Annotated in this window: 58 protein-coding genes and 3 tRNA genes (2 of these 61 cut by a window edge); 17 read left to right on the forward strand and 44 right to left on the reverse strand. The window is 53.4% G+C overall.

All coding sequences use genetic code 11. The features are described from left to right. The 4 genes from bcsQ to Q3Y66_RS12900 all read right to left on the reverse strand — a co-directional run. Positions 1 to 142, reverse strand: partial view of a cellulose biosynthesis protein BcsQ gene (gene bcsQ / locus Q3Y66_RS12885; RefSeq protein ID WP_008959616.1) — the beginning only. 641 nt of this gene lie to the left of the window's left edge; only the first 142 of its 783 coding nucleotides appear in the window; it begins with the start codon at positions 140 to 142; its stop codon lies off the left edge, out of view. After that, positions 139 to 567: a hypothetical protein gene (locus tag Q3Y66_RS12890; RefSeq protein ID WP_008959617.1), complete on the reverse strand. Its 429-nt coding sequence runs from the start codon at positions 565 to 567 to the stop codon at positions 139 to 141. The genes bcsQ and Q3Y66_RS12890 overlap by 4 nt, the downstream gene beginning before the upstream one ends. Positions 568 to 784: 217 nt before the next feature. Then, positions 785 to 1,657: a DMT family transporter gene (locus Q3Y66_RS12895; RefSeq protein WP_008959618.1), complete on the reverse strand. Its 873-nt coding sequence runs from the start codon at positions 1,655 to 1,657 to the stop codon at positions 785 to 787. Next, entirely contained in the window at positions 1,654 to 1,923 is a 270-nt protein-coding gene (locus tag Q3Y66_RS12900; RefSeq protein WP_008959619.1) for a SelT/SelW/SelH family protein, read from the reverse strand. Before Q3Y66_RS12900 ends, Q3Y66_RS12895 begins: the two co-directional genes overlap by 4 nt. Positions 1,924 to 2,018: 95 nt before the next feature. Between Q3Y66_RS12900 and Q3Y66_RS12905 the strand changes: the two genes are divergently transcribed. The 4 genes from Q3Y66_RS12905 to ettA all read left to right on the forward strand — a co-directional run bounded on the left by Q3Y66_RS12905 (position 2,019) and on the right by ettA (position 6,169). Further along, on the forward strand, positions 2,019 to 3,332 hold the full coding sequence (locus tag Q3Y66_RS12905) for an MFS transporter (protein WP_008959620.1): 1,314 nt from the start codon (positions 2,019 to 2,021) through the stop codon (positions 3,330 to 3,332). Between the two features lie 183 nt (positions 3,333 to 3,515). Continuing rightward, positions 3,516 to 3,950 carry a PAS domain S-box protein gene (locus tag Q3Y66_RS12910; protein WP_008959621.1) on the forward strand — a complete coding sequence of 145 codons (435 nt, stop codon included), beginning with the start codon at positions 3,516 to 3,518 and terminating at the stop codon, positions 3,948 to 3,950. Between the two features lie 189 nt (positions 3,951 to 4,139). Then, positions 4,140 to 4,352 carry a PA3496 family putative envelope integrity protein gene (locus Q3Y66_RS12915; RefSeq protein ID WP_008959622.1) on the forward strand — a complete coding sequence of 71 codons (213 nt, stop codon included), beginning with the start codon at positions 4,140 to 4,142 and terminating at the stop codon, positions 4,350 to 4,352. Between the two features lie 155 nt (positions 4,353 to 4,507). After that, positions 4,508 to 6,169, forward strand: coding sequence for an energy-dependent translational throttle protein EttA (gene ettA / locus Q3Y66_RS12920; protein ID WP_008959623.1), 1,662 nt, complete (start codon positions 4,508 to 4,510; stop codon positions 6,167 to 6,169). 86 nt (positions 6,170 to 6,255) lie between these two features. Here the strand turns inward: ettA and Q3Y66_RS12925 are convergent, their stop codons facing one another. The 7 genes from Q3Y66_RS12925 to phaR form a co-directional block, all read right to left on the reverse strand. Then, positions 6,256 to 6,414: a DUF1328 domain-containing protein gene (locus Q3Y66_RS12925; RefSeq protein ID WP_008959624.1), complete on the reverse strand. Its 159-nt coding sequence runs from the start codon at positions 6,412 to 6,414 to the stop codon at positions 6,256 to 6,258. A 75-nt stretch (positions 6,415 to 6,489) separates the two neighbouring features. Further along, the gene (gene coq7, locus Q3Y66_RS12930; RefSeq protein WP_008959625.1) at positions 6,490 to 7,131 is read right to left on the reverse strand and encodes a 2-polyprenyl-3-methyl-6-methoxy-1,4-benzoquinone monooxygenase; all 642 of its coding nucleotides are present in this window, start codon (positions 7,129 to 7,131) and stop codon (positions 6,490 to 6,492) included. Between the two features lie 49 nt (positions 7,132 to 7,180). After that, on the reverse strand, positions 7,181 to 7,522 hold the full coding sequence (locus Q3Y66_RS12935) for a histidine triad nucleotide-binding protein (RefSeq protein WP_008959626.1): 342 nt from the start codon (positions 7,520 to 7,522) through the stop codon (positions 7,181 to 7,183). Positions 7,523 to 7,564: 42 nt separating this feature from the next. Further along, complete coding sequence (locus Q3Y66_RS12940) at positions 7,565 to 8,437, reverse strand: phosphoribulokinase (RefSeq protein WP_008959627.1); 873 nt, start codon at positions 8,435 to 8,437, stop codon at positions 7,565 to 7,567. Next, positions 8,437 to 8,877, reverse strand: a complete 441-nt coding sequence (locus Q3Y66_RS12945; RefSeq protein WP_008959628.1) for a thioesterase family protein — start codon at positions 8,875 to 8,877, stop codon at positions 8,437 to 8,439. Before Q3Y66_RS12945 ends, Q3Y66_RS12940 begins: the two co-directional genes overlap by 1 nt. 79 nt (positions 8,878 to 8,956) lie before the next feature. After that, positions 8,957 to 10,243, reverse strand: coding sequence for a phosphoribosylamine--glycine ligase (gene purD / locus Q3Y66_RS12950; RefSeq protein WP_008959629.1), 1,287 nt, complete (start codon positions 10,241 to 10,243; stop codon positions 8,957 to 8,959). 65 nt (positions 10,244 to 10,308) lie between these two features. Next, positions 10,309 to 10,815, reverse strand: coding sequence for a polyhydroxyalkanoate synthesis repressor PhaR (gene phaR / locus Q3Y66_RS12955; RefSeq protein ID WP_008959630.1), 507 nt, complete (start codon positions 10,813 to 10,815; stop codon positions 10,309 to 10,311). A gap of 135 nt (positions 10,816 to 10,950) precedes the next feature. Here phaR and Q3Y66_RS12960 point away from each other — a divergent pair, with 135 nt between their 5' ends. Then, the gene (locus tag Q3Y66_RS12960) at positions 10,951 to 11,664 is read left to right on the forward strand and encodes a 16S rRNA (uracil(1498)-N(3))-methyltransferase (RefSeq protein WP_303319491.1); all 714 of its coding nucleotides are present in this window, start codon (positions 10,951 to 10,953) and stop codon (positions 11,662 to 11,664) included. Positions 11,665 to 11,694: 30 nt separating this feature from the next. Here the strand turns inward: Q3Y66_RS12960 and Q3Y66_RS12965 are convergent, their stop codons facing one another. From Q3Y66_RS12965 to hemH, 12 genes are all read right to left on the reverse strand, one after another. Then, on the reverse strand, positions 11,695 to 12,261 hold the full coding sequence (locus tag Q3Y66_RS12965; RefSeq protein ID WP_008959000.1) for an ATP-dependent zinc protease: 567 nt from the start codon (positions 12,259 to 12,261) through the stop codon (positions 11,695 to 11,697). A gap of 33 nt (positions 12,262 to 12,294) precedes the next feature. Then, on the reverse strand, positions 12,295 to 13,563 hold the full coding sequence (locus Q3Y66_RS12970) for a lytic murein transglycosylase (protein WP_008958999.1): 1,269 nt from the start codon (positions 13,561 to 13,563) through the stop codon (positions 12,295 to 12,297). 92 nt (positions 13,564 to 13,655) lie between these two features. Then, positions 13,656 to 15,101, reverse strand: coding sequence for a DASH family cryptochrome (locus Q3Y66_RS12975; RefSeq protein WP_008958998.1), 1,446 nt, complete (start codon positions 15,099 to 15,101; stop codon positions 13,656 to 13,658). Further along, complete coding sequence (locus Q3Y66_RS20970) at positions 15,098 to 15,277, reverse strand: DUF2256 domain-containing protein (protein WP_008958997.1); 180 nt, start codon at positions 15,275 to 15,277, stop codon at positions 15,098 to 15,100. Before Q3Y66_RS20970 ends, Q3Y66_RS12975 begins: the two co-directional genes overlap by 4 nt. Positions 15,278 to 15,479: 202 nt before the next feature. Further along, positions 15,480 to 15,884: a monovalent cation/H(+) antiporter subunit G gene (mnhG, locus tag Q3Y66_RS12980; protein ID WP_008958996.1), complete on the reverse strand. Its 405-nt coding sequence runs from the start codon at positions 15,882 to 15,884 to the stop codon at positions 15,480 to 15,482. Then, positions 15,877 to 16,146, reverse strand: a complete 270-nt coding sequence (locus Q3Y66_RS12985; RefSeq protein ID WP_008958995.1) for a monovalent cation/H+ antiporter complex subunit F — start codon at positions 16,144 to 16,146, stop codon at positions 15,877 to 15,879. Before Q3Y66_RS12985 ends, mnhG begins: the two co-directional genes overlap by 8 nt. Further along, positions 16,146 to 16,619, reverse strand: coding sequence for a Na+/H+ antiporter subunit E (locus tag Q3Y66_RS12990; RefSeq protein ID WP_008958994.1), 474 nt, complete (start codon positions 16,617 to 16,619; stop codon positions 16,146 to 16,148). Before Q3Y66_RS12990 ends, Q3Y66_RS12985 begins: the two co-directional genes overlap by 1 nt. Then, entirely contained in the window at positions 16,616 to 18,220 is a 1,605-nt protein-coding gene (locus tag Q3Y66_RS12995; protein ID WP_035587182.1) for a Na+/H+ antiporter subunit D, read from the reverse strand. Before Q3Y66_RS12995 ends, Q3Y66_RS12990 begins: the two co-directional genes overlap by 4 nt. Next, entirely contained in the window at positions 18,217 to 18,564 is a 348-nt protein-coding gene (locus tag Q3Y66_RS13000; protein WP_008958992.1) for a Na+/H+ antiporter subunit C, read from the reverse strand. The genes Q3Y66_RS12995 and Q3Y66_RS13000 overlap by 4 nt, the downstream gene beginning before the upstream one ends. A gap of 18 nt (positions 18,565 to 18,582) precedes the next feature. Then, positions 18,583 to 19,014, reverse strand: a complete 432-nt coding sequence (locus Q3Y66_RS13005; RefSeq protein WP_008958991.1) for a Na+/H+ antiporter subunit B — start codon at positions 19,012 to 19,014, stop codon at positions 18,583 to 18,585. After that, on the reverse strand, positions 19,007 to 21,358 hold the full coding sequence (locus Q3Y66_RS13010; RefSeq protein WP_008958990.1) for a putative monovalent cation/H+ antiporter subunit A: 2,352 nt from the start codon (positions 21,356 to 21,358) through the stop codon (positions 19,007 to 19,009). The genes Q3Y66_RS13005 and Q3Y66_RS13010 overlap by 8 nt, the downstream gene beginning before the upstream one ends. Positions 21,359 to 21,595: 237 nt before the next feature. Further along, complete coding sequence (hemH, locus tag Q3Y66_RS13015) at positions 21,596 to 22,675, reverse strand: ferrochelatase (protein ID WP_303319492.1); 1,080 nt, start codon at positions 22,673 to 22,675, stop codon at positions 21,596 to 21,598. A 143-nt stretch (positions 22,676 to 22,818) separates the two neighbouring features. Between hemH and Q3Y66_RS13020 the strand changes: the two genes are divergently transcribed. Together Q3Y66_RS13020 and Q3Y66_RS13025 are read left to right on the forward strand one after the other, a co-directional pair. Beyond that, positions 22,819 to 24,405 carry a cryptochrome/photolyase family protein gene (locus Q3Y66_RS13020; RefSeq protein ID WP_008958987.1) on the forward strand — a complete coding sequence of 529 codons (1,587 nt, stop codon included), beginning with the start codon at positions 22,819 to 22,821 and terminating at the stop codon, positions 24,403 to 24,405. Between the two features lie 9 nt (positions 24,406 to 24,414). Next, positions 24,415 to 24,813 (forward strand): thiol-disulfide oxidoreductase DCC family protein, encoded by a 399-nt coding sequence (locus Q3Y66_RS13025; RefSeq protein ID WP_008958986.1) that lies wholly within the window; start codon positions 24,415 to 24,417, stop codon positions 24,811 to 24,813. Between the two features lie 37 nt (positions 24,814 to 24,850). Here Q3Y66_RS13025 and Q3Y66_RS13030 read toward each other — a convergent pair whose 3' ends face one another. From Q3Y66_RS13030 to rnr, 9 genes are all read right to left on the reverse strand, one after another. Continuing rightward, positions 24,851 to 25,153 carry a DUF6482 family protein gene (locus Q3Y66_RS13030; protein WP_008958985.1) on the reverse strand — a complete coding sequence of 101 codons (303 nt, stop codon included), beginning with the start codon at positions 25,151 to 25,153 and terminating at the stop codon, positions 24,851 to 24,853. A 243-nt stretch (positions 25,154 to 25,396) separates the two neighbouring features. Beyond that, a complete protein-coding gene (locus tag Q3Y66_RS13035; protein ID WP_008958984.1) occupies positions 25,397 to 25,690 on the reverse strand; it encodes a hypothetical protein in 294 nt (97 codons plus the stop codon). Between the two features lie 122 nt (positions 25,691 to 25,812). Beyond that, the gene (gene dnaB / locus Q3Y66_RS13040; protein ID WP_008958983.1) at positions 25,813 to 27,201 is read right to left on the reverse strand and encodes a replicative DNA helicase; all 1,389 of its coding nucleotides are present in this window, start codon (positions 27,199 to 27,201) and stop codon (positions 25,813 to 25,815) included. Positions 27,202 to 27,503: 302 nt separating this feature from the next. Continuing rightward, on the reverse strand, positions 27,504 to 27,950 hold the full coding sequence (gene rplI / locus Q3Y66_RS13045) for a 50S ribosomal protein L9 (RefSeq protein WP_008958982.1): 447 nt from the start codon (positions 27,948 to 27,950) through the stop codon (positions 27,504 to 27,506). A 15-nt stretch (positions 27,951 to 27,965) separates the two neighbouring features. After that, a complete protein-coding gene (locus Q3Y66_RS13050; RefSeq protein WP_008958981.1) occupies positions 27,966 to 28,817 on the reverse strand; it encodes a hypothetical protein in 852 nt (283 codons plus the stop codon). Positions 28,818 to 28,829: 12 nt separating this feature from the next. Beyond that, a complete protein-coding gene (gene rpsR, locus Q3Y66_RS13055) occupies positions 28,830 to 29,057 on the reverse strand; it encodes a 30S ribosomal protein S18 (protein ID WP_008958980.1) in 228 nt (75 codons plus the stop codon). Positions 29,058 to 29,090: 33 nt separating this feature from the next. After that, the gene (gene rpsF / locus Q3Y66_RS13060) at positions 29,091 to 29,468 is read right to left on the reverse strand and encodes a 30S ribosomal protein S6 (protein WP_008958979.1); all 378 of its coding nucleotides are present in this window, start codon (positions 29,466 to 29,468) and stop codon (positions 29,091 to 29,093) included. Positions 29,469 to 29,704: 236 nt separating this feature from the next. Beyond that, positions 29,705 to 30,490 carry a 23S rRNA (guanosine(2251)-2'-O)-methyltransferase RlmB gene (gene rlmB, locus Q3Y66_RS13065; RefSeq protein WP_008958978.1) on the reverse strand — a complete coding sequence of 262 codons (786 nt, stop codon included), beginning with the start codon at positions 30,488 to 30,490 and terminating at the stop codon, positions 29,705 to 29,707. A 2-nt stretch (positions 30,491 to 30,492) separates the two neighbouring features. After that, positions 30,493 to 32,925, reverse strand: a complete 2,433-nt coding sequence (gene rnr / locus Q3Y66_RS13070; protein WP_008958977.1) for a ribonuclease R — start codon at positions 32,923 to 32,925, stop codon at positions 30,493 to 30,495. Between the two features lie 249 nt (positions 32,926 to 33,174). On the opposite strand from rnr, the gene Q3Y66_RS13075 reads away from it, so the two are divergent. The 3 genes from Q3Y66_RS13075 to Q3Y66_RS13085 all read left to right on the forward strand — a co-directional run bounded on the left by Q3Y66_RS13075 (position 33,175) and on the right by Q3Y66_RS13085 (position 33,557). After that, a tRNA-Leu gene (locus tag Q3Y66_RS13075) sits at positions 33,175 to 33,261 on the forward strand. Between the two features lie 62 nt (positions 33,262 to 33,323). Next, positions 33,324 to 33,410, forward strand: a tRNA-Leu gene (locus Q3Y66_RS13080). 60 nt (positions 33,411 to 33,470) lie between these two features. Beyond that, positions 33,471 to 33,557, forward strand: a tRNA-Leu gene (locus Q3Y66_RS13085). 125 nt (positions 33,558 to 33,682) lie between these two features. Here Q3Y66_RS13085 and Q3Y66_RS13090 read toward each other — a convergent pair. Both Q3Y66_RS13090 and Q3Y66_RS13095 read right to left on the reverse strand, forming a co-directional pair. After that, positions 33,683 to 34,543, reverse strand: coding sequence for a DNA/RNA non-specific endonuclease (locus Q3Y66_RS13090; RefSeq protein WP_035587185.1), 861 nt, complete (start codon positions 34,541 to 34,543; stop codon positions 33,683 to 33,685). Between the two features lie 89 nt (positions 34,544 to 34,632). Continuing rightward, a complete protein-coding gene (locus Q3Y66_RS13095; RefSeq protein ID WP_008958975.1) occupies positions 34,633 to 34,908 on the reverse strand; it encodes an Lrp/AsnC family transcriptional regulator in 276 nt (91 codons plus the stop codon). A 266-nt stretch (positions 34,909 to 35,174) separates the two neighbouring features. On the opposite strand from Q3Y66_RS13095, the gene Q3Y66_RS13100 reads away from it, so the two are divergent. Continuing rightward, positions 35,175 to 35,489 carry a high-potential iron-sulfur protein gene (locus tag Q3Y66_RS13100; protein WP_008958974.1) on the forward strand — a complete coding sequence of 105 codons (315 nt, stop codon included), beginning with the start codon at positions 35,175 to 35,177 and terminating at the stop codon, positions 35,487 to 35,489. A gap of 112 nt (positions 35,490 to 35,601) precedes the next feature. On the opposite strand, the gene Q3Y66_RS13105 is transcribed toward Q3Y66_RS13100, so the two are convergent. The 5 genes from Q3Y66_RS13105 to Q3Y66_RS13125 form a co-directional block, all read right to left on the reverse strand. After that, positions 35,602 to 37,173, reverse strand: coding sequence for a SpoVR family protein (locus tag Q3Y66_RS13105; protein WP_008958973.1), 1,572 nt, complete (start codon positions 37,171 to 37,173; stop codon positions 35,602 to 35,604). A 53-nt stretch (positions 37,174 to 37,226) separates the two neighbouring features. Further along, positions 37,227 to 38,513 (reverse strand): YeaH/YhbH family protein, encoded by a 1,287-nt coding sequence (locus Q3Y66_RS13110; RefSeq protein ID WP_008958972.1) that lies wholly within the window; start codon positions 38,511 to 38,513, stop codon positions 37,227 to 37,229. A 62-nt stretch (positions 38,514 to 38,575) separates the two neighbouring features. After that, positions 38,576 to 40,498, reverse strand: a complete 1,923-nt coding sequence (locus Q3Y66_RS13115) for a PrkA family serine protein kinase (RefSeq protein WP_008958971.1) — start codon at positions 40,496 to 40,498, stop codon at positions 38,576 to 38,578. A 294-nt stretch (positions 40,499 to 40,792) separates the two neighbouring features. After that, positions 40,793 to 41,839 carry a low specificity L-threonine aldolase gene (locus Q3Y66_RS13120; RefSeq protein ID WP_008958970.1) on the reverse strand — a complete coding sequence of 349 codons (1,047 nt, stop codon included), beginning with the start codon at positions 41,837 to 41,839 and terminating at the stop codon, positions 40,793 to 40,795. Positions 41,840 to 42,031: 192 nt separating this feature from the next. After that, the gene (locus tag Q3Y66_RS13125; protein WP_008958969.1) at positions 42,032 to 44,053 is read right to left on the reverse strand and encodes an NADPH-dependent 2,4-dienoyl-CoA reductase; all 2,022 of its coding nucleotides are present in this window, start codon (positions 44,051 to 44,053) and stop codon (positions 42,032 to 42,034) included. Positions 44,054 to 44,238: 185 nt separating this feature from the next. Between Q3Y66_RS13125 and Q3Y66_RS13130 the strand changes: the two genes are divergently transcribed. Together Q3Y66_RS13130 and Q3Y66_RS13135 are read left to right on the forward strand one after the other, a co-directional pair. Beyond that, positions 44,239 to 45,153, forward strand: a complete 915-nt coding sequence (locus Q3Y66_RS13130; RefSeq protein WP_008958968.1) for a DMT family transporter — start codon at positions 44,239 to 44,241, stop codon at positions 45,151 to 45,153. Between the two features lie 42 nt (positions 45,154 to 45,195). Next, positions 45,196 to 46,764 carry a bifunctional GNAT family N-acetyltransferase/carbon-nitrogen hydrolase family protein gene (locus Q3Y66_RS13135; protein ID WP_008958967.1) on the forward strand — a complete coding sequence of 523 codons (1,569 nt, stop codon included), beginning with the start codon at positions 45,196 to 45,198 and terminating at the stop codon, positions 46,762 to 46,764. Positions 46,765 to 46,959: 195 nt separating this feature from the next. Here the strand turns inward: Q3Y66_RS13135 and Q3Y66_RS13140 are convergent, their stop codons facing one another. The 3 genes from Q3Y66_RS13140 to Q3Y66_RS13150 form a co-directional block, all read right to left on the reverse strand. Next, positions 46,960 to 47,259, reverse strand: a complete 300-nt coding sequence (locus Q3Y66_RS13140) for an MGMT family protein (protein ID WP_008958966.1) — start codon at positions 47,257 to 47,259, stop codon at positions 46,960 to 46,962. Between the two features lie 29 nt (positions 47,260 to 47,288). Then, positions 47,289 to 47,897 (reverse strand): FMN-dependent NADH-azoreductase, encoded by a 609-nt coding sequence (locus Q3Y66_RS13145; RefSeq protein ID WP_008958965.1) that lies wholly within the window; start codon positions 47,895 to 47,897, stop codon positions 47,289 to 47,291. Between the two features lie 190 nt (positions 47,898 to 48,087). Continuing rightward, positions 48,088 to 48,954, reverse strand: coding sequence for a LysR substrate-binding domain-containing protein (locus tag Q3Y66_RS13150; RefSeq protein WP_008958964.1), 867 nt, complete (start codon positions 48,952 to 48,954; stop codon positions 48,088 to 48,090). A 151-nt stretch (positions 48,955 to 49,105) separates the two neighbouring features. Here Q3Y66_RS13150 and Q3Y66_RS13155 point away from each other — a divergent pair, with 151 nt between their 5' ends. The 3 genes from Q3Y66_RS13155 to Q3Y66_RS13165 all read left to right on the forward strand — a co-directional run bounded on the left by Q3Y66_RS13155 (position 49,106) and on the right by Q3Y66_RS13165 (position 52,119). Continuing rightward, positions 49,106 to 50,293: a TauD/TfdA family dioxygenase gene (locus Q3Y66_RS13155; RefSeq protein WP_008958963.1), complete on the forward strand. Its 1,188-nt coding sequence runs from the start codon at positions 49,106 to 49,108 to the stop codon at positions 50,291 to 50,293. An 87-nt stretch (positions 50,294 to 50,380) separates the two neighbouring features. Next, positions 50,381 to 51,319: an ABC transporter substrate-binding protein gene (locus Q3Y66_RS13160; RefSeq protein ID WP_008958962.1), complete on the forward strand. Its 939-nt coding sequence runs from the start codon at positions 50,381 to 50,383 to the stop codon at positions 51,317 to 51,319. A 77-nt stretch (positions 51,320 to 51,396) separates the two neighbouring features. Continuing rightward, positions 51,397 to 52,119 (forward strand): TVP38/TMEM64 family protein, encoded by a 723-nt coding sequence (locus Q3Y66_RS13165; protein ID WP_008958961.1) that lies wholly within the window; start codon positions 51,397 to 51,399, stop codon positions 52,117 to 52,119. Here the strand turns inward: Q3Y66_RS13165 and Q3Y66_RS13170 are convergent. Together Q3Y66_RS13170 and Q3Y66_RS13175 are read right to left on the reverse strand one after the other, a co-directional pair. Then, positions 52,101 to 54,347, reverse strand: a complete 2,247-nt coding sequence (locus tag Q3Y66_RS13170) for a glycosyltransferase (protein WP_008958960.1) — start codon at positions 54,345 to 54,347, stop codon at positions 52,101 to 52,103. The genes Q3Y66_RS13165 and Q3Y66_RS13170 overlap by 19 nt on opposite strands. Positions 54,348 to 54,456: 109 nt before the next feature. Further along, positions 54,457 to 54,885: a secondary thiamine-phosphate synthase enzyme YjbQ gene (locus tag Q3Y66_RS13175; protein WP_008958959.1), complete on the reverse strand. Its 429-nt coding sequence runs from the start codon at positions 54,883 to 54,885 to the stop codon at positions 54,457 to 54,459. A 140-nt stretch (positions 54,886 to 55,025) separates the two neighbouring features. Here Q3Y66_RS13175 and Q3Y66_RS13180 point away from each other — a divergent pair, with 140 nt between their 5' ends. Next, positions 55,026 to 55,244 carry the 5' portion of a lipocalin family protein gene (locus Q3Y66_RS13180; protein WP_008958958.1) on the forward strand. The gene runs 318 nt beyond the window's last position, so the window shows 219 of its 537 coding nt (coding positions 1–219); its start codon is at positions 55,026 to 55,028; the stop codon falls past the right edge of the window.

The following is a 55,244-nucleotide window of genomic DNA, read 5'->3' on the forward strand; positions in this document are numbered from 1 at the left end:
AATGTAACTTCAGTGCATCCTGACTATCGAAATCGATAACCGTGACATTAAAACCTTGACGCTGAAATATATAAGCAAGGTTAGCAGTTAACGTCGTTTTGCCAACACCTCCTTTAGGTGATGCAACGCAAATAAGCGTCATGAATTAATTTTCCTTAACAACGCTTTTAGCGAAGTTTCTTCATTCTCACCTAATTTTTGCTCGTTACCGTTATCGGTATAAACTTCAAATAAGTGACCAAAAGAAGGCCGCTTCGGTTGGGTGGGCAATGGATTCTCATATAAAGCGTCAAAGGAGCTGGACCGGGAAACATTTTTTTGCTGGGGAGTATCTGGTCGCAGCGTTGATACTATCGCTGGCTTGTGTGCTTGGTGAGGTACCCGTGGTGTTTGCTTTGAGCTCTCAACGCTCGTATGCACTACACCAGGAGCATACTTTGCAATACAATCGAGCAATTTCCAACGCTGAGACTCATTGGAATGAGTCGTACCTGCCGCAAATTCCCGATATTCAAAATCTGTACCTAACTTTTCACCTAATACACCAATATCTATATTTTTTTCCATGCTTTCGTTACAACCTCGTTTAAATCTACAGCCAACACTATCCAGTAGGCTAAACCTCATGCATATTTATGACAGTATCTTGCTAGTAGCAACTATTGGCTCATACTGAGGAACTAGCTATTAACCTGACTTTTATACTAGTTCACTCCCTACATCAAGGACTAAAAATAACAATAATTCAACGAATAGAAATATTCGCTTATCGAATAACAGCTTGCTAGGCACTCTTTTGTGCTTGCTGAAGCCCTAACCCCAACAAAATGAGCACCAACCCGACCAGGGTTGAAGGCAAAATTGGCTCTCCTACCACGAGATAAAGCAAAAACAGCGACACAGGCGGTGAAAGAAAAATCAGGTTGGAGACTTTGGCGGTGCGCGACACTTGATGTACCGCCAACTGCCACAAAATAAACGCCACACCCATTTCAAACAGGCCTACATAAACGCCCGCCCCAAACGCTGGCCAACCATGCCACTGCACACCTGGGCCAAGCAGTAACAAAACCGTCAGCACAGGCAGACCCACACTGAAGTTTTGCCATTGGCCTACCAGAGGCTGTCGCTTATCGCGTGCATTGAGCAGCCAATAAAGTGCCCACAGCAGCGTCGAAGCGAGCGCCAGTACAACCCCTAATGGATCGGCGAAAGAGACATTGAAAACCGAGCCACGTGTAGCGATCACCCAAACGCCTGAGTAAGCGACGAACCCAGCAACGATATCTATTCGAGTCAAGCGTTGACCAAGCAAAGGCACCGCTAAAAACGCCATCGCTAACGCCCAGGTATAATTCAGCGCCATGGCTTCTTGTCCGGGGAGTCGGTCATAGGCGGCGAACAGCACTAAATAATAAGCCACGGGATTCATCAGCCCCGCCCACGCAGCTGTTTTCCAACCACTGCGTAGCGCCGTGGGCATATTTCCCTGCTTGATGACTAGCGCTCCCATTAATGCCCAAGAAACGAATGCCGCTAGCCACATCAATTCCAAAGGGCTCATCCATGCGAGTGCTACTTTGAAAGCCGTTGCCACTGTCGACCAAAGCGCTACCGCCCCCAGGCCATAGAGGATGGCTTGCTTATCCTGACTCATCGGTCGATATGCCCTAAATCTCGCTCTGGATCCAATTGATCTCGCACGCGTTGCTTGAGAAGTTTTATATCGGGAAAGCCGCCATCACGCTTACGCTCCCAGAGCAGTAGTTCATCACACCATATCTCGAAAGTGCCGCCATGAGAGGGTGATAGCGCGACCTCCGTCAGTTGCTCACCAAAGGTCGATAGAAGTTCTTGGGCATACCAAGCGCTACGCAATAGCCACTGGCATTGAGTGCAGTAGCGGATTTGAATGCGTGACATTGAGAGTTCCTTATCGGTAAATTCCTTTGCAGGATACTATGTCGTTCTCAGAAAACATTTTGTCATCTTAAATTAGCAATCGCCAAGGAACCGTCATGGCTCAACCGGATGTTTCACAGTCTCGCCTTTATGAGTGGCTAACAGGCGATGAAGATAGCCGCATGTGCGATGACATACCTGACAGTGCTTGCAACGAACAGCCGCGCAATTTTTTCCTACACCTATGGGCTTCTTTAGGAAATAAGTTGGCTGACGAGTTATCTAGCGCGCGCTTAGTTTTACCGTGGCTGATGGGCATTATTGGGGCACCGGTGTGGATGGTAGGCTTGCTAGTGCCCATACGTGAGGCGGGTGCGCTACTGCCACAAATTTTTGTGGCGGGTTTTATCCGCTTAAAACCCAAACGGAAATGGGTATGGGTAACAGGTGCGCTGATTCAGGCGCTAGCCGCATTAGTGCTGGCCCTACTTGCGTTGTTCGCCACCGGCTCTTTGGGCGGCGCATTAGTGTTAGCCTCGCTCGTGCTGCTTTCGCTGGCACGGGGCTTATCCTCCATCGCGACCAAAGACGTGCTGGGTAAGACTATTTCCAAACGCCGCCGCGGCACGTTGATGGGCTGGAGCGGCAGCGTTGCCGGTGGCGCTACGCTGGCGGCGGGCGCTGTACTCATGCTGCTTGATAGTCGCCCCGGCAATGTCATCGTGGCGCTCTTACTCGTAGTCGCCGCTAGTGGCTGGCTAATGAATGCCTTAGCCGCGGCCCGTATTGAAGAAGCGCCTGGCGCCGTTGAAGGAGGAGAAAACGGCTGGGACAGTATTAAGCTAGGTCTGTCGCTACTAAAAAATGATCGCACTTTTCTACACTTCAACCTTGCCAGGGCATTACTGCTATCAAGTGCACTTGCTTTGCCTTACATCGCCCTGTTGGGGCAAAACCAAAGTGGCACCGACCTCGGCGGCCTGGGTATTTTGATTGTGGTATCGGGGCTTGCAGCGATGGTGGCAAGCCCCGTCTGGGGCAAGCGCGCCGACCAATCGAGCCGCAACGTTATGCGCGATGCAGCGGTAGGTACGGCTATTTGCTGTTTATTAGCTGCCAGCTTGGCCTGGCTGCCAGGCGGGTGGGCACAAAGTATTTGGCCCTATGCGGTGGTTTACGCACTATTAGTGATTATTCACCATGGCGTGCGCTTGGGGCGTAAAACCTACCTCATTGATATGGCGAGTCAAGATAATCGGGCGCTTTACGTTGCGCTCTCTAACACGTTAACAGGCGTATTAATGCTTTTGGTAGGCGGCATTATTGGCGCTCTTGCACAATGGTTTGGTAGCGCCATACTACTGCTAATACTTGCTGCAACCGCTGTGGGGGCTGTATTGAGCGCCCACCAATTGCCCGAGGTCGAATGAGACGGTGCGCGTACACGATTGCAATGCGTGACAACGCTCGCCATGATAGAGCCAGATAGCAGCGGTAGATTGGAGCCCTTGCTATGCTGCTGATAATAAATGATTTGAAATCCTGCCCGTTCACAGGCAAAAAAAGTCACTTTGAACGGCGGGAAGGATTGGAGCTGCAACAGGAACCCCTTGATGAAACGATCTCCATTGATCAGTCCAGAGCTGCTCGAACGCATAATTGACGCCTCGGAAGACGGTATTGTTGTTGCTGAGCAGGAAGGCGATGAAAATATCCTCATCTACGTCAATAAAGGCTTTGAGCGCTTAACGGGCTATAGCGCGGATGAAATTCTGTATCGCGACTGTCGTTTTTTACAGAACGAAGACCGCGACCAGGATGCCCTGGTCTCTATCCGAGACGCGCTTAAAGATGGCAGCCCTTCTCGCGAAGTACTGCGTAATTACCGTAAAGACGGCACCATGTTTTGGAATGAATTATCCATTACACCGGTCTACGACGAAGCAGACGAGCTGATGTATTACATTGGCGTACAAAAAGACGTAACGGAACGTGTAGAGGCTCAGCTTGCGCTTGTGGAGTTACAAAAACAGCGAGATAACCGCTAATTATTAACTTTCTCACTAAAAAAACCGATCAATGCTTGAACTTCATCCCTACTGGCGTTATATAGCCGCAAGGCGCTTAATTTGCGCTAGGCGCTTCACTTTGCAATCCACACATGCTTTTTGATCCGTATGTGCTAATAAGTGGAGCCGTTGTTACGCCGGCACGCCGGCTGGGTTGGAGGACATCACATGAGCCGTGATCCCCTAAATCGTGAAACGTTTACCAGTGAAGCAATCGACTCAGACGAGTTCGAAAGTTTAGACGCCGTTAATGATGACCATTACGGTAAAAGCAAGCCTAGCAAAGCAGACAGCTTACGCGCACGACGCCAAGTAGAAGCATGGCTAGAAGAGCGTCGACTTCAGCGAGCCATAGAAGACGACTGGGACGAAGAAGAGTAAGCGTTGAATAGCTTGGCCTTCTCAGCCAATGAGTGGGCCTGGCTAGCCGCGCACCTTAAGCAGCCTAGCCTTTCCTGGCGCAGACCACTATCATCACTCCTTAGCCAGTAGCCTGCTGCTGTCGTTTTTTTCTATCAACAACCTAACGGATCTCCATGGCGCAATACGTTTTCACCATGAATCGGGTTGGCAAAGTAGTGCCGCCCAAAAAGCAAATTCTCAAGGATATCTCATTATCGTTTTTCCCTGGTGCCAAAATCGGCGTATTGGGGCTTAACGGTTCGGGGAAGTCCACACTGCTGCGCATCATGGCCGGTGTCGATAAAGAGTTTGAAGGTGAAGCTCGTCCGATGCCCGGCATCAATATTGGCTACCTGCCCCAGGAGCCGGAACTAGACGACGAGAAAAACGTCCGCGACACCGTCGAAGAAGCGCTAGGGGCAATTAAAGAAGCACAAGAGAAGTTAGACGCGGTGTACGCAGCTTACGCCGAGCCAGACGCCGATTTTGATGCCCTGGCAAGCGAGCAGGGGCGGCTGGAAAACATTATCGAGGCGGCCGATGCGCATAACTTAGAACGTAAGTTAGACGTTGCCGCTGAAGCGTTGCGCCTTCCTCCTTGGGATGCCAAAGTCGGCAACCTATCAGGGGGTGAACGTCGCCGGGTGGCACTATGTCGCCTGTTGCTCTCAAGTCCTGACATGCTGCTGCTGGATGAGCCTACCAACCACCTTGATGCAGAATCAGTGGCTTGGCTTGAGCGCTTCTTGCACGACTACAACGGTACCGTAGTGGCGATTACCCACGACCGTTACTTCCTGGATAACGTGGCGGGCTGGATTCTTGAGCTTGACCGTGGTCAGGGTATCCCGTTTGAGGGTAACTATTCTCATTGGCTTGAGCAGAAAGATCAACGCTTAAACCAAGAAGCCAAGCAGGAAGCCTCGCGCCAAAAAGCCATCAGGCAAGAGCTTGAGTGGGTGCGCAGCAACGCCAAAGGGCGCCAGGCAAAAAGCAAAGCGCGTCTTAACCGCTTTGAAGAAATGCAGTCAGGCGACTTCCAGAAGCGCAATGAAACCAATGAAATCTATATCCCGCCTGGTCCACGCCTAGGCGACAAGGTCATTGAGTTTCATAACGTGACCAAACGCTTCGATGACAAGCTGCTTTATCAAGACCTCTCTTTCACGATTCCCCCGGGTGCGATTGTGGGGATCGTCGGCGGTAACGGCGCAGGTAAGTCGACCCTATTCCAGCTGATGACCGGTAAAGAGCAGCCCGATGCAGGCGAGGTTGTGATTGGCGAAACCGTCGACATCGCCTATGTCGAGCAGTTACGCGATGCGCTGGACAACAAGCAAACTGTCTGGGAAGCCGTATCGGATGGTCAGGACATCCTGAATATTAACGGCTACGAAGTCTCCTCCCGCGCCTATGTTGGTCGATTCAACTTTAAGGGTAACGACCAGCAGAAGCGTTTATCGGAGCTCTCCGGGGGTGAACGTGGTCGCTTACAGCTTGCGCAAACGCTCAAGCAAGGCGCTAACGTGCTGTTGCTTGATGAGCCGTCAAACGATTTGGATATCGAAACCCTGCGGGCACTGGAAGACGCACTACTCGCCTTCCCCGGCTGTGCCATGGTGATTTCGCACGATCGTTGGTTCTTAGACCGTATCGCCACGCACATTATGGCCTTTGAAGGTGACTCTGAAGTGGTCTTGTTTGAAGGCAACTACGCAGAGTACGAAGAAGATCATAAAAAGCGAGTCGGCAACGATACGCCTAAGCGTATGAAGTACAAGCGCATTGATGCCTGATAGCTTGCCTCACACTGACGCGTGATATTGATAGCCAAGGCCCCGCACTGCGGGGCCTTTTTAATTGCGCTGATGTCAGTAAACGCCTAACGTCTACGACCAGTAAGAAATGAAACGATACACAGAATTAAAAATAGCACGAACAGTATTTGCGCAATGGTTGAAGCAGCCCCGGCAATGCCGGAAAAGCCAACCACTCCTGCGATAATCGCAATGATGAAAAACAGCACTGCATTGCCTAGCATCCTTTGCTCCTTTCCTTGGTTATCGCTTCCCTTAGGGGTTTCCTGCACACTCCATTATGCGGCGTCTATTAGAATTTAAAGGTGATAGGCACTTTTAGAGATGACTTTCGATGCCAGTCGCATGCCCCACTTCACCGGGGCAGGAAAACGAATGCCTCCTGCCTCTAAAGCAAGATGGGCGTGATGCGCCTCATCAACAGCCATTTGGCGTAGGATAGCTCGTGAGCGATAATCGCCGGGGGGTAGCGATTTTTGGTGAGCATCAAGATGTTTGCTTGCCTGTTCTTCCGTCGCGGCAACAACCCCCAAACTGATACGATCACTGACTGCCCCAGTCGCTGCACCGATGCCAAACGAGGCTACATAAAAGAGCGGGTTTAAATAGCTGGGTCGGCTTTGTAACTGCACTAAACGCTCATCACACCAGGCCAGATGATCGATCTCTTCCAGTGCAGACTGCTCAACCTGTTGACGCACATGAGGAAGTTTAGCGGTCACGCTCTGCCCCTGGTAAAGCGCTTGGGCACACACTTCACCGGTATGATTAATCCGCATCAAACCCGCCGCGTGGCGGCGCTCTTGATCATCGAGCACGCCATCGACAACACCCACTGCAGGGCTGGTGCGCTGCGATGCGGCCGCGTGAGGCATTAGCGTACGTAAAACAGTATCAAACTGGTGGATGACGCGATCTGAACGACTCTGTTGACGATCCACGGCAACACTCCGTTGTTTGATGACGGGTGACGATAGCGGTCTACTTAGACTAACCAGCAGGCCACGTGAAAGCGCGTCCACCCATTAAATGCATGTGGATATGGTAGACCGTTTGCCCGCCCATTTCGTTGCAGTTCATAACCACACGATAGCCATCTTCAGCAAAGCCCTGCTCACGGGCAAGCTTGGCGGCAGTAAACTGTAGCCGCCCTACCGTCACAAGATCGGTTTCATCGATATCATTGAGTGTAGCGATATGCTTTTTGGGAATGATCAACTGATGCGTCGGCGCCTGAGGGCCAATATCGTTAAACGCCAACACATGCTCGTCTTCATAAACGATATCGGCAGGGATTTCGCGCTTGATGATTTTACAAAACAGACAATCCATATAACTCTCCTTACGGCTTTCAGCCAATGCTGTCGGTCACGATTAACGGAAGCGCCGCTGCGCCAGTAGATGCCTGACCAGAGGGGCAAGTATTAGCTCCATGGCCAGCGACATCCGCGCGCCGGGTACCACCAAGGTATGCGGGCGGGTCATAAACGAATCTTTGATCATCGCCAGCAACCAAGGGAAATCAACCGTGGAGGGATCTCGAAAGCGGATGACCACAAACGACTCAGCATCAGTGGGGATATCCTGCACCTCAAAGGGGTTGGAGGTATCAACAGTAGGCACCCGCTGAAAATTGATGTGGGTGCGCGAGAACTGCGGTTGGATATAACGGACATAGTCATCCATCCGGCCCAGGATAGTGTCAATAACCGCTTCTTGTGAATAACCACGCAGTTTGGTGTCACGGTCGATTTTTTGAATCCACTCAAGATTCATGGTGGGTGCCACGCCTACCAAAAGATCCACATGGCGGGCAATGTCATACTCTTCAGTCACCAGCCCGCCGTGCAAACCTTCATAGAACAGCAGGTCGGTTCCACAGGGCAGCGATTGCCACTCGGTGAACGTCCCCACCCGGTAGCCCGCTTCAATTTTCTGCTTATCTTCGGCGTGGATATAGTGCCGAAAGGTACCTGAACCATGTTCGCCATACTCGCTAAACAAGCCTTCCAGGCGGTCCAGTAAGTTAGCCTCTACGGCAAAATGAGAAAGCTCATCTTTGCGCTCGGGCTCCTCCCGGAAGATACGGTGCAAATCATCGCGGGTGTAGCGGTGAAAGGCATCGCCATCGACCACGGCTGCATGCACATCTTCACGCAGAAACATCCGCTCAAAACTGCGCCGAACGGTGGTCGTGCCCGCCCCGGAAGAGCCGGTGACCGCAATGATCGGATACTCCCGTGACATCAGCCGCACCTCGCATGTGCAAGCGCTTGTTTAACCTGCTCAGGCACCTCAACAGGACGCCCCGTAGCAAGATCAATCAGCAGTTGATTAACCCGTGCTGTCGCGACAACCTGCTGGGAATCTGCCTGGTAAATGCGCTGATAAACTGTCAACGCTGTACCTTGAGGCTCAGGCACGGCAGTCGCAATGATCAAAGCGTCAGGCCAGCGTGCTTCACTTTGATACGTTATCGCAAGGTCGGCGACGACCGATGGATGCCCGTGCATGTCCCATTCAGGCAGATCCAGCGCCGCAAAGGCCTGAATACGCGCCTCGTGGAGCAGCGATACCACCGCATCGTGCCCCAAGTGGCGGCCGTAGTTCATATCGGTTACCCGCACTGTCAGAGAGTGACGATGAATGACCGCTTCAGCGGGAAAGTCCAGCTTGACACGCTCCATGCCTTTTCCTCGTCAGTGAAGTAGGGAACCTCGGTTTAAACGGCGTATGCATTCAGAGCTAGCTCAGCATCAGGCTTACTTACCCCTCGCGAGCAATCGCTCTGAACGCGATATCACGTCGACACTCAACGCCTTCCCAGTGAATCGCGTGAACGCCTTGGTATGCTTGCTGCTGCGCTTCTGAAACGCTATCACCTAACGCTGTTACGCACAGCACACGACCGCCTGAAGTGGTGATTTCACCCTTGGCATTTTGCGCTGTGCCCGCGTGAAACACTTTGCAACCCGTCTGTTCAGCGTCTGCTAAGCCGTGGATAACATCGCCTTTGCGATAGCTGCCAGGGTAGCCGCCAGCAGCCAATACCACGCCTACCGCCGCACGCGAATCCCATTCGCAACGCTGCCCGGCCAATCGGCCTTCGGCACCCGCCAAGCAAAGCTCCGCCAGATCAGAAAGCAAGCGCAGCATAATCGGCTGGGTTTCAGGGTCACCGAAGCGGCAGTTGTACTCAATAACGCGAGGGTTACCGGCGCCATCAATCATTAAGCCTGCATACAGGAACCCCGTATAGGCATTGCCCTCAGCAGCCATGCCACGCACAGTGGGCAGAATCACCTGCTCCATAATGCGCGCATCAACTTCAGGGGTAACCACCGGTGCTGGCGAATAAGCCCCCATACCACCCGTATTCGGGCCGGTATCACCATCGTAGGCACGTTTATGGTCTTGGCTAGTCGCCATAGGCACGACATTCTCACCGTCCACCATGACAATAAAGCTCGCCTCTTCACCCTCTAGGAACTCTTCAATCACCACCCGAGCGCCTGCATCGCCAAACGCATTGGCTTCCAGCATATCGCGTATAGCGGCCTCTGCTTCGGCCTCGCTAAGGGCTACGATGACGCCTTTACCCGCAGCCAGGCCATCCGCCTTGATCACTATCGGCGCACCCATTTTTTGCAGATAGGCCAGCGCGGGGGGTACCTCAGTAAAGGTTTGATAGTCCGCTGAAGGGATTTCATGACGAGCCAGGAAATCCTTGGTAAAGGATTTGGAACCTTCCAACTGGGCAGCCGCCTGCGTAGGGCCAAAAATTGTTAACCCTGCTGCTTGAAAACGATCGACCACACCGTCTACTAAAGGCGCCTCAGGGCCTACCACGGTAAGGCCAATCTGCTCATCACGGGCAAAGGCGATCAGACCCTCTAAATCGGTTGCCGCAATCGCCACATTGGTTAACTTAGGCTCCGTGGCGGTGCCTGCGTTTCCAGGCGCGACAAATACTTGCTCAACCTGTTTAGATTGCGCTAATTTCCAAGCCAGGGCGTGCTCACGACCACCGCCGCCTATCATCAAAACCTTCATGTGCATCCTTCTCAAACGGGAGAGCGTATCGGCGGCATTATGCCACAGCGCAGCGGCGAGTGGGGTTAGGAGGTAGGTTTGTTATCATCGTTGGTGTCGCGGCTATCGCCCTCAGATTGCGTTGTATCTTCTGAGTCATCGGCTTGACCGGGCTGGTTCAGCGTGTTTTGCCAAAAGCGCATATTCTCTTCAGCTAACTCGCGCATAAATTCCAACGGCGTGTTACGCATCGCCTGCTTCCACTGACTTTGCAAACGTTTTTGCTGCTCTAACATCAGTTGAGTGCCCTGTTCTAGGTAGCGCGACAACGGCAACGGTGATGTCATATCGTAAACGCGGATTAATTGCGCCAGCAGGTCGTTAGAAAACACTTCGGCCTCGCTGTCCGCTTGCTCCTGCTCGATAATAATAGAAAGCAAAATAGTTCGCGTCAGATCTTCCCTGCTTTTGGCATCTTCTACCCGAAATGGCTCTTCTTCGATAATTAAACGGCGCAGGTCTTCCAGCGTTACATAACGACTTTGCTGCGTATCGTACAACCTACGGTTAGCATACTTGCGAATCACGCGCACGGCGCATCTCCTTAAACGCGATAGGGGCTTTTGTTCCCGTTACTGGTATTGTGCCTGCACCACGCGTCCATGCAAGCCACCTTAATAGTTTAGCAAGGCGCTCTGCGCCTGTTCTGTGACCAATAGACCCTCATTATGAATTTGATTTTGCTTGATCCTAACGATCTTACCGCCGACGGCCACGTCTGCATCACCGACCCACGTCGCCTGACACATCTGCGCGATGTCCATCGCTCGACCCCCGGCGACCTGCTAACCGTAGGCGTACAGGGCGGTCACATGGGTAAAGCGCTGCTGAAGGAACTCACAGCGGAACGCGCCTTTTTTCAATTAGAAACCCTTGATGAGCCACCGCCGCCACCGCTTCCCGTGCACTTGGTGTTAGCACTACCCCGCCCACGGATGCTAGCGCGCACGCTGGAGCATGTAACGGCGCTAGGTGTGAAAGAGATCACCTTACTGCATACCAAGCGGGTAGAAAAAAGTTACTGGCAGTCACCGGAGTTACGCGCTGAAAAAATTCATCAACACCTACTGTTAGGCCTGGAACAAGCGCGCGATACACAGCTACCTACTGTCACGCTGAGCAAAGGCTTTCGCCCCTTTTTAGAGCAGCAACTACCTGGCCTACTGGGCAACCGCCGCGGATTGGTCGCCCACCCCGGTATGCCTGATCCCTGCCCAAGAAATATCAGTGAACCTACCTTGTTATTAGTAGGGCCAGAGGGAGGATTTATAGCGTGGGAAGTCGAGCAGTTGCTGACGGCGGGTTGCGAGGGCATGCACCTTGGCCCGCGCATTCTACGCGTCGAAACAGCCGTGACCGCGCTGCTGTCACGGCTGTTTTAACTTAGAAAATGTCAGTGTAAATGTAAGTGGTTAAGATTGATCATCTTCCGGGTCGTGGGGCACAACGGTCGCGTTTTCCCCACACTCAGGATCTTGCAAGAACGTTTCACGCACATCTAACATGCCAAGATGGCTAATCGTACGGCGGCCCAGCAGTAGCGGGTAGTTCATCTCTTCGCGGTCGCGCAGACTGAATTGCTCTTCATAAATGGTATCGCCCATACAGACTTCCAGCAGCACCACAGGGCGCTCGTCGCGACCGCCTGCTCCGCGCACTGCTAATTCTCGATAGAGCGGACGCTCAATTTGATCACTAAAAACTTCACCGCTCTCCTGATCTTCAAGCTTTAAACGAAAGCGTACCCACTCTTCATCATCTTGCTCAAACATCTCAATATCCCGCGCATCTAGCGAAGACGTTAATGCGCCGCTATCAAGCTTGGCTTTCACTTCAATATCCCAAGGCTGCAGAGTTGCTTTTTCAACCCAGCCAAATACTTGATCGTCATCGGCCATTGCCACGGAGGCAGAGAGCAAGCCTCCCATCAACACACTGCCTAGTAACTTTTCTAGTAACTTTTTGCCCATTAATTGCATAGCATCATCCTTGGTAAATTAACGTAAACCTGGTCACTCTAAATGACTGCGTAACTGCTCAAGCAGTGCTTGCGTCGCAAAGCCATCCGGTATTAACCCTTGATCTCGCTGGAAGTTCCGCAACCCCTGGCGTGTATTAGGCCCCATTACGCCATCCGCGCCGCCCACAGAGTAACCAGCGCGGTTTAGGCCCTGCTGAAGCTCTTGAACATCGTCACGGGTAAGCGGTTGCTGATCCCGCGGCCATGCATGCTGAATCCCATCACGCCCGGCGATCGCCTCACCCAGTGTCGCGACAGCCAATGCATAACTGGTGGCATTGTTATAGCGTAAAATGGCGCGGAAATTTGCGCCTGCCAGGAAGGCAGGGCCCTCAGCGCCAGCGGGAATAACCATGGCCGCACTATCAAAGTCTGGCAACTCGCCCTGGCGAGCCTCTACGCCTTGAGAACGCCATTCGGCGCTGCTGCGTCGCTCGGTCTGAGCATAATCAAAGCCTTCTGGCAAACGCACCTCGACTCCCCACGGCTGACCGGCCTGCCAGCCAGCCCGGTCAAGATAGTTAGCCGTTGATGCCATAACGTCGGGGATACTGCCCCAGATATCGCGACGGCCATCACCATCGCCGTCCACGGCATAGGCTTCAAAACTGCTAGGGATAAACTGGGTATGACCCATCGCCCCTGCCCAAGAACCTTTCATCTGCTCGGCGGCGATATCTCCTTCGTCGATAATACGCAAGGCAGCGAGTAGTTCACCACGAGCAAAGTCACGACGCCGACCGTCATAAGCCAGTGTGGCAAGGGATTCCAAGGTCGAGAAATCGCCGAAATTACTACCGTAGTTGCTCTCAATTCCCCAGATAGCGACGATAATTTCGGCAGGTATCCCAAAGCGTTGCTGCATCTCCAGCGCGGTATCCCGGTGGGCAGCCAACTTCTCCCTCCCGGTATTAATCCGCGTAGACGACACCGCAGTATCAAGGTACTCCCAGATAGCGCGGACAAATTCGGGCTGATAACCGTCGAGCTCGATCACCCGCTCGCGAAAGCGTACGCCATCCAGTGCACTGCTCAGGGTTGCTTCGCTGATTCCCTGATTGGCGGCGTACTGACGAAACTCCTGAAGCCACTGATGAAAGTTTGCATAACTAACCTCAGTAGCCGCCTGAGTATCTACTTCTGTCATCAATTGAGAGTCGGCGAGCGCAACACTGCCTGCAAAAGGAGTGCTTAACGCGGCAATGAACGAGGCACATACTAAAGGGCGGAATGGTCGCCCAGCAGAGAAATTACGAGACATCATTTATATCCTTAGGCAGTCCTTGGCATGCCTGGGATGATGGCCTAGAAAAGTCGTAGATGCCAGCCTTCACGGCTGGTCATCAGTGAAGGTTACTTTGTAACGTTAGTCAATATAGGCGGCTTGGCTGTTGTAACCGCTTCTTGGTAAGGAATTAACCACTGCGCCCACTGTTCGGGTTCAACATAAGGAGCCTTAAACGCGAGAGCATTGACACGCCATGGTTGATGGCGTGCTAAACCAGGAGGGAAATTTGCGAGCGGTTTCAACCAATGTGCAACATACAGCCCTTGTGGGTCATAATGGCCTGCCTGCTTGAGCACGTTAAAATAGCGATCCTGTCGTGGATCGCGCCCTACCCCGGCAATATAACGCCAATTACCCCAGTTACTGGCAACATCGTAATCAACCAAGCAGTGCTCAAACCATAAAGCGCCTAATCGCCAATCCACTTTTAAGTCTTTAACCAAAAAGCTGGCCACGTTTTGCCGGGCGCGATTGGATAACCAGCCAGTGTGGCGCAGCTCTAACATCGCGGCATCCACAAATGGCAGCCCTGTGGCAGCATTGCGCCAGGCATCAAAAGTGGCACAGAGCTTGGCTGGTTGACGAGAGCCAAACATCTTCGCCCCTTCCAGCTCAGCGACACGGATAAAATACTCCCGCCAAAGTAGCTCAAAAGTAATCCAATAACTCGATTCGGTGCTGCCGTGCTCCGCTTCCCACGCTTTCACCGCCGCATACACTTGGCGAGCCGACAGACAGCCGCGGGCGAGCCAAGGTGAAACACGGGTTGAAAAATTCGCGCCCAGCAGGCCATTGCGGGTTTCCTTATACGTCTCTGCGCCCTGTTGACGCCAAATGTAATCGTTAAGGCGCGTATGTGCCGCCGATTCACCACCCCGATACACATAGCCCTGACGGCTATCAGGCTGCCAAGTGGCGCTCTGCTCACAGACGGCTTTCAAGGGTGGAAATCCTCTGGGAGCTTCAGGCCAGGGGGGCAGCGTTACCGGTGCGCAGCGACTCTCAGGCACCGTACATGCTTGCTCTACGCTACGCCTGAAGGCAGAAAAGCTGTTGGGTAATGCCGCCTGCTCGAAAGGCAATGCATGGCGTTCAAAGAGGCGCCCACTTTCCATGCACGTAACGGTTGTTTCACTAGGCAGCGACTCTACAACTGCTTGGATATGGGTATTTTCGTCAACCCCAGGATGCTCGGCAACGCGCACTTGTCGGGCATTAAGCGAAGCGGCCAACTCAATGACAACGTTACTCGGCTTACCAATGCGTACCAACAAATCACTGCCGCGTTGCAAAAGCTCACCGCGCAATTCCATCAAACTTTGCCATAAAAAGCGTAATCGGGCTGGCCCGATCCGCGGCGTCGATTCGCCCTCTATGAGAGGTGCCAACCACTGCTCATCGACTACAAAGAGACAAAGCAGGTAGCTAGGACGAGCGGTAAAGTGAAAAAGAGGATTATCCGCAATACGCAGGTCGTCTTGCAGCCAGACAATATCGATCGTGCTGTTCATGCTTGTGCCTCCTTGGGGTGCTTTGATGCCAAGCGCTTTGGCTGCTTAGCACTACGACGGCAGCGTTCGCTGCAGTAGCACACCTCGTTCCAGCAGCGCGCCCATTTTTTCCGCCAAAAGAAGGGACGCTCGCATTGAACGCAGGTTTTTTGCGACAAATGTTGTTTGCGGTGCATTGAACATTACTCACGCGCAGCATGTAGGACGCCTCAAAACATAGACACATTATCCTATACGGTATAATTATTGTACATGCTAAGTTTTTACCAGTGTGTATAAAAATAACGGGGTTTATTAAACAGAGGATATGAAAAAGCCACCCGAAGGTGGCTCAATGGCGGTTATTCACTGGCGGTGACAGGATTGGTGCCGTCAGCTTTAATCGGGGTCTGTTTCCCTTGGCTGGCGCTTGGCATTTTCCTGCGTTTCCAGGCCACTTTTTAATTCGTGGGTCAATGGGTCGTAGTTAGGGCGCAATTCATCTTTGACCGTTCCACTCCAAAGCTTGGAACCGACAAAGTAACCGGCTCGCCCAATAACATGGGCCGCTACGGGTGCGGTCATCAAAATAAACACAATAATGGCAAACGAACGGGCCACAATGCCTACTTCTGCAAAGTGCATAGCGGCAGCCAGCATAACCAAAATCACGCCTAACGCCGCCGCTTTGGTGGTCGCGTGCATCCGCGTTAGCAAATCAGGCAACCGCAGCAGGCCTACCGAGGCAAGCAGTATAAATAGCGCGCCCGCGATGATGAGCGTGCCTTTTATGAAATCAATCATCCCGAGGGCCTCCCCTTTCCAAAAAGCGTGCAAACGCTATCGCCGCCAAGAACCCCATCAAGGCAATCACAATGGCGGCATCCAGGAAGCTGGCAACATCCGACTTGATCGCATACACCCCAACCAACCCAACAACAGTGGTTGAAAAAAGCTCCAATGCGACCACGCGGTCGGGCAGACTCGGGCCACGAACGACACGAACAAAGGTCAGGATAAGCGCCAGGCTCATGATGACTTGGCTGATCAGAATAACCGTATCCATTAGCGAAACAGCTCCAGGGCCCGGTGCTCCATCTCTTTTAAATTACGCCGCAACTCCTCTTCATTGTCTAAAAACATCGCATGGATATACAACACCTTACGGTCATCAGACACATCCAGGCTAAGCGTTCCCGGCGTTAATGAAATCAGATTGGCCACCATGGTAATTTCCATTTCGGTGCGGGCGGAAAGCGGCATAGCGATAACCCCCGGCTTCATATGCCAAGGTGGCGTCACGATATCGAAAGCGACACGTAAGTTGGCCTGAATGAGTTCTTTTAGAAAAAAGCCGATAAAACCGATCAAGCGCGGCACGCGAGCAGGATAACCTTTCAGGGCATCCAGCTGAGGCTCAATTAGCACCAGAGTGATATAGCCGAAGATTAAGCCGACAAGGAGATTCAGCCCACTGAAATCACCGCTCAACAGTACCCAGGCTAATCCTAACAGCAGGTTCCAAATAGCACCGGTCATGGCAACTCCTCCCCGGCGTCAGCCTTAGGTTCTTCATCGTTGGCGGCAGCTGAATCCAGCAGCACATCTTCGGCACTGGCTGAAGCGCCCAGCACTGCTTCAATATACCCGCGAGGCTCAAGCAACTGATCACCAATGCCGGTCATTACCCACATAATCGGTTCGGCAAACACACCAATCAGTAACGATGACAGAGCCAGCACCATTACTGGCAAATACATCATCCACAGACTTGGCTTTAACAGCCGCCCATCGTCACCGGTCGGCGTGGCCGTTTCGGGTACCAGATTATCTTCCGGTAGCGATTTCCAGAATATTTCATTCCAAATTTTGACCATGGAGTAGAGCGTCATTAGCCCCACCACCAGCGCAATACCAGTGGCCACATAGGCCTCAACTTCCAGACCCGCGCGAACAATCACAAACTTGGCAAAAAAACCTGATAGCGGCGGCACACCGGCCAACGAGAAGGCAGAGATAAAGAAAGCAATGGCTAACCAAGGACGCTCACGATAAAGCCCCCCCATTTTTTTAAGCTGGTACGTGCCCTGCAAACGATGGGTAATACCGCTAATCAAGAACAGATTGGTCTTCACCACCATATTATGCACGATGGCAAACACACCCCCGGCAATCGCCAATGGTGTATAAAGCGCCAAACCTAAGATCATATAGCCAATTTGGCTGACAATATGAAACGACAGAATGCGCCTGAACTCATACTGGGCCGCCGCCCCCAGCACGCCCGTTACCATGGTAAATACTGCGCCCCAGAGCATAATGTCCTGAAGATAGCCCATGGTTTGATCGAATATCAGCGTGAAAACACGGAACATCGCATAAACGCCGACCTTAGTGAGTAGCCCGGCAAATAGCGCTGAAACAGCGACTGGTGGCGTGTGATAAGACGCAGGTAACCAAAAGAACAGCGGGAAGGCCGCCGCCTTGATCCCGAACGCCACCATAAACATGACCGCTAACACTTCGACCATGCCAGTGTGCTCCGCCTCATCCATGCGCAGCGCAATGTCGGCCATGTTGAGCGTTCCCACCATTCCGTAAAGCAGCCCCACCGCCGTTAGGAAGATCACCGACGCTAACAGGTTCAGCGTGACATACTTAATCGCCCCCTCCATCTGGGCGCGTTCGCCACCCAGAATCAGCAGCGCAAACGAGGCCACCAGCATCACTTCAAACCACACATAAAGATTGAAGATATCGCCGGTCAAAAACGCGCCGGTCACCCCGGCAAGCAACAGGTGCATCAAGGGGTAATAGCCGAATTTTTCATGGCCACGGCCAGTGGTTGCTAATGAGTAAATCCCCATTGCCAAGCCGATAATCGCGGTCATCAAAACCATGACGGCACTGAGCAAGTCGGCGATTAAGGTGATCCCAAACGGGGCTGGCCAGCTGCCCATCTGCATCGTTACGTAGCCATCTGACAACGTCGATACAAACAGCCACAGGCTGACTATCAGCAGCGCGACATTGCCAGCCACCGCCATGAATCGCTGCATGGGTCGCGAGCGCCAAAACAGCAACGAGATAGCCCCTGACAACAAGGGCAGGAGGACGGGAAGAGCAACTTCAGGCCTCACGTATCAGTATCCTTCATCTTATCGAGATCATCGGCCTTAACGACTTCATAGGCACGTCGAATCAATACCACTGCAAACGCCAGTACCCCGAAGGCAATCACGATCGCTGTTAGCACAACCGCTTGGGGCAAAGGGTCAGCTACGCCGCTAGGCGGCTGCATCATACCTTCCGCAATCAGCGGCGGGGCACCACGGGTCATGCCCGCCGTGGTGAAAATCAGCAAATTGGCAGCGTTGGAAAGCAGCATCAAACCAATCACCAGTTTGACGATAGAGCGACGCAGCATCATAAAAATGGCCGTCGCATACAGCAGACCAATTGCCACTGCCATCAATGGTTCCATGCGGTGCCTCCTGTGAATTCAGGGTTCATCCTTATCCACCTCCATCAGCGTCATGACCATGCCCGTCACGGAGCCCAGCACGGCAAAGTAAACGCCGATATCAAAAATCAGCGGCGTGGAGGCTTTAAAATCAATCACCGGAATAGTCCACCACTGGGCAGTCAAAAAAGGCTGACCCATAAACCAAGCGGGCACCACCGAGATCATCCCCAGCAGCAGGCCGATGCCTATCAGGTCACGGGGATCAACCATCCGCAGCACTTCTTTGGTCGCGCTCACCCCAAAGGCAAATAGGTAAAGCGTAAAGGCCCCAGCGGCTACCAAACCGGCAATAAAACCACCGCCCGGCTCATCGTGCCCCCTGAGCAGCAGAAAAACAGAAAACAGCAATTGCAGCGGCATCAACAGCCGTGCCGCCGTATTGAGAATAATCGTGCCTGACTTAACCATCGTAAGGCTCCTTGGTGGTCACTTTACTGCTCTCCCCGCTCTTGCCATTGCTGTTCTCTCCATGACGCAGCTTAAGCATGGCAATTACACCAATCGCTGCGAGTGCCAGCACGAACATCTCACCCAGGGTGTCCAGAGCGCGATAATCAACCAAAATAACGTTGACGATATTGCGGCCGTAAGCCAGCGGAGCACTGTTCTCAATCATGTACGTCGAAATCGGTTCAAACTGCTGAATACTCCACGCAGTCATAATCAATAAGCAGATCAAAATGCCCATCATCGCGGCTACCACACCATCTCTTATGCGCTCTAGACTGGTGGAAAGATTTGAAAACCTCGGCAGCCGAAACAGCACCAGCACCAATAAAATCACCGTTAAAGTTTCCACCAGTAACTGAGTAATCGCTAAGTCCGGCGCGCTGAAAAGAATAAAAATTAACGCAATAGAGAAACCCATTACCCCAACCGACACGACGGCCCCAAGGCGCGAGCGAGTCGTTGTGGCAAATAGAGCGCCCATTGCCATCGTGCCCGCCACTACCACCTCGTGGAAACGGACATCAAGATCAAAAGCGAATATTGGCGAATGGCGTAACAAGATTGAATTCCCAATCAGCGCAATAAGCGTGATCAACATCACCAGAATGTAGTTACGCATATAGCCGTTTTGCAGCAGCCGTGTTTGCCACTCAGAGAACTGCACAATGCCGTTCATCATGCTTTCATAGCCCGCTTCGGGACCATGGCGCATGATCGGAGCCAGTAATGAAAGCTTGGCTCGCACACTATCCCAACGCTTAAACAGCAAAAAGCCAACGCCCAGGCTGATGATCGACATTATCAACGCCACATTGATGCCGTACCAAAGTGACAGTGTCACCTCCATCGTTTCTCCAGAAACAGAAGTGGCAGCTGACGTTAATAAGGCATTAGCGCCTAGCAAGGCTGGCATTAAGCCCAACAGTAGCGACCCTACTGCCAGTAACGCAGGGCCCACTAACATGCTTAGCGGCGCTTCATGAGGCTCAAGGGGGGTATGGTGACGCTTACCATAAAAGGGCCGTAACGCAATGATAAAGGCCACCGCGATGGTCAAAATGGAAGCGACAAAAGCGAATAATACCAACAGCATACGGAAGCTACCGGCGCCTAGCACAGACTCAAGCATTAGCTCCTTACCGATAAAGCCAAACAGCGGCGGAACCCCTGCAAGTGAAAGCGCCGCTACCAATGCGATCATCGCCGTTACTGGCATTAACGAGCGCAGCCCGCCCATCTGCGTCACGTCTTTGGTACCGGTTTCATGATCAAGAATACCGGCGACCATAAACAGCGCGCCCTTGTACAGGGAGTGCGCTAGCAGAAAAGTGACAAAAGCGGTCATCGCATATTCAGTGCCAATACCCAACAACATTGTCAGCGTACCCAACGCCATGATGGTCGAGTAAGCGAGCAGCTTTTTGATATTCGTATGGTGAATCGCTAGGAACGCGCCGGTCAGCATTGTCGTCGCCCCAACAACGGACAAAATACCGACCCACATCGCCGTTCCACCAAGCTCTGGGTGTAAGCGAGCCAGTAGATAAATGCCCGCTTTCACCATCGTGGCGGAGTGAAGGTAGGCAGAGACCGGCGTAGGTGCGGCCATGGCGTTGGGCAGCCAGAAGTGGAACGGAAACTGAGCCGATTTGGTAAACGCCCCAAGCAGCAAACAGATCAGCATGGGTGTGTAGAGTGCATGCTCACGCAAGTCGGCTTCCTGGCTAAGGATCTCCGCCAGCGACCAGCTATCGCTCGCAATCCCCAACAATACCAGGCCCACCATTAATGCTAAGCCACCGGCCACCGTGACGAACAGGCCCTGACGGGCAGACTTACGTGCTTCAATATCGGCGTGATTAAAACCGATCAGTAAATAGGAGGTAATACTGGTCAGTTCCCAGAAAATAAACAGTGTAAATAGCCCGTCCGCTAACACCAGCCCTAGCATTGAGACCATAAAGGCGACGAGTGCAATATGAAAACGTGCGATATCGGGATGATCTTTTAAGTAACCACCGGCATACACCAGCACGCAGGCGCCCATGACGGTGATCAATAGCCCAAATAGAAGTGACAAACCATCCAGCAGGAAAGTAAGGCTGATACCCAGGGAAGGCACCCACTGCCACTCCAACAGCAAGCTGCCGTTCTCAATGATTTCAGGGGCTTGTAGTAACAGCCAGGCCGCTAACCCTGCTGGGAAAAGCGCCAGTACAAGACTGGTGCGATGCCCAAACCAACGATGCAGTAGCGGTGACGACGCGGCCAGCAAAAACCCCATTAAAACGGCAAGTTGCATCTGGCGAAATCTCCTGAAAAATGAAAGGCTCACCTTGGAGGTTGAGGCGAATACCCAGGCATCATGCCCTGTCACTGGCATGCCAGCGTTGAAGTAGTGTGATTCTAAAGTTGTACACCTTATAACAGGTGGTTTTGACTGACCAGTCAAACGCTTAAACGCAAACAGCCGCTGGCGAAAAAAAACTCGTCTGCGGCTGTTGTCAAGAAATGACTATAGCAAATAAGGTGTTACACGTTAGGCAATAGACAACCAACCCGCTAATTCATTATTGATTACTCTTAGTAGCGCTTCGATATGGTCGTCGCGATCATTCAGGCAAGGAATGTAGCTAAACGTCTCTCCGCCCGCTTCCATAAAGCTATCGCGAATCTCCTCTTCGATCTCTTCCAGGGTTTCGACACAATCTGACGAGAAAGCCGGCGACATAATCGCAATATGTTTATGCCCCTGCTTGGCAAGCTCCGCTACATGCTTGACGGTTTGCGGGCCAACCCACTTTTCAGGGCCAAACTGTGACTGGAAGGCGGTATCGACCTCCTCTTTGCTGAAACCAAGCTTCTCACGCAGCAAACGAGTGGTTTTCTGGCACTGGCAGTGGTAAGGGTCTCCCTCCATCAAGTAACGCTCGGGCACCCCATGGTAGCTCGCGACAAGCTTGGTGGGCCGGGTCGCAAAACCGTCATAGGCTTCTTGTACCGAGTTAGCCAACGCCTGAACATAGGCAGGATGGTCGAAATACGCGGGCACTGTGCGAATGTATGGCTGCCACTTCATTTTCATCAACGTACGAAATGCTTCGTCGTTAGCCGTTGCCGTTGTAGGAGAACCGTACTGAGGGTAGAGGGGGAAAAAGACGATTTTTTCACAGCCCTTCTCTTTCATTCGGGTCAACACGCTTTTAGTAGAAGGGTTGCCATAGCGCATGCAAAAATCGACTTCGACATCGTCACCATAGAGTGCTTTCAGCCGCGCCGTCATTTTTTCGGTTTGAGCCCGGGTAGTGGTTAGCAGCGGGCTTTCGTTTTTTTCGTTATTCCAAATACTGCGGTACGCCTTACCCGACGAAAAAGGACGCTTAGTCAAAATAATCAACTGCAGCAGTGGCTGCCATTTCCAACCGGCATAGTCGACCACGCGCTTATCGGACAGGAACTCACTCAAGTAGCGACGCATTGACCAGTAGTCGGTGGCATCCGGTGTTCCCAAGTTCGCGAGCACAACACCGACCTTGGCACGCGGCACCGACGGGTGATCACTAGGTGCATGGGCCAACCGACCCTCGCCCGGTTGATCCTTGACGACATTTTCGGTCATTACACTTGCTCCTGGAAAATAACGGTGTCACTGATCACTAATACAATTTATGAATACCAGAGGGCTAAATCCTATCACTTTTCGGCAAAGCGGCGGCATAAAGTTATACTATTGACATCATTTGTATAACTACAGGCCAACTCATGTCTAAGCCTCTGCTTCTAGTACTCGGCGACCAGCTCTCTTTTTCACTCACAACGCTGCAAGAAGCCCCCACCAATGCGGTCGTTGCTCTGTGCGAAGTCGCTGAAGAAGCACGCTATGTGCCTCATCATATTCACAAAATCGCCCTTTTTTTGGCCGCCATGCGTCACTTTGCCCAGGCACTGCGTGATAAGGGTTTCCAAGTCCATTACAGCGCCCTGGATGATGCCGATAATTGCCACTCCCTCATTGAGGAAGCCGAGCGTATAGCCGCACAGTATGGCTGCGACGAGATACGCGTTGCGCGGCCTGGAGAGTGGCGGCTGTGGAAGACGATGCACCAGCGTGAAGACGCCACGATTCCCTGGCGGCTTCTTGAAGATGAGCGTTTTTTTACGACGCCCAGCGATTTTAGCCAGTGGGCAAGTGGCCGCAAACAGTTAAGACTTGAGTATTTTTACCGTGAACAGCGCAAGCGGACCGGATTCCTGATGGAGGGCGATGAGCCTGCTGGCGGCAAGTGGAATTTTGATCACGATAATCGCCAGCCCATCAAGTCAGCGCTTGAGTTTCCTGAGCTGCCACAACACCGCCAAGACAAGCTTACCCAAGACGCTCTGGCCGATGCGGAACGCCACTTTAGTGATCATATGGGCACACTGACGAACTTTAACCTTCCGGTGACCCGTAAGCAGGCATTAGTGGATCTTAAGCACTTTATGCAGCATGGATTGGCTCAGTTTGGCCGCTATCAGGATGCCATCAGCGATTCCGCACCCTATTTGTATCACTCGCGACTCTCTGCCGCGATGAACATCGGCCTACTGTCTCCTCATGAGGTTTGCGAAGCCGCAGAGCAGTGTTATTACACCGGTGAAGCCCCGATTAATGCGGTTGAAGGATTTATCCGTCAAATTCTTGGCTGGCGCGAATACGTGCGCGGGCTCTACTGGACACAGATGCCCAGCTACAAAAGCGCCAACCCACTAGGCTTTAAGCGCGAACTACCAGCCTTTTATTGGGACGCAGACACCGATATGCGGTGCCTAAATCGCGCCGTTCAAATGACCATCGACAATAGCTACGCCCATCATATTCAACGGCTAATGGTCACTGGCAACTTTGCCCTCCTCTGTGGCGTCAAACCGGAAGCTCTGTGCGATTGGTACTTAGCGGTTTATGCCGATGCCAGCGAGTGGGTGGAACTGCCTAATACCTTGGGCATGGTACTCCATGCCGATGGTGGCTTAATGGGCTCCAAGCCCTACTGTGCCTCGGGTAAATATATCGACAAAATGTCAGATCACTGCCAGCACTGCCGCTACTCGCCAAAACAGGTCATCGGCCCCAACGCCTGCCCTTTCAATAGCCTTTACTGGCATTTCCTTGAAGCCAATGCGGAGCGATTAAATAAAAACCCACGCATGAAGCTAATCTACGGCTCCCTGAGGCGCATGACCGATGAGAAGCGTGAAGCTATTCGCCAGCAGGCTGAAAACTTTTTATCACAACTGGAGACATCACCAGGCTACGGGCAATCCTGCCACACGGCAGGCTATGCAATATCCACAACCGAACGCCAATAAGGAATAACAATGAGCCGCTACTCACCACTGAAGGCATCGCTCCCTGTTACGCTGTTTCATGACGGCCACTGCCCTTTTTGTCAGCAAGAAGTGGCATGGCTTAAAAAGCATCGTCACCAGGAACGCATCGCACTGGTAGATATCCAGGCCAGTGACTTTAACGCTCAGGCGTACGGGCAGGAATTTAATGCGATGATGGGCCAACTTCATCTACAAGATAGCCAAGGAGAGTGGTATATCGGGATGGATGCCAGCCGTGCCCTCTATGCAGTGTTGGGCTACCGGCGGCTGGTGAAGATTTCATGCTTACCGGGTGTACGCGGCGTGATGAATGCCGGTTACCGTTATTTTGCCCGTCGTCGAATACGAATCGGGCGGTGGTGGGAAAAGCGTAAAGCTAAGAGTTAACGATTTATACGTGAAGCGTTTGGGTTAGCGCGTAAACTTAAAATACTAACGGCATACGCGATGTAAGCGGCTCGCTGTAATGAGCGTCACGACCAATTACTTCATCGTGAGGCACGTGCTGTACTAAGTAAGCGCGGTGAATGCCAGCCCGTTTGAGTTCCATATAGGCATCATCCAGCGAGCGAAATAGCATTGGCTTAGAACGCTGCATCAGCATATGGCGCTCGCCTTCAACATCTTCCAGCTCAACCTGATAAAAACGGCTACCCGAATGGGTAATCACGCGAATTTCAAAGTTGTCGTGGCTGGCGACAAACTGCTTAAGATCCTTCAGTTCCATGGTTCCCTCCTGTTATTTGTCTATGTCATCAAGTATGCCATCAGATATGGCATCAGGGCACAGCATGACTGCACCCTATGACGTTCCTGTTGCCCTGTTGTTGCAGTGTTGTGACATCCATTAAAAGATAGACTCACAATAGTGGGTTATTCAACAACTGATTTCTTAACCACTAATTTTCAACTACATTCGAGGGCAATAGCGCAAGAGAGTTCCTGACCGAAGCGTCAAGAAGTCGTTATTTTACTGGTATTCAGAAGGGTCGATGGCTTTGCCAAGTGAATTACGGTCAATCCAGTTGCCGCCTTTGGTCTCTTTGTAGCGAAACACGACCTTATCCCCCACCTTAACGGGCAGCTCTCCATCTTCGGTTTGATAGCTATACTTTTCCCCCTCCACGACCAAATGGTAGCGATAAAGGTCTGGCATACCTAACCATTCTTTGAAAGGCCCTTCACGCTCCAGTGCTTCAAGCTCACCGCGACCTTCTAGCTTAGGAAGACGCTGCCGATTACCGCGCCGAAATCCACCTGCCATTTGCTACTCCCGTTTATTTGCATATCATGGGTGGGGCATTATACGAGCTCGCTCCCCATCCTCAAGTGACTCATCACAAAGCTGGCTTTGAAACCGGTCTTCCCAAACCAGCCTGTAAAAACCTAGTCGCCGAATGCTTGACCGTAGCTATCCGGGGCCAAATCCTCGAAGCGGGTATATTTACCGATAAACGCCATGTGAACGGTGCCGATCGGGCCGTTACGCTGCTTACCAATAATTAACTCCGCGATACCTTGGTTATCGGGGTTATCTGGATTATAGACTTCATCGCGATAAACGAAGGCAATGACGTCCGCGTCCTGCTCAATGGCGCCCGACTCACGCAAATCCGACATGACTGGCCGTTTATTCGGACGCTGCTCCAACGAGCGGTTCAACTGGGAAAGTGCCACGACTGGACAATTAAACTCTTTCGCCAAGCCCTTCAACGAGCGCGAGATTTCAGAAATTTCACCGGTACGGTTTTCATTGAAGCCGGGGATCTGCATTAACTGAAGGTAATCGATCATCACCAGTGCAATATTGCCATGCTCACGCACCACCCGACGCAACCGTGAGCGCATCTCATTTGGCGATAAGGCCGCGGTATCATCGATAAACAGCTGTTTGTCTTTGAGCAGATTGACGGCGGAGGTTAAGCGCGGCCAATCCTCATCTTCCAACTGCCCGGTACGTACGCGGGTTTGGTCAATCCTACCCAGCGATGAGAGCATCCTCAGCATCAGGGATTCGGCGGGCATCTCCATAGAGAAGACCATGACCGGCTTGTCGCTGGAAATAACCGCATGCTCAACCAGGTTCATCGCGAAGGTGGTTTTACCCATGGAGGGACGACCTGCAATCACCACCATATCCGACGGTTGGAGACCAGTGGTCATCTCATCCAAGTCACGGAAACCGGTGGAAAGCCCGGTCATTTCACCTTTCAGGTTAAACAGCTCATCAATGCGATCAACGGCTTTGGTCAGCAAATCGCTCATACCGATAGGACCGCCGGTTTTAGGACGCTCCTCGGCAATCTGGAACACTAACCGTTCCGCTTCATTGAGCAATTCATCCGCCGGACGCCCTTGAGGGGAAAAAGCGCTATCGGCGATTTGGTTAGCAGCCCGGATCAATTTACGCAGCGTTGCCCGCTCACGCACGATATCGGCGTAGGCGCGAATATTACTGGCAGAGGGCGTGTTACGCGCAAGCTCGGCTAAAAACGCTAACCCACCGACCGTATCCAAGTGATCCCGCGCTTCCAGCGCTTCGGAAAGCGTTACCACGTCCAATGGCTGACCGGATTCAGCCAGATGAATCATCACGTTGAACACTAAACGGTGCTCATAACGGTAGAAATCATCCGCCACCAAGCGCTCTGAGACGTTATCCCAGGCTTGGTTATCCAGCATTAGCCCGCCTAATACCGACTGCTCCGCCTCCAGAGAGTGCGGCGGCAGTTTTAGCGCTGCCGTTTCTTTATCAGCAGAAGGCTGGTCCTGCATAGCGAGCTCCTTTAAATACTACAGCGTAGCCAATAATGAAGAGGGGTATCTTAGCCGGAGCGAGGACGTTCGACCACCGACATCACAGCCAATCTAGACATTGTCTGAAAAACGCCAAACCGTAATAGACCAGGCGGATTTATGACACTATCCAGCACTACCGTCTTGCAGCACAGGCGTCAGAAATAACAAAAGGCGCGGGTTTCCCCGCGCCTTTTGAGGCGTTCGTGCCAGTACAGTGAGTGACCAAGCACTAAATACTTACTTGGCACTTATCTCGTACTTAAGTAGCACTTACTTAATTACTCTGCAACTACTACTACACGTACAGTCGTATTCACTTCAGCGTGCAAGTGAATAGCAATGTCGTATTCGCCAGTTTGGCGAATCGGCCCTGTCGGCATACGCACTTCGCTCTTGGCAATATCGATGCCAGCAGAGGAAATGGCGTCAGCCAGGTCACGCGGACCAATAGAACCGAACAGCTTGCCTTCGTCGCCTGCTTTGGAAACCAAAGACAGCTCGATGTCGTTTAGCTGCTCAGCGCGCACTTCGGCTTCTGCCTTGCGCTCAGCGGCTTGCGCTTCGAGCTCAGCACGCTGTGCTTCAAACGCTTCGATGTTGTCTTTGGTGGCCGGTACGGCTAAGCCGTAAGGCACCAAGTAGTTACGACCATAACCAGGCTTCACGGTGACTTTGTCACCCAGGCCGCCCAGCTTACCAATGTTGTCGAGCAGAATGACTTCCATCTCGTAAACCTCTTGTCAGTTGCTGCGGGCAAGGCGTGCGCGAACGTTCGCGAATGTATCAATCAGCCCCAACAGCAGCACAATGAGAATCGTGGGCCAGGTCGTGATTAGCAGCACATAAAATGCTACCAGCCACAGCCCGTTCATCCCCTTTATTCCAATAAACCCATGCACTAACGCAACGCCAGCTACCAACAGCGGAATCCAACCAAGCATCGCCAGCGCGTGTGCGCCCAGCAGCATGCCTATCACTCCAATGACGACCAATACGGCCAGCTCTTTGGGTGTTAAGCGTAGTGCATGAAACTCTTCGCGAAAGCCACCTGGGTTATACAACCCAGCTTGCCAACTACGCGCAAGCGCTAAACACACTATTGCTGCCAACAGTACGACGAGCCCAGTCACCCCACCCACCACTAACGCGGCGATGGTTTGGGTATCGTAGCCCTGATTGGCGAATTCCGTGAGCATGCGGTCCACTTCTTCTGAACCTTCCCGCAACTGCTCAAGCATTAACTCTGTGCCGCCTGGTGGGCTGAAGATGCCAAGCTGAACCATGACAGCGGCGACCAACGTCCCCACAATCAACGTTTCACCCCAACGCATCCTCTCGCGCAGGATAACGGCCATCAGCGTTACCAGCAGTATGCTAGCAAGCGGAATGACGTCTCCCTGTGCCCACCACCAGCCAGCCGGCAGTGCTGCAGCGATAATGACTGGCAGCGCAGGTGCAAAACCTTTGCGTAGCGTCATCAACGCGGCGATGGCTGCCCCTAACCAGAACAGCCAAGGCACTAGCGTTGCCAGGGCCGCCCCGCCTGCTGCGTAAGGCGTGCCCCGCATTAGCCATCGGGCTAGTGCCAGCATCACGTTAAACGCTTACTGGTGGCTATCGGAGTAGGGCAGCAGTGCCAGATAACGCGAGCGCTTGATAGCAGTCGCCAACTGACGCTGATAGCGTGCTTTGGTGCCGGTAATACGGCTTGGAACGATCTTGCCGGTTTCGGTGATGTAAGCCTTCAGCGTGTCCAGATCTTTGTAATCGATCTGCTTGATGCCTTCAGCGGTGAAGCGGCAAAACTTACGGCGACGGAAAAAACGTGCCATGGACTAGCTCCTTAAAACGTGCAGTGAATAAAATCAGGCAGTTTCTTCTTCTTCAGCGCGCGGTTTTTCTTCGCGACGCGGACGTTTTTCTTCTGCCGGCTTCATCATCGGGGAAGCTTCAGTAACAGCTTCTTTGCAGCGAACAACCAGGCTGCGGATAATGGCGTCGTTGTAACGGAAGATATTCTCGATTTCATCGAGAGTTTCGCCGTTACATTCGACATTCATCAGCACGTAGTGGGCTTTGTGGATCTTGTTGATCGGGTAAGCCAAGTGACGACGACCCCAATCTTCTAGACGGTGCACAGTGCCGCTGTTTTCAGTAACGATGCTGGTGTAGCGCTCAACCATCGCCGGCACCTGCTCGCTTTGATCCGGGTGGACCATAAACACGATTTCGTAATGACGCATAGGATCTCCTTGCGGTTTGACAGCTTCCGTTGTGTGCTACTGCTAAAGGCAGTAAACGACGACAAGGAAGCAAGGAGTTAACTGAAGTGCTCCGCCACCGCATTAAACGGCTACCGGGGCATCAAACAGAACTTTTATTTCAACAACTGTTTTTTAACGACAGTTTCAATTACTAATTCTCACAGCTAACGCCCGCTTGCAGACAAACGGGCGCGTGTATCTTAGTAGTACGGCGGTTAACTTGCAAGCTGGCGCTGTCGGACAGCTTCAAACAAGCAGATACCGGTAGCTACTGACACATTGAGGCTAGAAACCTCTCCGGCCATGGGCAGCTTGGCAAGGTTATCGCACGCTTCGCGCGTTAACCGCCGCATGCCCTTGCCTTCTGCTCCCATTACCAGGGCAGTAGGCCCCGTCATATCAATATCAAAGATGCTAGCCTCAGCCTCACCTGCCGTACCGGTTATCCAGACACCGGCATCTTTTAGCTTGGCAAGCGTACGCGCCAAATTCGTCACTTGATAAACCGGCACCACCTCGGCGGCACCACAGGCAACTTTGCGCACGGTGGCATTGAGCGGTGCGGCCTTGTCCTTCGCCACGATCACCCCGTGCGCACCGGCGGCATCCGCGCTGCGCAGGCAGGCACCGAAGTTATGCACATCCGTCACGCCATCCAAAATCAGCAACAGTGGCGGTGTATTCGAGGGCCAAGCACGCAGCTTAAGCCAGAGCGACTCTTCGCCCTCGGGAGTTAGCGGCGGACAAAACGCGACTACCCCTTGGTGGGCAGCCCCCTGAGTTAGCTGATCAAGCAAATCGCGGGGTTGCTCTTTCACACGAGCGCCATGCGACTGAGCGTGGGCGACCAACTCTTTCAAGCGGCTCCCCGCCCCCTGCTGCACCCACAATTCACGGGGTGCCTCACCTCTATCTAGCAGGCTTTGCAGTGCATGAACGCCATAAACCTGATCTAGCCCATCAGGGGTCTTGGGACCCCGCCGTGAAGACGCTGACTTCATGCTCAGCCCTTATTCGGTGATGGTTTGCGTGGGCCGTTCCGTGTGCGGCGTGGGCCGCGACGCGTAGTGGGCTTCTCGCTACTGGATGGTTTGTCACCAGCCGCTTTGGCACTATTTCCTTTAACACCAGCGCTTTTAGCACCAGCGCCCCCTTCCCCACCGCGGCTCTTACGCGGCTGGCGGCGTGGGCGGGGTTTTTCATCCCCCAGGCCGAAGTCAATCTTACGATCGTCCATATCGACCCGCGCCACTTGAACGGTAAGGCCATCGCCCAAGCGGTAAGTGGTGCCGGTACGCTCACCTTTCAGGCGGTGCTTCTCAGCTTCATAGTGATAGTAATCCGAAGGCAGCGACGTCACATGCACCAAGCCTTCCACAAAGAATTCATCCAGACGAACAAAGAGACCGAACTGAGTGACCGAAGCGATAGTACCTTCGAACATTTCGCCCAGCTTGTCGGACATGAACTCGCACTTCAGCCAGCTCTCGACATCACGGGTGGCTTCGTCGGCGCGACGCTCCGTCATCGAGCAGTGTTCACCCAGCTCGAGCATCTGCTCGAAGGTATATGGGCACCACTTGCTCGGCGGCTCAACCGGAGATCCCTCAACGCGCAGCACCGTATTGGTCTGGCGCGGACCGCGAATCACCGAACGAATAGCGCGGTGAACCAGCAGATCAGGATAGCGGCGGATCGGCGAGGTAAAGTGGGCGTAGGCCTGGTAGGCCAAGCCGAAGTGACCTTCGTTTTGCGGAGAATAGACCGCCTGATTCATCGAGCGCAGCATGACCGTCTGGATGATATCGAAGTCAGGGCGGTCGGCAATCGTCTCGCGTAGCGCCTGATAGTCCTGCGGAGTTGGCATATCACCGCCGCCGACCGCAAGGCCTAACTCGTTCAAGAACAGGCGGAGCTTATCAAGCCGCTCAGGTGTCGGCCGCTCGTGAATACGGTAAAGCGCCGGCAGGTCATGTTTGTCCAGAAAGCGTGCGGTCGCCACATTGGCTGCCAACATACACTCTTCAATCAACTTGTGCGCGTTGTTACGGCTACGCGGAACTATTTTCTCGATTTTACGCTCATCATTAAAGATGATCGCCGTTTCAGTGGTATCAAAATCGATCGCACCACGCTCAGCGCGCGCTTCACGCAACAAGTAATAAAGCTCTTCCAGATTTTTTAGAGGCTTCACTAACTCGCTGTGCTCAGCCCTTAGCGCCTCGCCCTCTTCGCTCTGCTCATCAAGAATCGCCGCCACCTTGTTATAGGTAAGGCGAGCGTGAGAGTTCATGACGGCTTCGTAGAAGCGGTAGCGGCTAATCGCACCGGTTTGCGAAATATTCATCTCGCACACCAGCACCAAGCGATCCACATGGGGATTCAGCGAACAGAGCCCGTTAGACAGCAGTTCCGGCAGCATGGGAACGACTTGGCCAGGGAAGTAGACCGAGTTACCCCGAGTGCGGCCTTCATCATCTAACGGCGTGCCAGGACGCACATAGTGGGAAACATCCGCGATAGCGACGAGCAGTTTCCAACTACCGGATTTGGTCTTCCAGGCACACACCGCATCATCGAAGTCTTTGGCAGACTCATCGTCGATGGTAACCAGCGGCACGTCACGCAGGTCAACGCGGTGCTGCTTATCCTCTTCCAACACTTCAGCTGAAATGCCGGCGATCTGATCGAGCACTTCAGGCGGAAACTCTGCAGGAATATCGTAACTGCGAATCGCAATATCAATTTCCATACCGGGGTCCATACGCTCACCCAGCACTTCGATTACCTCGCCTACCGGCTGTACACGGGTGGCTGGCTGCTGAACGATCTTGGCCGAGATCACCTGGCCATCTTTAGCGCCACCACAGGCGCTATGAGGAATAATCACTTCCTGAGTAATACGCGGGTTTTCCGGTATTAGAATGCCAAACTCAGGGGTATTACTACGGTAAACACCGACGATAGTCTGGGTGTTACGCGCAATCACATCGGCAATGGTCGCTTCATCACGACCACGACGATCACGCCCGCTAACGCGTACCAACACATGGTCGCCGTGAAAAACGCGCCGCATTTGACGAGGCGGTAGCACCAAATCAGGCTTTTTACCATCATCACGCAGCAGGAAACCAAAACCATCACGATGGCCAAGCACTTTGCCTTTGACCAGATCGAGCTTGTCGATCAACGCATAGGCACCTCGGCGGTCGCGCAGCACTTGACCATCGCGCTCCATCGCCGCCAAACGGCGACGGACAGCTTCGATCAGCTCTTCGTCTTCCAGACCCAGCAGGCGGCTCATATTTTCATGGGTAATCGGCTTGCCATACGTTTCTAAGGCAGCAAGCAAATACTCCCGGCTCGGCGCTGGGTTACCATATTTATGCGCCTCGCGCTCGGCGTGCGGATCATCACTTAACGTCCAATACTTCATACGAGCAACATCCTTAATGGCGTCATTTGCGAGAGGCATAAAAAAAGCGCATACGCAGTGCGTTGCGGGCGGGATATTTCAGTGTTTGAAAAGCTGAAATGAATAGGATTTTGTTTAGTCATAGGCGCAGTATAGCGCTGCACGTTCAATCACCCAACCGTCTTAGACGTTGTTTATACAATTTGCTTTATAAAAAGCCCATGCGGGGTCTTGCATTTAACCATCACCCCGGTATTATACGCGCCACTTGCCCAGATGGCGGAATTGGTAGACGCGCTAGCTTCAGGTGCTAGTGTCCGTATGGACGTGGAGGTTCAAGTCCTCTTCTGGGCACCAAACTGCTTTTATACTATCTCTTTATATAAGCAGTACGGTGCAGGCAGTTAAGGTTTGTGTTCGCCCAGGTGGCGGAATTGGTAGACGCGCTAGCTTCAGGTGCTAGTGTCTGTATGGACGTGGAGGTTCAAGTCCTCTCCTGGGCACCATACGAACACAAACGGCAAGTGGTTCAAGTCAGAGTTTATCGACTACGCTTCAAATGATGCGCCCAGGTGGCGGAATTGGTAGACGCGCTAGCTTCAGGTGCTAGTGTCCGTATGGACGTGGAGGTTCAAGTCCTCTCCTGGGCACCATGACTTACATGGGCCAGTCCGCATCATTATTAGCATCCCTCTTTTTATCTTTTCCGTTTTACTCGCTTTTCTTAAAGTACCGTACCTTATCTCAAAGTACTGTACCTTCTCAAAGCACCTCCTCTTTACTGAAATCGCCCTGGGCGTCGCGCCACTTCTTCAAGTGCCCAACCCTGTACTCGCAACTCCCCTTCCAGCACAGACTCTACTTCCGTCGTTAACTCTGGGAAGAAGTTAAGTCCCGTGCGCGTTTCTATATCATCAATCGTTACCAAGTAATCATCCAGCGGCTCATTTCCGCGGACATCCTGAGGCATGATAAACGCAAGCGCTAACGGTGCTTCGTTGTGCGGGGCGACGATGATCTTATAAAACGCTTCGGGCACTTCGACCAGCCCTACTCGATTAAACACGTTATCCATAAAGCGTTCAGGAAATACCGGCCCAGTAATCACCTGCAAACGATCAAAGCGCGGCGCAAAGTGATCCATAACGACTTCTTCTAAACGCTGCCACAGCTGCCGATTGAGTTGGGGTCGCTGCGGGGTCATATTACTCATCAAGAAGGTATCGACTTGAGCGCTGCGACCGTGCACCGCGGCGATCGCATAATTGGGCGCCAGATGGCCTCGGTCGTAACCACTGCCTGCGTAGCTATCCGTGCCTACCGGCCACAGTGTGCGCCAATCAGCTTGAAAATTTGGCCGGGAACCAATGCTTGAATCGTCTACCGCTTCAACCTGATAGCTTACCCAGAGCGGATTAACCCGCACATCAGACCAGCCAACTAAATAGCCGTCGTTGCGCAATACACGGTGAATCGTAGTAGGGCGAAACTCCTCCCAGGTAGGCACCCCCATCCACGTATAAGCATCTTTATGCTGGCGCTCTTGAAATTCCCACAGCCCCGTACCAACAGCAACAAACAGCACGGCAATACCCAAGCGTCGCCCCTGCCGACGCCAGCTCGAAAGCGATGTTCCCAACACTCTTACTCCCTGGTTAGCGCTGACGAGCGCCTATCGTTTTATCTCGCTTAAAGCTACTACCATCGTGGCGATAAACGCGGCCCCAATTACCAGCCTAGTGAAAACATCGTTTCAAGATCGTGGCGGGAGTGCACCTGCATGGCATTCAGGGTTTCTGTATCGCTGATACCTTCTACGGCATTTAAGCGCTCCGTTACCAGCTCAGCCAAGCTTTCAAAATCGCGAGTACGGGCAATCGCCACCAAGTCGTAGCGGCCACAGGTAGAATAAACTTCACTAATGCCTTCTACATCAGCTAAGCGCTCGGCCACGGCTTTCACTTGGCCTTTATCGGTATTGATTAAAATGACTGCGTTTTGCATGGCGTGCCCCTCAAGAGAAAATAATGGCAACAAAATGTCGTCTTTAAGCTGCGCAGAGTATAGCAGCGACTAGGAAGCGAGCGCAGCACCCAGCGACAGCGTGACCAATTGTCGCTGTACATCTCAAGGCATTCGCACAAGCTTTGCACATCCGCTAGCATGTAAGAGAGAACTCCGACTTATAAGTTTATTCGGAGCACTAATAGAGGTGGATCACCACCCAACAACCGTGACCAAACGTCAGACCGTGACGATAAGGAGAAATCATGGCTAATAAGAGCCGTCGTGACTTCATGCGCAACAGCATGTTAGGGCTCGCTGCCCTTCCGCTGGGTGCAGGTATTCTTTCCAAGACTGCTTTCGCTCAAGAGCTGCCGCGTCTTGATCCTTCCTCAAGTAACGCCCAAGCGCTTAACTACGTCGAAGACGCCAGTGAAGCAAGCGACCACCCGGCTTATGAAGAGGGCGAGCGCTGCGATAACTGCATGTTCTTCAATGCAGAGACACAAGGTTGCCAGCTGTTTCCTGAGAACAGTGTTGAGCCTGCGGGCTGGTGTCAGTCTTGGACTGCACAAGCCTAAACAGCTGCCGTTTAACGCGGATACTGCTGTACTAACAACTACCCCGCGCTTTGCGCGGGGTAGTTGTTTTTAAAGGGTTGTTTTGAGAAAGCCGATTTTCACCGAAGAGCGCTTAAGAAGCATGGCTCTCATCTTCAACCGGCCAGTGAAAACGTCGCGTCACTTGCCCCTCCTCCATTGAGACCAGATGAACCGGAAAACCCCATAGCTGCTGTAGATGGCGAATGACCGGATAAACGCTGCGCCCCAGCGGGCGGCGATTATCCTGCACGTGATGAAGCGTCAATGAGCGGTCCCCACGAATCGCCGCCTCGACCACTTGAATATTGGGCTCGCGAACGGAGAGCGCATACTGCGTTGCGAGCGCTTCACGAACCTGGCGATAGCCCTGTTCGTTATGTATCGCCGCTACTTCAAGTGCCTCTAACTGATCATCATCCACCACTAAAAACAGCTTATGGTCGCGCATCACCTTCGGCGAAAGAAACTGCTGAATAAACGACTCGTCCTTAAAGTTGCGCATCGCAAACTCCACCGTTTCCCGCCACGGTGTGCCCGCCACATCTGGAAACCACTCACGATCCTCGTCGGTAGGGTTCTCGCAGATGCGCTTAATATCCATAAAAATCGCGAAACCAAGCGCATACGGGTTAATCCCACTAAAGTGAGGGCTATCAAAGGCTGGCTGGTTAATCACAGCGGCGTGGGACTGCAAAAATTCCAGCATCAGCCCTTCATCGACATTGCCGTCGTCGTAGAGTCGATTCATTAACGTGTAGTGCCAGAAGCACGCCCAGCCCTCATTCATCACCTGCGTTTGCCGCTGGGGATAAAAATACTGCGCCAGCTTGCGCACAATTCGCACAATCTCACGCTGCCAAGGCGCCAGCAACGGGGCGTTTTTCTCAATAAAGTAGAGCAGATTTTCCTGCGGCTCTGAAGGGTAAAGCCCGCCGCTATGTAAGCCTAACGGGTCATCGCCATTGGCATTGTGCAAACTACCCGGCAGCGAAGGCTCACCAGTGGGTGGTTCGGGAATGGTTCGCCAGAGCATATTAACCTGGGTTTGTAGATAGGCTTCCCGCTCATCCTGGCGCTTCGCTTCCTCTTCTGCAGAAATCGGTGAGGGGCGTTTGTAGCGGTCAACACCGTAGTTTTGCAGCGCATGGCAAGCATCCAGCAGCTGCTCGACAGCCTGCACGCCGTGGCGCTCTTCGCACTGGGCGATATACTTACGTGCAAACACCAAGTAATCGACAATAGAAGAGGCATCCGTCCAAGTACGGAACAGGTAGTTACCTTTAAAAAAGGAGTTATGACCGTAGCAGGCGTGGGCCATAACCAACACCTGCATCATCAGCGTGTTCTCTTCCATCAAGTAGGCTATACAAGGGTCAGAGTTAATGACCAGCTCATAAGCCAGGCCCATCTGGCCGCGCTTGTAAGCCCCCTCAACGGCTAGAAACTGCTTTCCGAATGACCAGTGGTGGTAGCCCACCGGCATGCCCACGCTGGCGTAGGCATCCATCATCTGCTCCGTGGTGATCACTTCTATCTGATTGGGATAAGTATCCAGACGATACTCATCAGCGAGCCTTGCCAGTTCCGCATCGAAGCGCTCCAGCAGGTTGAAGTTCCAATCGGAGCCGGTGGCAATCGGCTTGCGCTTGCGGGTCGCACTCATAGCCCACTCCTCTATTACACGGTCACACGGTCACTAGCCTCTATACACGGCCACTAGGACTGGCTTAAGCGGCGTTTGAACAGCTCTCGAAAGACCGGATAAATATCGCCCGCCTCTATAATTTGCCGCATGGCAAAGCGTTCGGGAAATTCTTTGACCACACTTGCATACTCATGCCACAGCGATTGATGGTCGTGGGGCGTAATCTCAACGTAAGCGTAGTATTGCAACTGTGGCATTAGCTGTTTGATCAGCAAGTCGCGGCAAATATTCGAGTCGTCATCCCAGTTATCGCCATCGGAGGCTTGGGCCACATATAAATTCCACTGCCCCACTGGGTAACGCTTTTCAATGATCTTATTGACCAGATTCAGCGCACTGGAAACAATCGTGCCGCCGGTTTCCCGTGAGTAAAAAAACTCCTCCTCGCTAACTTCCCGGGCAGCGGTGTGGTGGCGCACAAACACCAGTTCGACTTTTTCGTAGTGTTTCTCCAAAAACAGATACAGCAGCAAGAAAAAGCGCTTAGCGATATCTTTATGGTTCTGGGTCATCGACCCCGAAACGTCCATGACACAAAACATGACCGCCTGATTAGAAGGCTGCGGCTGGGCGCTTAACTGGTGATAACGCAAGTCATAGGTATCAATGAACGGCACGCCGGCAATACGTTTTTCCAGACGCTCGATTTCAGTTTTCAGCTCGGCAATACGGGCCGGGTTACGCAATACCGGGTCTTTACGCTCTTCGGCTTCCAGGGCCTCCTGAGCTTCCTTAAGTGCCCGTTTAATCGGCGCGCGCATGGCAATGCGCCGAGCGTAGGCTTCGCGCATCGAACGGGTAATGCTGATCCGGGAAGGCACGCCATCTTTAGACAATCCCGCCCGCACCATTTTGACCTCTTCCAGCGACTTCAACGGCTTGCGCTGCAAGTGGGGCAGCTCAAGCCCGTCAAACACAAACTCTAGAAACTCCTCACGGCTGAGGGTGAAGGCGAACTCATCCACCCCTTCCCCCTGATTAGAGGCGCCGCCTTCCCCCGCACCACTGCCACCGCCCTGCCCGCTAGGGCGGCGTATTTTGTCGCCCGCTACAAACTCTTTGTTGCCTGGCGAGACGATATTGCGTGCCCCGCCCGGGCCATGCTGGAACACCGGCTCAGAGATATCCTTCGCCGGAATAGATATTTTTTCACCGCGCTCCATATCAGTAATGGAGCGGCGGTTAACGGCCTCTTCAACCGAACGCTTGATATGCTTGCGATAGCGCTCTAAAAAGCGCTGACGGTTCACCGCGCTTTTATGTTTAGCGTTAGGCCTTCGATCAATAAAGTAGGTCATACGACCTCCTTAGACGCTTTTCTTAAGCACTGTTTTAACAACAGTCCTTAACTATCCGTCCCTTACTGGGACTTACGCACGCGCAGGTACCACTCGGACAGTAATCGAACCTGTTTTTCGGTGTAGCCGCGATCCACCATCCGCGCCACAAAGTCTTCATGCTTCTTCTGGTCTGACCGGGAGGCCTTGGCATTGAACGAAATCACCGGCAGTAGCTCTTCGGTGTTGGCGAACATTTTGTGTTCGATAACGCCTTTCAGCTTTTCATACGACTGCCAGCTCGGATTCATGCCGTTATTTTGCGCCCGTGCCCGCAGCACAAAGTTAACCACCTCATGGCGGAAGTCTTTCGGGTTCGAAATACCCGCCGGTTTTTCGATTTTCTCCAGCTCCTCGTTTAACGACTGGCGGTTTAGCAGCTCGCCGGTTTCGTGGTCGCGGTACTCCTGATCCTGTATCCAGAAATCAGCGTAGGTCACATAGCGGTCGAAGATGTTTTGACCATATTCGCTGTAGGATTCGAGGTAAGCGGTTTGAATTTCCTTACCAATAAAGTCCACGTAGCGGGGCGCCATATACTCTTTGATGAAGCCCAAGTAGCGTTCAAATACTTCTGAGGGCAGCTGTTCACGCTCCAGTGCCTGCTCCAGCACATAAAGTAGATGCACCGGGTTGGCGGCCACTTCGGTGCTATCAAAGTTGAACACTTTGGAAAGAATCTTGAAGGCAAAACGGGTGGAGAGCCCTTGCATACCTTCATCAACCCCCGCCGCATCGCGATACTCCTGGATCGACTTGGCACGCGGGTCGGTGTCTTTCAGGTTTTCACCGTCGTACACGCGCATCTTGGAATAGATATTGGAGTTTTCTGGCGCTTTAAGCCGTGACAGCACCGAGAACTGCGCCAGCATGCGCAGCGTATCCGGCGCGCAGGGCGCGGCGTTTAGTGAAGAGTCCTCTAGTAGTTTTTGATAAATTTTGATCTCTTCGGAGACCCGCAGGCAGTAAGGCACCTTGACGATATAGACCCGATCAAGAAATGCCTCGTTGTTACGATTGTTGCGAAATGCCTGCCATTCGGACTCGTTAGAGTGCGCCAGGATCACCCCATCAAAGGGTATTGCTCCCATGCCTTCGGTGGGGTTGTAGTTGCCCTCCTGCGTCGCGGTGAGCAGTGGATGCAGCACCTTGATCGGCGCTTTGAACATCTCCACAAACTCCATCAACCCCTGATTGGAACGGCATAAGCCACCGGAGAAGCTATAGGCATCCGGGTCGTCCTGGGAGTAAAGCTCCAACTGGCGGATATCGACCTTACCCACCAGCGAGGAGATATCCTGGTTGTTCTCATCGCCCGGTTCGGTTTTCGAAATGGCAATTTGATTCAACCGTGAGGGGTACAAACGCACCACCCTAAACTGGGAAATATCACCGCCATACTCTTTAAGCCGCTTCGCCGCCCAGGGCGACATCACGCTGCGCAGATAACGCTGGGGAATACCGTACTCTTTCTCTAACAGCTCGCCATCCTCCTCGGGAGAGAACAAGCCAAGTGGCGACTCATAAACCGGCGAGCCCTTAATGGCATAGAACGGGATGCGCTCCATCAGTAACTTCAAGCGCTCTGCCAGTGATGACTTACCGCCACCCACTGGACCCAGCAGGTAGAGGATCTGCTTGCGCTCTTCAAGCCCTTGGGCAGCATGGCGGAAGTAGGCAACGATTTGCTCGATAGCCTCCTCCATACCGTGGAACTCTGCAAAAGCAGGGTAGCGGCGAATCACTTTGTTGGAAAAAATGCGTGACAGACGCGGGTCTTTCGCCGTGTCGATCACTTCAGGTTCGCCTATGGCTTCCAGCATGCGCTCGGCGGCGCTGGCATAAACCTTCGAGTCACGGCGGCAAAGCGCCAAGTACTCCTCAAGGCTCATGTCTTCTTGCTGAACGCGGGCAAATCGGTCTTGAACGTGATCAAAGATGCTCATGGAACTCTCCTGTGGCCTAACCCCAGGCAGCCACCGCCAAGCCAAGTGTTTCGCAACGGTGTGCCAAACGAGGTGTCGCTTTTTTTAGCGTAGTCAGCATTAGCAAAAAGTGATGACTAAAACCTTCAACGCAGCGGCGATACAGTTAAGAGAATTATTCAGGGGATTAGTTGCGTTAAATAAAGCAACGGGCGACGAAAGGGAGCGCACTAGAGCAGTTACGCCGCTGCCAGGGCAACGGCGTAACTAGATGGCAGGTACTAAACAGCGGCAAAAGAGGTGCTGTTTTCGCGTTTAACGCTCAAGCACGGCACGAATATCCGCTAATAACTCATCAAGTAATTCAACGGTGGTGTTCCAGGCACATACAAATCGGGCACCGCCAGCGCCAATAAAGGTATAGAAGGTCCAGCCTTTGGCTTTCAACGCTTCAATTGCCGGGAGTGGCAATTCAACGAAAACGCTGTTGGCCTGGGTAGGGAACATCAGAGAGACACCCGGCAACGCCTGCAGGCCTTCTGAGAGGTAGCTCGCCATGGCATTGGCGTGTTGGGCATTGGTTAACCAGGCGCCGCTTTCTAACAACCCTAACCACGGCGCTGAGATAAAGCGCATTTTCGATGCCAGCTGGCCTGCCTGCTTGCAGCGGTAGGAGAAATCTTCGGCTAACTCACGGTTAAAAAACAGGATCGCTTCGCCAAACGCTAGACCGTTCTTGGTACCTGAAAAACACAGCGCATCCACGCCCACCTGCCAGGTCAGTTCAGCGGGAGTGGCATTTAGACTTGCACAGGCGTTGGCAAAGCGGGCACCGTCCATATGCAACCGCAGGTCATGTTTATCAGCAATGGCGCGAATCGCCATCAGCTCTTCGCGGGAATAAAGCGTGCCCACTTCGGTCGCTTGGGTCAGCGAGACCACTTTGGGTTTGGGGTAGTGAATATCGCTGCGCTTGGTGACCAGCGCCTCGATACCTTCCGGGGTAAGCTTGCCATTGGCGCCGGGTGAGGTCAGCAGTTTTGCGCCGTTTGAGAAAAACTCCGGGCCACCACACTCGTCGGTTTCGATATGCGCCAGCTCATGACAAATAACGCTGTGGTAGCTACGTCCCATCGCTGAAAGGGCCAGTGAGTTAGCAGCGGTGCCGTTGAAAACGAAGAAGACGTCACAGTCATAGTCAAACATTTCGCGGAAGCGATCTGCGGCACGGGCCGTCCAGGTATCGTTACCGTAAGCCAAATCATCGCTGCGGTTGGCTTCTAATAGATATTCCATCGCCTCCGGGCAAATACCGGAGGTGTTATCACTGGCTAAAAAACGCGGGCTACACTCCGAGGTCATGACAGTTGTCCTTATATCTGGCGATCTTACGGCACAGGCTGGGTGCCACCAGTGCCTTTAATGCCTAGCTATGCTTAATAGCCAGGCCAAGAAATCCCTTAATAACAGGACATTTAGTCTATCGCCATTTATGGGTTAACGTCACCCGCGCTTTTAAGCTCTTCCTTATAAAGAGATTTTCATGCGCTCTTTTTACAAGCTTGCCGCTAAACGGGTGCCCTGCTCAATCGCCCGTTTGGCATCCAGTTCGCTGGCTTCATCGGCACCGCCAATAATGTGCACCGCTACTTTTGCCTGCTCCAGCGGCGCCAGTAACTCCCGCACCGACTCTTGCCCGGCGCACACCACCACGCTGTCTACCGCCAACACTTGATCAACGCCCTCGCGGCGAATATGCAGCCCTTGGTCGTCGATTTTCAGGTACTCGCAGCCCGTTAGCGTGGTGACCCCACGGGCTTTAAGCGAGGCGCGGTGCACCCAGCCCGTGGTTTTACCCAGGTTTTTACCCGGTTTGGAGCTTTTTCGCTGCAGCATCACGATCTCGCGGGGAACGTCTGGCGGTGTCGGTGTTTTTAAACCGCCGCGTTCGCCCACTGCTAAATCAACGCCCCATTCGTCGCACCAGTCAGCAATATCCAACGCGGGGTGTCCTTGGTGTGCCAGCAGCTCAGAGACATCAAACCCAATTCCCCCCGCGCCGATCACGGCTACTTTACGCCCGACCCGCTCGGGCGACTCAATCGCCTCGGCGTAGCTCAGTACCTTTGAATGGTCGTGGCCCGGCAGGCTTAGTTCGCGGGGACGAACGCCGGTGGATAGCACCACTTCATCAAAATCGGCAAGCGTTTCTGCGGTTGCCGTGGTGTTCAAGCGCACCTCTACCGAATACTTCTCTAGCATCACGCGGTAGTAGCGCAAGGTTTCGTTGAACTCCTCCTTACCGGGAATTCTCCGCGCGTAGTTAAACTGCCCGCCGAGCTCACTGCGCTGTTCAAACAGCACCACGTTATGCCCGCGGCTGGCCGCTGTCACAGCCGTTGCCAGCCCCGCCGGGCCGCCACCAACCACCGCGACTCTTTTACTCGTTTGCGCAGGCTCTATCACCAGCTCGGTTTCATGACAGGCGCGAGGATTAACCAAACAGGAGGTCAGCTTGCCGGCAAAGGTGTGATCCAGGCAGGCTTGGTTACAGGCGATGCAGGTATTGATCTCGTCTGCTAAACCTTCCTGGGCTTTACGCACCCAGGCGGGATCAGCCAGAAAAGGCCGCGCCATGGAAACCATGTCGGCGTGGCCCTCTGCCAGCACCCGCTCGGCGACCTCGGGCATGTTGATGCGGTTAGTGGTGATCAATGGAATCGAGAGCGCCGACTTGATGCGCTTAGTCACCTCGGTAAAGGCCGCTCGTGGCACGCTGGTCACAATCGTGGGCACCCGCGCTTCGTGCCAGCCGATGCCAGTATTAATGACATTAGCACCAGCAGCTTCAATCGCTTGCCCAAGGGTAACCACCTCTTCCCAGGTACTGCCCTCTTCGACTAGATCAATCATCGAGAGTCGGAAGATAATCACGAAACGCTCACCTACTGCCTCGCGTACACGACGCACAATCTCCACGGCAAAGCGCATGCGGTTTTCAAACGCCCCGCCCCACTCGTCGTCGCGTTGATTGGTGCGTTGGCAAATAAATTGATTAATCAGATAGCCTTCAGACCCCATCACCTCCACGCCGTCATAGCCTGCCTGCTGGGCCAGACTCGCGCAGCGCACGTAGTCGGCAATTTGCTGCTCCACCTCGTCGCTACTTAGCGCCCGCGGCATAAACGGATTAATCGGGGCCTGTATCGCCGAAGGTGCTACGAGATCCGGTGAGTAGGCGTAGCGTCCGGCGTGCAGAATTTGCATACACAGGTGGCCGCCTTCAGCGTGCACCGCATCAACCACTTGGCGGTGCTCCGGCAGTTGCGCTTCGTCAACAAGCGCATTGGCCCCCTGAAAAACCGCGCCTTCTGCATTAGGGGCGATACCGCCAGTGACAATCAGGCTAACCCCCTCCCGCGCCCGCTCGGCATAGAAAGCGGCTAGCCGTTCAAAGCCATTCGGCGCCTCTTCCAAATTGGTGTGCATCGAGCCCATTAAGACGCGGTTAGGCAGCGTCAAATGACCAATCGTTAGCGGTCGAAAAAGATGCGGATAGGCGAGCGTCTGGGTCATCACGGGTCTCCTGAATCTTATTAGTAGCGTTGCAAGGCAAATTCAAACAAGCGTATGACATCCTGAGCATCACGTATAGCCCTTAGATCTAGTCCTTCAATCTAGCCCCTCGATCTTTTGCCAACCGCTTGCCCAGCGCGCGAATCCGCGTCACATTACCCGGCTAACGATAAGGAACAGTTGCTATGCCCTTGATTTACTTTTTGCCGCCGCTCGCCACTGTATTGATATGGTCGGGCAATATGACCATTAATCAGCTTAGCGTAGGCGCCATTGCGCCCAGTAGTATCGCCTTTTTACGCTGGTTATTAGCACTCGCGGTGATGACGCCTTTTGTGCTGCCTGCGGTGTTGCGTCACCGTGACGAGATTCGTCGCCAATGGCAGAAGCTTGCGCTACTCGGGTTACTCGGCATGGGCCTATGGCAGGGGCTTGCCTATGTGGCGGCAGAAACCACCACCGCCACCAATATGGGCATTCTTGCCGCCATGGTGCCGTTGCTTACGGTGCTACTTAGCGCGCTGATTCTCCGCGAACCACCGACCTTAGGCGGTGTTTTAGGCGGGGTGCTGGCGTTTGTGGGCGTCACCGTATTGCTAGGGCGTGGCAATCCGCTTTCGCTACTGCAGCTCCAGGTCGCCCTGGGCGATGCGCTGATGGTGGTCGCGGCGACCTGCTACGCGCTGTATGGCGTGATGCTCAAGCGCTGGTCAATGAGCTTACCGCCTTGGGTGATGCTCTATGCCCAAGTCTGTTTTGCCGTCCTATTCTTGTTGCCGCCCTATTTAATGGGGCCAATGACGCCGATTGATGGGCAGAATATCGGCTTGATTCTCTATGCAGGTATTCCCGCCTCTATTATCACCACGTTTCTATGGATGCGGGCGGTACGTCAAATCGGTGCCAATCAATCGAGTATTTTTATCAACCTGATGCCGCTATTTAGCGCAGTCATTGCCATGATCTTTTTAGGCGAGCACGTGGCTGGCTTTCACTTTGCAGGCGGGCTACTCATCCTTGCCGGGGTAATCATGGCGCAAACACTGACACGGCCGTTAACCCGCGAGTTAACACCAGATAAGCCGAGCAACGTCCAATAATGCTAGAATGGGCGTTTACTTCTGACGCTGGGAAGCCCTGATATGTCCCTGGAAGAACTGCATCTTAATCTGCGCAACCTAATGAGCGATGACTACGATCAGCTCAAGGCATTGATGGACGCTGTCTATCACGATATCGGTGGAGCTTGGCCAAAGCGCACGATCGACAAATTAATTCAGGAATTCCCTGATGGCCAAATCGCCATTGAGGACGATGGACTGCTGGTGGGCGTGGCGCTCACCGTACAGGTGGATTACGACGAATTTTCCAACCCGCATAAATACGATGACCTGATCGGGCACCGCGAGATCATCCTCAATGATGAGGATGGCGACGCCATGTACGGCTTGGATGTGTTAATTCACCCAGACTACCGTGGTTATCGCTTGGGCCGCCGCCTTTACGAAGCGCGTAAAGAGCTGTGCCGCTCAATGAACCTGCGCGCGATACTGGCCGGTGGGCGAATTCCCGAGTATCACCAGCACGCTGATGAACTCACGCCCGCTCAGTACATTGATAAAGTCTCACGCAAAGAGATCTACGATCCGATTCTCTCTTTCCAGCAGGCTAATGACTTCCAGGTCAAGCGCCTGCTGCGTAAGTACCTGCCGGAAGATGAGCAGTCGCGGGGTTACGCCACTCTGCTAGAGTGGAACAACATTTTGTTTGAGCCTGCTGCCAGCGTGCTCGACAACAAGCCTACCCAAGTACGTGTAGGTGCTGTGCAGTGGCAAATGCGTGAGTTCTCCTCGGTGGAAGCCGCGCTTCAGCAGATTGAGTACTTTGTTGATGCGCTGTCTGACTACCAGAGCGATTTTGCGGTATTCCCAGAACTGTTTTATGCCCCCTTGATGGGCCTTCAAGACCGCGCCGCCCAGCAGGATCAAATGGGCGCCATTCGCTTTTTGGCGGGTTTCACCGAGCGCTTTAAAGCGGAACTCTCGCGCATGGCGGTCTCCTACAACATCAATATTGTCGGTGGTTCGATGATTGAGGTCGGTGAGGATGACCGCCTCTACAACATCGCGTACCTGTTCCACCGCGACGGCAGCGTTGAGCGCCAGGCCAAGTTGCACATTACTCCTCAAGAGCGCCGCGATTGGGTCATTGAGGGTGGCGATGAGCTGCAGGTGTTCGATACCGACGCTGGGCGCGTGGGCATCCTGATCTGCTACGACGTGGAATTCCCAGAGCTTGGTCGTCTGCTGGCCGACCAGGACATGGACATCCTGTTCGTACCCTTCTGGACCGATACCAAAAACGGCTACCTGCGTGTGCGCCACTGCGCCCAGGCGCGGGCAATTGAAAACGAGTGCTACGTGGTGCTGTGTGGCAGCGTCGGCAACTTGCCCTCGATTGAAAACCTGGATATCCAGTACGCCCAATCCGCGGTGTTCTCACCTTCTGATTTCGCCTTCCCCCACGATGCGGTGCTGGCGGAAACCACGCCGAATACCGAGATGATCTTTTTCTCGGACTTGGACTTGACCCGTTTGACGGTAGTGCGTGCCGAAGGCTCAGTGACCAACTTGAAAGACCGCCGCAAGGATCTGTTTGATCTACGCTGGCGCGACTGGTCGTGGAAATCGGGTGCTAACCTGGATGAATGAAGTAAACCGTGAGAAAACTCACCAACGCCATCCATAAATACAAAACGCCGCCCAATTTGGGCGGCGTTTTGTGTTCGCGCCAGATTTCGCTAATGTCATTGCGAGCCAAGCGAAGCAATCTAGAGTTAATTGTCTCCGCGGCATAGATTGCTTCGTCGCGAGCTCCTCACAATGAAAGTTAGGGCTTCGCGCAGCTCAATCAGGCCAAACAAGATGCGCGGGTACGCGGCCTTTGGCATCAAACAGAATACCTTCATCGCGCAACTTTCGGTGCTGGCGCTCGGCGCCACCATGGTCGGCAAGCTTTAAGGATGCTGCAATCACGCGATGCCAAGGCAATTGATGGCCATCCGGCAGGTGGCGCATCGCCGAACCCACCATGCGCGGAGTAGCGCCTTCGGTCATCGCCGCAATGCGGCCGTAGGTAGTCACACGGCCCGGCGGAATTTGATCGACAATCGTGTAAATCTGTTCGAGTAATTCGGGCCGGGGCATGTGGAATTCCTTCTAACGCAAGAGGAGGCTTAAAGCCCCTCAACCAATTGATCAATCGCCTGAAAAGCTTCTTTGAGCGCAGCGTCGCGATGCTGCTCACCCATGTTCAAACCTTCAGCATAGACCACCTGGGTATCTTTAATCCCCATCAAGCCGAGCATGGCTTTGAGGTGCGGCGTTTGGCTATCCATTTCGGTCCCTGCGTACTGGCCGCCACGGGCTGCCAGAATAATCGCCCGCTTGCCTTCTACCAAGCCTTGAGGCCCGTTTTCGGTATAACGGAATGTTTCTCCAGCCCGCAGCACACGGTCAAACCATGCTTTCAACTGCGAAGGAATACCCAAGTTATACATCGGCACCGCAATCACCAGCACATCATTAGCACGCAGCTCTGCGAGCAGCGTTTCCGAATGAGCAGCCAACTCGTGTTGCTCGGCGCTGCGTTCTGCAGCCGCCACTTGCCAGGCGCCCAGCTCGTTGATATCCAGATGTGGCAGCGTGTTTTTCACCACATCACGCTGGGTGACATCGATACCGTCGCGAGCGTTAGCTTGCTCGATAAAGCGATGAGCCAGCGCATTGGATTGGCCGTTTTCCGCCAGGATAGAAGAGGTGATTACCAAGGCACGCGTCGTCATTGTAAGCTCCAAGGATCATTAGGTTGATGAATTGGAAGCTATTCTACGGCGCTTTCCGATAAGCAAAAGCGCAACGTTTTCCGACTTGTATTCGATTAAATCGAATTATGCGAGTGTGCTCTGTTTTATTCACATACTTTTCACACATTCACCGATCAAGCCAGCGGGCAGTCGCAGCCAACATGGCTCTTCATCCCATCGAGTTGCACAGCCACTGCCAGACCAACCCTGCTTCATCGCTAACGTGGCGGCGGCTTGGCCGTACCAGCCAAAAGCGCTCGTCGCTAGGCACACTAATAGTAAAGGGCGCCACTAAATCGCCACGTTGCTCCATTAAACGCCGGTGAGTAAGCGCAATGCCGCCACCTTGGCTGGCAAGTGCCAACGTCATGACCTGGTTATCGCAGGTGAGCGACCAACACTGCGCCTCTACATGGGCAGCACCCGCTTCCTGCAACCAGCCCGGCCACCCCACTCCAAACCCCACGGCGTGCAGCAGCGTGTGCCCGGCCAGATCACTCGGCGCAGCGAGCGTCTCTGCCAAGGCCTGGGAGCACACCGGCAGCAAATGCTCTTCCCCTAGCGGCTGCATTTCAACGCCGGTCCACTCCCCTTTGCCATAGCGAATCTCGATATCAGCCCCTTCAGGGCCAAAGTCATCAGGCCAGATAGCGCTGACCAAACGAATCGCCACCTGCGGGTGGGCGCGGTGGAAGGCAATCAGACGCGGCGCCAGCCACGACTGCTGAATGGCGGGCGTGGCACGCAGTGTGACCGGTTGCTCGGTTGTGCTACCAAAAACCTCCAAGGTTCCTTCGCTGATTCGGACAAAGGCGTCATGAATACTCGGCAGCCACGCTTGCCCCGCTGGGGTTAACGTTAAACTGCGGGCATGGCGCACAAACAGCTTCTGCCCGACACGGTCTTCCAGCAACCGAATGCGCTGACTGATCGCCGCCTGGGTTACTCCAAGCTCATTGCCTGCAGCGGTAAAGCTTAATGTACGCGCTGCGGATTCAAAGGCTTGCAGCCATAACAATGGCGGTAACTGACTCATGAAAAAGAGACCTATAAATAAAATGATGTCTTAGGGGTCAGATTAATCGTTTGTCACTGGCGCTGCTACTCCTCATCCTGGTTAACACTTAAGCACACCCCTAACGCACAGCCATCTGGCTCTGCCGCAAAGGGAGCGATTCGGAGTCATCATGAATAGCGCGGTACAAACGGCAACGATACCAACGACAAATAACGCTCAAGCCCCAGACATGGGCGAATTAACCCCCTACCAAACCGGCCCCGCACTCACTCAGGCAATGCTCACCCAACAAGGTGTTGCACTTGAGTGGCAAGATGGCGAGCAAACCACCCTGCCCCTGCTCTGGCTACGCGATCACTGTGCCTGCCACGCTTGCCGTCATCCGCAGACCCGTGAACGGCTTTACCTGCCGCTTGAAGCGATTTCCGAGCCGCCAACCGTGGCGCTACTGGATGGCCACCTGCATTTGAACTGGCAGGACGGTCACGTTAGTGCATTTCACAGTGGCTGGCTTTATCAGCGTCGCCCAGAGGCGAGCCTTACCTCAGCCGTCCCCAATGCCAAACCGTGGGTCGATAACTTCGCGCCTGAGCGCATAAATCATAGCGACTTCCTCACGCCCCAAGGCGAAAAAGCCTGGTTAACCGCTATGCTGCGCGATGGCCTGGCACTGATCACCGACGGCCCTTTGGTAGAAGAAGAAGTCAGCCGGCTGGCTGAGCGTATTGGCCCACTGCGCGCCACCAATTTTGGTGCCCGCTTTGATGTGCGCTCTAAGCCCAACCCCAATAACGCGGCATATACCGCGGTAGGATTGCCGCTGCATGTCGATTTGCCCAACTGGCAACAACCGCCCGATATTCAGTTGCTCTACTGCCTGCAAAACGAAGCCAGCGGTGGTGAATCGCTATTTGCCGACGGCGCCCGCGTAGTAGAAGCCCTGCGCCAACAAAACCCAGCAGCGCTCGCCATACTCAGCGAAACGCCCATCGACTTTCGCTTTCAGGATGAGAGCCACGATATTTCCATGCGAGCGCCGGTGGTCACGCTGGACAGCGCAGGTAACCTGGTCGAGATGCGCTTGAACAACTGGATTCGCGACGCACTTCATTTACCGGTAGAGCAAATGGATGCTTGGTATAGCGCCTATGCCCTATTGTGGAAGTTATTTCACAGCGAAGCGCACCAGCTGGAGTTCACCCTCCGCCCTGGGCAGATGATTGCGTTTGATAACCGCCGCGTACTGCACGGACGCCGCGAATTCGACCCCAATAGTGGCGCTCGCCATTTACAAGGCACCTATCTAGACCGCGACATGCTGGCCTCACGCCTTCGCGTGCTAGCCCGCAACGTTTAGCGGCTTTCGAGTTTAAGCACCTATCTAGCAACAGCGTTTATCTGACAAGAACACTTATCTGACAAGAACCCCTAGCAAGGAGATCGTATGACACATTTTAAACCTCTCGCCTCGGGCATTGCCCTTGCCACCACTGCACTATTAGCCACGACCGTACAAGCCGATGATCAAACCCTCGATTTCGGCGTACCCTCTTGGCCCGGCATTACGGTTAAAACCGCTATTGCTGAGCAGCTATTGAATCCGCTCGGCTACGAGACCAGCGTCCAGGAAATCGGCCTGCAGGTGATTTATCAGGGTATTGAAAGCGGCGATATAGACGTCTTCCTGGGTGCTTGGCTGCCTGCTCAACGCGAGATGTTCAATCCCCGCAAAGAGTCGGGCGTACTCATTGATGTGGCGAACAATGTCGATGGCGCACAAATGACTCTGGCGGTACCTGAATATCTCTTTGATGACGGCCTGCAAAGCTTTGCCGACCTTGATGACTACCGCGACCAGTTGGGTGGCGAGATTCATGGTTTTGGTGCCGGTTCAGCTGCCAGCGAGATTCTTAACAACGCCATTGATAACGACACCTGGGGACTCGGCGACTGGCAATTAGTCGATACCAGCGAAGTCGCCATGCTTTCCGCCGCACGCAATGCGATCTCCCGGGAAGAGCCGATTGTCTGGGTGGGCTGGACGCCTCACTGGATGAACCTTGAACTGCCGATGCGCTACCTGGAAGATCCCGAAGATCTGTTCGGTGAGAACAACGGCGAAAGCGACGTATTAACCCTTCTGCGCAGTGTCTATGCCGAGGCCAATCCCAACGTCGTGGCGTTCTTTGAGCAATTCACCTTCTCCGCCGAAGAGCAGAGCTGGATGATTCAGGCATTTGGCCAGGAAGAGCGCGATCTTACTGAGGTCGCCGAGCAGTGGATCAATGATCACCCCGAGCGCATTGAAGCCATGCTGGCTGACGTGACCACCACCGACGGTGAGCCCGCCTGGCCGGTGATTGAAGCAGAACTCAACAACTAATCGTTCGCCTAAAAAGCGCCTTCATCCCATCGCACGGCTAGCGTATGCTAGCGCTTTTTTAGTCGATGGGAGTGGGCATGTCGCGAACATTGAGCAAGGGCGTTGGCCTGCTGGTAGCCGTCGTGCTGTTAGGTGCTATGTGGCATTTGCTACAGCGCTACGACCTACTAACCCAGGCGCGCCTGAGCGAGCTGATCGATACCATCCGCCAGTGGCGTAACGCGCCCTGGATGTTTGCGGCGGTGATGGCCGTTTACGCTGGCGCGCTGTTGGTGATGTTTCCGCTTAGCCTACTGGTGGTAGTGACAGGCTTACTGTTTGGCCCAGTATGGGGGCTGGCGTACGCCACGCTCGGTACATTGACTTCATCGGTAGTGTCTTATTGGGTGGGGCACTGGCTAGGTCGAGAGGCGCTGATGCACTATGGCGGCCGTCATTTGCGTGGCCTTTCGGGCTATTTATCCAAGCGTGGCATTCGCACCATGACGGTCATCAACCTGCTGCCCCTCGCCCCGTTCACGCTGACGAATATGCTGGCAGGCGCTTTCCACCTTAAGTTCCGCGATTATATGATCGGCTCCACCCTCGGCATTGTGCCAGGGCTCGCAGCGGTGATTCTTTTGGGTAGCCAGTTAGGCGCCCTTTTCACTGCGGCCTCCACAAAAGAACTCGTGTTGGCAGGCGTAGGGCTTGCCGCTGGCATTGGTCTGCTTGTCGGGCTTAAGTACTATACCAGTCAGCGTCAAGATGCCAACCGGCGCCAAGCAGCCAAAAAACGGCCTCAGCGTGAAGGGGAGTGATACTTAGCGAGCACTTCGGCGTAAAAGGTGGCTACCGCGGTGGCAAAGTTGGCAATATCAAACTCTTCAGCAAAGTGGCTGGCCTGTTTACCCAACTGCTGGCGTAGCTCTTCACTATCTTTTAGCTCGACGACTTTTTGCCCCCACGCCTGACGATTTTGCGGCGTCTTGAAGCCGTTCACCCCCTGGCGCACCACATCATCAATACCACTTGAACGCACCGCCACCACGGGCAAGCCCGCCGACATCGCCTCTAAAATGACCATCCCCTGGGTCTCCGATGTAGAAGCGAATACAAATATATCGCCTAGGTGATAGTAAAGCGCCATTTGATCAGGCGGCACCGCGCCCACTAACGTTACCCGTGCAGCCAGTTTTAAGGTATCGATTTGGTGTTGAATGGCCTCGCGATCTGGCCCATCACCGATGAGCAGCAGATGAAAATCCTCGTGCCCTTGGTTCTGCAGCTCGGCAAGTGCTTCCAGCATAAAGCCAATATTTTTCTCTTTGCTTATCCGCGAGACGCTAATCAATATTTTGCGCGCGGGATCAATCGCTAGCCGCTCACGCAGCGCTTCTAACTCCCCCGCCTCGACATGCGCGAAACGCTCCACATCAATTCCCGTGGGTTGCACCAGCGAGGGCGTTTTAACCCCGATCATGCGGAGATACTCCTCTGCGGAGTAGGTAGGCACGATCACCCCTTGGCAGCGGTTAGAAAAGTGCTTAATCAGAGAGTGCGAGATCAAATTCCGAAAAAGCGCACCAGGTAACGGTACAAAGTGGGCATAGTGCTCCAGGCGAGTGTGATACGTGTAGACCACCGGCACCTTAAGCCGACGCCCCATAAACAGCCCCATGGAACCAAGCCAGAAAGGATGATGAACATGAATCAAATCGGGCTTAAAGGCACGCAGGCAGCGGCGAAAGCGCACACTGAACGGGTTGGTTAAACGGAACTCCCTCTTTTCACCAAACGCCATCAAAGTCGGGATACGTTTGATCGCTTTATCGTCCTGCCATGCGTCACGATAACGGGGCACTAGCAGTTGAATCGAGTGCCCTAAATCACGTAAACCATTGCGCAAACGGTCCACCGACACCGATACGCCAGACACAAACGGAAAGTAATTATTGGATACCATCGCCACTCGAAGTGACTTACCCAGGAAAGGCGTCGGATCAATATCAAAATCGGGATAATAATGGCGGTCTTCAAAAATCAGCCGATATAAACGCAGCGCTAACAGCGTCAGCAAACCAACAATCAGTAAAAAGCGGGTATAGCTGACGTAAAAGAAGGCGTAAACCGTTGATCCAACGCTACTCACTACCCGCCACCAACCGGGGCTATCCACATTTAAACGCACCGGTGCAATGGCGACATTCTCACCTTCTACGTCGACGATAACGTAGTGATGAAAGCTGCTGTCGGCATCAATCAGAATACCGCCCGCACCGCCCGTGGTGACGTAATCCACCCCATTAATCGTCTGCTCTGAAAAGAGCGTTAGGTTAGCGGAGAACACCGTATCAACATCATACTCCTCCGCCAGCGCCATAATGCCTTCGGCCAGCCGGGGGTCATTGAGATAATTGTCGGCTTCAAACAGCGGCGCGTCGCTCACTACGTTGTGCAGCGGCAAACCAATAAACAAAAACCGATGCTGCGCTTCAGATGCAGCCAGTTCCCTGGAAAGCCAATCAAGTTGCCAGGAAGTAGATGACTTGCCCGTACCGTCCAGGAAGATGAAGTGGCTATCGCCCGCAACGAAGGAGTAGAAATGCGGGCCAAAATATTCATAAAACAGGTAACTACCAAAGTCACTGTCTTCTTTATCACCATAGGTTAGCAAGTAAGGCACATTGAGCTGTTCCAAGCTGTGATAGATCGCCTGATAGCTCTCTTGTCGCCCGCCATTAACGGCGTTACCCGCCGAGATAAGAAAATCGATGCCGCCCTGGTTGATGAGCGGCACAATTTCATCTTGAAAGACGCTCACCGAGTTATTGATATTACCGACCACCGCAAAGCGGTAGTCGGTTCGCTCCGTCAATACCTCGCGAATATCCGCCACCTGAAGCGTATGGACTGACTCAAACTCAGGCTCCGCCACGTATAACCAAATTTGGTGCGCAATGAGCACACCCACCAAGGTAAGATTGAGAAAGAAAAACAGCCGCAACCATCGCTGGCGAGAAAGATGAAAAACGGAGCGTCGTGGCATTTAAAAGCGCTTTTTCCATGGTAAATGCAGAATGAACCGCTACTGCAGCGGCTCAAGCCTTAAAACGCCCTAACTATACAGCAACCCCGCGTTCAGGTGATGCCCCAGGTTAACCAGCGTCGCACCCGTTTAGGGTGGCCAATAAACGCCGCGGCCCGGCCTGATGACGATGCTCCCCCAGCCATATGCCCTGCCAGGTGCCCAGCGCTAGGCGACCGTCACGCACGGCCAAGGTGAGCTGAGTGCCCAGCAGGCTGGCGGCCACGTGGGCTGGCATATCATCAGGGCCTTCCAGCGTATGGCGAAAATAGGGCAAGTCTTCCGGCACCAGGCGGCGCAGAAAGGCATCTAAGTCGTGGCGCACATCAGGGTCAGTATTCTCGTTAAGCGTTAACGAGGCGGAGGTGTGCATCAACTGAAGGTGCAGCGTGCCAATATGAACATCGTTTAAACACGGCAGCGCCCTGGCCACGTCATCGGTAATAAGATGGAAACCGCGCGTCATCTCGGGTAAATGAATTTCTTGTTGGCACCACATAAACACTCCTGTGTTTGCTATCTCATTAACGACACGTCATCAGCGTGTCCTTCTTATATGGCAAAATGACGACAGAATGTAACGTCTGATAGTACACAACATAGCCGATCGCCAAAGACTCATCGCCAAGGAGCGCTTAAATGAAACATTTGCTAGGAAGCAGCGTCATCAGTATGGCTTTTCTTACCGGCTGCACCGGCATTCCCGAGGGAACCGAGCCGGTTAGTGACTTTGCATTAGATCGCTACCTGGGCCAATGGTACGAGATAGCGCGCCTGGACCACTCATTTGAGCGTGGCCTTGATTGCGTCACCGCCACTTATAGCCTGCGCGATGACGACGGCGTACGCGTCATCAAC

This window comes from Halomonas sp. HAL1 (assembly GCF_030544485.1).
Lineage (GTDB): Bacteria > Pseudomonadota > Gammaproteobacteria > Pseudomonadales > Halomonadaceae > Vreelandella > Vreelandella arctica.

Excerpts from the sequence above, each read along its gene's own strand:
- Q3Y66_RS13120 (WP_008958970.1), bottom strand. The coding sequence starts at position 41,839 with ATGACCTCGGAGTGTAGCCCGCGTTTTTTAGCCAGTGATAACACCTCC.
- Q3Y66_RS12910 (WP_008959621.1), top strand. The coding sequence starts at position 3,516 with ATGAAACGATCTCCATTGATCAGTCCAGAGCTGCTCGAACGCATAATT.
- Q3Y66_RS13145 (WP_008958965.1), bottom strand. The coding sequence starts at position 47,897 with ATGACGACGCGTGCCTTGGTAATCACCTCTTCTATCCTGGCGGAAAAC.
- Q3Y66_RS12960 (WP_303319491.1), top strand. The coding sequence starts at position 10,951 with ATGAATTTGATTTTGCTTGATCCTAACGATCTTACCGCCGACGGCCAC.
- Q3Y66_RS13135 (WP_008958967.1), top strand. The coding sequence starts at position 45,196 with ATGTCCCTGGAAGAACTGCATCTTAATCTGCGCAACCTAATGAGCGAT.
- Q3Y66_RS12935 (WP_008959626.1), bottom strand. The coding sequence starts at position 7,522 with ATGGATTGTCTGTTTTGTAAAATCATCAAGCGCGAAATCCCTGCCGAT.
- Q3Y66_RS13110 (WP_008958972.1), bottom strand. The coding sequence starts at position 38,513 with ATGACCTACTTTATTGATCGAAGGCCTAACGCTAAACATAAAAGCGCG.
- purD (WP_008959629.1), bottom strand. The coding sequence starts at position 10,243 with ATGAAGGTTTTGATGATAGGCGGCGGTGGTCGTGAGCACGCCCTGGCT.
- rpsR (WP_008958980.1), bottom strand. The coding sequence starts at position 29,057 with ATGGCACGTTTTTTCCGTCGCCGTAAGTTTTGCCGCTTCACCGCTGAA.
- rnr (WP_008958977.1), bottom strand. The coding sequence starts at position 32,925 with ATGAAGTATTGGACGTTAAGTGATGATCCGCACGCCGAGCGCGAGGCG.
- mnhG (WP_008958996.1), bottom strand. The coding sequence starts at position 15,884 with ATGATTGATTTCATAAAAGGCACGCTCATCATCGCGGGCGCGCTATTT.
- Q3Y66_RS13160 (WP_008958962.1), top strand. The coding sequence starts at position 50,381 with ATGACACATTTTAAACCTCTCGCCTCGGGCATTGCCCTTGCCACCACT.
- ettA (WP_008959623.1), top strand. The coding sequence starts at position 4,508 with ATGGCGCAATACGTTTTCACCATGAATCGGGTTGGCAAAGTAGTGCCG.
- Q3Y66_RS13020 (WP_008958987.1), top strand. The coding sequence starts at position 22,819 with ATGTCTAAGCCTCTGCTTCTAGTACTCGGCGACCAGCTCTCTTTTTCA.
- Q3Y66_RS12915 (WP_008959622.1), top strand. The coding sequence starts at position 4,140 with ATGAGCCGTGATCCCCTAAATCGTGAAACGTTTACCAGTGAAGCAATC.
- dnaB (WP_008958983.1), bottom strand. The coding sequence starts at position 27,201 with ATGCAGGACCAGCCTTCTGCTGATAAAGAAACGGCAGCGCTAAAACTG.
- rplI (WP_008958982.1), bottom strand. The coding sequence starts at position 27,950 with ATGGAAGTCATTCTGCTCGACAACATTGGTAAGCTGGGCGGCCTGGGT.
- Q3Y66_RS13170 (WP_008958960.1), bottom strand. The coding sequence starts at position 54,347 with ATGCCACGACGCTCCGTTTTTCATCTTTCTCGCCAGCGATGGTTGCGG.
- Q3Y66_RS13125 (WP_008958969.1), bottom strand. The coding sequence starts at position 44,053 with ATGACCCAGACGCTCGCCTATCCGCATCTTTTTCGACCGCTAACGATT.
- Q3Y66_RS13025 (WP_008958986.1), top strand. The coding sequence starts at position 24,415 with ATGAGCCGCTACTCACCACTGAAGGCATCGCTCCCTGTTACGCTGTTT.
- rpsF (WP_008958979.1), bottom strand. The coding sequence starts at position 29,468 with ATGCGTCATTACGAAATCGTGTTTATGGTCCACCCGGATCAAAGCGAG.
- Q3Y66_RS12965 (WP_008959000.1), bottom strand. The coding sequence starts at position 12,261 with ATGCAATTAATGGGCAAAAAGTTACTAGAAAAGTTACTAGGCAGTGTG.
- Q3Y66_RS13115 (WP_008958971.1), bottom strand. The coding sequence starts at position 40,498 with ATGAGCATCTTTGATCACGTTCAAGACCGATTTGCCCGCGTTCAGCAA.
- Q3Y66_RS12940 (WP_008959627.1), bottom strand. The coding sequence starts at position 8,437 with ATGTCACGGGAGTATCCGATCATTGCGGTCACCGGCTCTTCCGGGGCG.
- Q3Y66_RS12985 (WP_008958995.1), bottom strand. The coding sequence starts at position 16,146 with ATGGATACGGTTATTCTGATCAGCCAAGTCATCATGAGCCTGGCGCTT.
- Q3Y66_RS13175 (WP_008958959.1), bottom strand. The coding sequence starts at position 54,885 with ATGTGGTGCCAACAAGAAATTCATTTACCCGAGATGACGCGCGGTTTC.
- Q3Y66_RS12990 (WP_008958994.1), bottom strand. The coding sequence starts at position 16,619 with ATGACCGGTGCTATTTGGAACCTGCTGTTAGGATTAGCCTGGGTACTG.
- Q3Y66_RS13155 (WP_008958963.1), top strand. The coding sequence starts at position 49,106 with ATGAATAGCGCGGTACAAACGGCAACGATACCAACGACAAATAACGCT.
- Q3Y66_RS12900 (WP_008959619.1), bottom strand. The coding sequence starts at position 1,923 with ATGTCACGCATTCAAATCCGCTACTGCACTCAATGCCAGTGGCTATTG.
- Q3Y66_RS12905 (WP_008959620.1), top strand. The coding sequence starts at position 2,019 with ATGGCTCAACCGGATGTTTCACAGTCTCGCCTTTATGAGTGGCTAACA.
- Q3Y66_RS12895 (WP_008959618.1), bottom strand. The coding sequence starts at position 1,657 with ATGAGTCAGGATAAGCAAGCCATCCTCTATGGCCTGGGGGCGGTAGCG.
- Q3Y66_RS13030 (WP_008958985.1), bottom strand. The coding sequence starts at position 25,153 with ATGGAACTGAAGGATCTTAAGCAGTTTGTCGCCAGCCACGACAACTTT.
- Q3Y66_RS13010 (WP_008958990.1), bottom strand. The coding sequence starts at position 21,358 with ATGCAACTTGCCGTTTTAATGGGGTTTTTGCTGGCCGCGTCGTCACCG.
- Q3Y66_RS12975 (WP_008958998.1), bottom strand. The coding sequence starts at position 15,101 with ATGAACAGCACGATCGATATTGTCTGGCTGCAAGACGACCTGCGTATT.
- Q3Y66_RS13105 (WP_008958973.1), bottom strand. The coding sequence starts at position 37,173 with ATGAGTGCGACCCGCAAGCGCAAGCCGATTGCCACCGGCTCCGATTGG.
- Q3Y66_RS12970 (WP_008958999.1), bottom strand. The coding sequence starts at position 13,563 with ATGTCTCGTAATTTCTCTGCTGGGCGACCATTCCGCCCTTTAGTATGT.
- hemH (WP_303319492.1), bottom strand. The coding sequence starts at position 22,675 with ATGACCGAAAATGTCGTCAAGGATCAACCGGGCGAGGGTCGGTTGGCC.
- Q3Y66_RS13150 (WP_008958964.1), bottom strand. The coding sequence starts at position 48,954 with ATGAGTCAGTTACCGCCATTGTTATGGCTGCAAGCCTTTGAATCCGCA.
- Q3Y66_RS13035 (WP_008958984.1), bottom strand. The coding sequence starts at position 25,690 with ATGGCAGGTGGATTTCGGCGCGGTAATCGGCAGCGTCTTCCTAAGCTA.
- Q3Y66_RS13095 (WP_008958975.1), bottom strand. The coding sequence starts at position 34,908 with ATGCAAAACGCAGTCATTTTAATCAATACCGATAAAGGCCAAGTGAAA.
- Q3Y66_RS13000 (WP_008958992.1), bottom strand. The coding sequence starts at position 18,564 with ATGGAACCATTGATGGCAGTGGCAATTGGTCTGCTGTATGCGACGGCC.
- Q3Y66_RS12945 (WP_008959628.1), bottom strand. The coding sequence starts at position 8,877 with ATGGAGCGTGTCAAGCTGGACTTTCCCGCTGAAGCGGTCATTCATCGT.
- Q3Y66_RS13130 (WP_008958968.1), top strand. The coding sequence starts at position 44,239 with ATGCCCTTGATTTACTTTTTGCCGCCGCTCGCCACTGTATTGATATGG.
- Q3Y66_RS13165 (WP_008958961.1), top strand. The coding sequence starts at position 51,397 with ATGTCGCGAACATTGAGCAAGGGCGTTGGCCTGCTGGTAGCCGTCGTG.
- Q3Y66_RS20970 (WP_008958997.1), bottom strand. The coding sequence starts at position 15,277 with ATGCACCGCAAACAACATTTGTCGCAAAAAACCTGCGTTCAATGCGAG.
- Q3Y66_RS13005 (WP_008958991.1), bottom strand. The coding sequence starts at position 19,014 with ATGGTTAAGTCAGGCACGATTATTCTCAATACGGCGGCACGGCTGTTG.
- Q3Y66_RS13140 (WP_008958966.1), bottom strand. The coding sequence starts at position 47,259 with ATGCCCCGGCCCGAATTACTCGAACAGATTTACACGATTGTCGATCAA.
- Q3Y66_RS13100 (WP_008958974.1), top strand. The coding sequence starts at position 35,175 with ATGGCTAATAAGAGCCGTCGTGACTTCATGCGCAACAGCATGTTAGGG.
- Q3Y66_RS12925 (WP_008959624.1), bottom strand. The coding sequence starts at position 6,414 with ATGCTAGGCAATGCAGTGCTGTTTTTCATCATTGCGATTATCGCAGGA.
- Q3Y66_RS12890 (WP_008959617.1), bottom strand. The coding sequence starts at position 567 with ATGGAAAAAAATATAGATATTGGTGTATTAGGTGAAAAGTTAGGTACA.
- Q3Y66_RS13050 (WP_008958981.1), bottom strand. The coding sequence starts at position 28,817 with ATGCTGGCACTAGCCCGATGGCTAATGCGGGGCACGCCTTACGCAGCA.
- rlmB (WP_008958978.1), bottom strand. The coding sequence starts at position 30,490 with ATGAAGTCAGCGTCTTCACGGCGGGGTCCCAAGACCCCTGATGGGCTA.